The organism is Nitrincola schmidtii (genome assembly GCF_008973715.1).
Taxonomy (GTDB): domain Bacteria; phylum Pseudomonadota; class Gammaproteobacteria; order Pseudomonadales; family Balneatricaceae; genus Nitrincola; species Nitrincola schmidtii.
On sequence record NZ_WBOL01000001.1, the window covers coordinates 1 to 57,671 of the forward strand.

The window sequence follows — 57,671 nt, forward strand, 5'->3', positions numbered from 1 at the left end:
ACATCGCAGAAGCCGATACGCTAGAGAAACTCGAACAACTCTTGCCATGGAATGCTCCGCTTGAGAAAGCTTCAAAAAAAGTGACTCAGTACAGCTAGGGGTAGAGTGCTGATTTATTGGCACTTACGTATTACAGATCTCGATCCATGGTGAACGGGTGGGCTACCTAGCTGGTTTTAAAAATGGACGCAATGTATTCAGTTTTGCAGACGAATTTAAAAAAAATCCACATCGTTCAACATTTAGCCTGATTACCCACCCAACATTTCCCAATGCTAACAAACTCATGTTAGAGCCTTGGTCACGTAATCAGCGGCTTCATCCCGTACTTTCAAATCTACTTCCAGAAGGCTCTTTACGAGAACTAATAGCGCAAGGTCTTAAAACCCATATCGATAATGAGTTCCAACTTCTCGCGTATTTAGGAAACGACCTACCTGGCGCCATTCAGGCGTTACCTCTCGAACCGGGTAATATTCCAGAATATGTGTTAAACACTCACGGAAAAGCAACAGCGGTGAAGTTTGATCAACTCAACCAAGAAAATAAGTTTTCGTTGGCTGGCGTACAAATGAAGTTTTCCATGAAAGAAACAGATGGCCGCTTTACTCTGTCAAATAACGGCAATCTCGGTAATTGGATTATCAAAACACCTTCTACCAAGCATAAGCTTCTGCCACAGAATGAGTTCACAGCTATGACATTAGCCAGGATGGCTGGCATTGATATTCCTGAAATAAAACTCGTCGATCTCAATAGACTAGACAACTTACCCTCAATCAACCTACCAAGTGAAACGCAAGCATTTGCCATCAAACGCTTCGACAGATCTGATAACCAACGAATTCATATGGAAGACTTTGCGCAGATTTTAGTGAAATATCCGCACGAAAAATATAATTCTGCAAACTACGAAAACATCGGCAAGGTTATTTATCACTTTTCTGGGCAAGGGCTCATAGATGCTCAACAATTTGCAAAACGACTACTGGTGAATATTTTACTTGCAAACGGTGATGCGCATCTTAAAAACTGGAGTTTGATCTACCTCGATAAGGTGACACCTCAACTTTCACCTGCCTATGACATCGTAACCACCAGTGTTTATATCGAAAATGAGAACCAATTCGCACTCAATCTCAGCAAAACAAAGCATTGGTATGAAATCTCAATGGCACACTTTGAAACCTGGTCTGCAAAGACGGGGATACCATGGAAAGCCATCAAGCCTCACTTAAATGACACACTCGCGAAAGCAAGAGAAAGATGGCCTACGGCACTGAAAGATCTACCCATGGCTGAGCAGCACAAACAAACACTCATCACTCACTGGGACATACTTCATCAAGATTTTAGAATTGTTTAGGAGTTGTTACTCCGACCCACGTCTCCTCCGACCCGGATCTCTTTCCCTCCGACCCGGATCTCTTGATTTAAGACATTAAGTGTCCACTAAAAATAAGTGGACACTTAAATCAAGGGTTCATAACCTGTAACGGTCGAACGCTTACGGTATTTTTTAGGATCCACTAATTAAGCAACCTGAGCTGTTAGCGCCCTATTTTGCTTACGCTTCTTAATCCATCCCAATCCAGCCAAGCCAGTCAAAAACAACCAAGCGGCAGCAGGTAAGGGTGTTTCATAAACACCTTGCATTCCATACACACCTTGCATCCCATAAACCTTAATGTTGGAGATATCATTTACGCTAAATGTAAACTCACCCAAAGAGAGATTTACAAGAAATACAGCCCATGTAGAAGCTTGCTTGATGCCTAAGGCAATTTGAGAGTAACCCTCAAAAGAGAAGTCACCTTCTAAATTCAACAAGGTTGTATCTGAATTGTGTGTCCAGAATTCTCCCTCCGTATACTCGCCTACAAACACAAAGCCCTCGCCAACACTACTGTTTAGAAAAGGATCATTATGATTTCCAGTCAGATTATTTCCGCCTTTTGCATCACCAGAAAGGATACATTGTGAGCCAGATAGGCTGAATGTACAGGTCATTGGTGCTGTCGCTGCAAATCCAACGTTCGCAACAAGCAAAGAGAACATCATTGCTAAAGATAGCAACGCATTTCGTAAACCCATTAAAGATTCCTCTTTAATTGAAACATCTATAAATTCACCCATGCCACCATAAAGGTCGCTACATGGGTAAGCATTTGTTTGAAAAGACTTAATAGTCAAAGAATCAATTTGAAACAATGCCAAATTCTTTCCAACATTCAAATGTTAAATAAATTAATGAAAAACAACAAGTAATAAATGGTAGAGCATGCTGCGAGCATAAAACTTCAAACGCAATCATAAAATCAAATAAAACTAATATGAACAATCACTTTGATGCAAAACAGACAAGTGAGATCTTAACCTGACCCCGATATCTCCTCTGCAAGCCGATTTCCATTGATTTAACATGCCTTCATACAAATAAAACAACAATACTTACTTGAATATTTTTCAAAAAAAGCTAAAAAATAAACTTTATCTATTACATTCAATTACATAGTACAACAAAAAACTTTACGCAAACGCAAAAAAACATATTCAATTTTTTAAAATAAAACAATATACTTACACGGTAGGAAATGTTTTGTTGAGTTGGAGTGAAGTAGTACCAATGCAGGGCATCACTTACGAATAAACACGATTTATAGGAACTCAAAATCAAAGGATATAACTCAATGAAAAAAATACTCTTAGGCGTGCTTTTGATGCTGGTATCTAGCATAGCTGCCTCTGCGTCAATCACAATATCGCCATCAACTACCAATTTTACATCAGGCTCTTCACTTGAAAGCTCTAGTAATGGTATTGGTTCGATTCAATGGGACATCACCGCTGGCGGTGATATTGATTCTTATGTCAGCCTAAACTTTGATTTATCGGTATCTGGCTCAGGTCAGATCAGTGATAGCAACAATTGGACTGTCTCTATTTTAAACTCAGCTTCTGAGACTATCTTCAGCGGATCTTTAGGGCAGACTTTCAATATTTTACTTACTGCGGGTAATACGATTACTGCTATCGTAGCTGGAGAAGTAAGACGTGGAAGCTTAAGCGCATACACAGCAACACTAACCATAAATAATTTCAGCACTCAAGTTAGTGAGGTACCCCTACCAGCTGCAGTATGGCTTTTCGGTTCAGTACTACTAGGCGGTATAGCGCTACGTCGTAGAGCTGCACTAAAGCGTCAGCCAGCACTGGCTGTATAATGTAAAGCATGTTCAGAGAACTAAAAGGGGCTCATGCCCCTTTTTTGTTGCTAAAAAACTAGAATTTTCACTTAAGAATTTTACAAGATTTACCAAAACTGTTGATCTGCCGTAAGATGATAGCCACGGAGTTTTTACTCCGACCCCGATCTCCCTCAACCCGAATGAAGTGGCAAAAGATCGATTTTCGATTCAATAAAGCGAATCATCTGGGCATATTCATCGCTATCAACATCACCGAAGCGTTGTTCAAACTCAGCACGCGGCATGATCTCGGGTACCCCCTCTAAGCTAGCGATCACATCTTCCTCTGACTGAATCCGACCAATCAACTCAGGCCAGTGTTCAGCAGGAGTCGACATCATCAGGTTCGATAAGCGAATACCCGAGTTATTGGCGACAATATCGGTGAAATCGAAGCCTGAATATGCACCAGAACCTATAGAGTCGAGCAACTCCTTAAACTCGCCAGCAGAAACTGACACCCCTCGATTACTGATGGCTTGAATGGCGGCTGCCGTAATAAAGTGACGACGTAAATCGATGCGATCATGAAAGGTTAACTGGTGACAGTTAACATCCCAATCCCTATCAGCCTCTTTAGGTATTGAACCAAAACGACCTATTGCTGTGGCGGTATGAACAGAACCACATGCCCAGGTCACCGCCAGCATGGCAGCGGTGTAACGATCTGCCAATAAGAGTGACTCATCGCCATCCAACGCGTGTTGCAAAGCAAAACGTACATACGGAACAAAACTACCGGTTGACGGAAGCTGACCAGCATCCATCGCCTCTCTTAGTGAAATATAGTATTCAACAAACAAATCAGCCTCGGGCATGTCTCCACCACGAAGCACTCCAAAAAGTCCATCCAACACATTTCCTCGATCATCTTCAGATAAAGCAAGACTAAACACCATTGCATCATCTTGAATAACCATTTCCGAGGCAGCGCTTAAAATAATAGAACCCAGGTCACGGCCAGACAAAAAATTGAAAGCATACAGCCCAATATCCAACGTTAGATTAGGAGGTAAACGAAAACCACCCAGAATAAGATGCTCTACAGACAATTGATCTTTATAAGGTAAAACGGCCGCCGCCACATTAAGCCATCGCTCTCCGAGCGGCCATGGAATTTGCATCGCCCCTTCAACCCAGACCATCTCATCATTCAAGGTGACGCGACCTACACCTCTTGGCAACATTCGCGCACCCACGCGCATCAGAGCATTTGCATCGGCTTCAGAGATCACAATCACCTCATCCGCTTCAGCCCTTCCTTCAGTCACAGCACGAACTTGCTCTACAAAGCTTTTGGTATAATAAACATCCTCAGGCGTAGGTGCACCAATATCGGAAATAGCCGGTTGCTTATCCAATACCACTTCTGCAGCAATCACAAAAAATACACCCAATCCCAGCAATCCGAACAACAACCAACGCAACATGAAAAGCTCCCTTATCAAAACAGCGCAATACTATAAAGTAGAACGCACACTTAACTCCACCACCTCACTCAACCCAACCCCATCAAACAAACGGTACTGAATAGAATCACTGCCAGAAAAATCAGGGTTAGGATGATAAACAGGATTACCCTCTTCCCAGCGAATCAAGCCTTGTTGTGGATTAGATACGATTACCACATGATGATCAGAGACACCTGAAATCCTTAAAGCTATCGGCAACTGATCACTAAGCTGATGCACTTCAGGTGACGTCGCAACAGGAGGTGCATAACGATCTTCACCGGATGCTAGCCACACAAACGCCCCTCGAGAAGCTAACTCATAAGTACCGCTTCGAGTTTCATGGCGATGAATAGCGCGAATCTGATAATACACATCACCAACAACGTCAGAACTATCCACAAACTGCAACTGATCCGCAGCCAATGGCAAGTCTGTTAAACGCTGAAAACCAGAAGTAGCTTGAGAAGAACGGTAAACATGATAACCGAGAGGAGCATCCCCCACAGGTGGTTGCCAAGATAAATGAATACCCTTGGCCTCACGCACAACCTGAGGCAAACGAACAGGCTGTGATACATGCATTCGTAGCGTGGGATCACCCATCAAATTCATATGCACATGACTTTCAAGATGAGAGTAATGTCCACCTGGGAAAAACTCACCCCCGTTAAATGCATTATTTACGGTACGTTGATGCGACTGTCCCACTGTCCAACCCGCAGCCATTTGATGCATATGCCAAGCGGGTCGCGCTCCCCAGCCTACGGCTAAACCCCAATCAGGTTGCGCCAATAGCATCCGCATCGCATTCTTACCACCCGACCATTTTTGCTTACCACTACCAAAATTCAACATGAAGATAGCGCGATTTTGGACATCAATATAATGCTCTGCTGAACCACCATCCCAATGTCCAAAATCCATCGCCCAAAGATAGTCATCTTCATTTAACCTTGGCTGAAAGCTTTCCTCCATCACATTGCTTGATCCGAACATGGCTCTGACCCAGCTGTGCTCTTGAAAAAGATGGTTGCTATTGAGTAATGCGCGATACGGAACTTCTCGATCCGCATTGCGCCATGCATGCGTTTTATGAACATAATCACGAAGCAGCTCAACTTCCGATTTTTGAAGTTCTCGTAAACCAGACAGATCCACTCGTCCTACCATCACATCAATTGCACGAGGAAGAGTTGAATGATCAAATTTTCCATCGCGAGGAATATTCGAGCGGCTATCTCCTCCTTCATTTGAAAAAAGCTGTAAATCCGTCCAAGCACCCGTTAAATCGGCATAGTAAAGATCGGTTTCATGAGGCGCGTTTTGATGACCATCAGGCGCCAAAAAACCAGAGCGTGCGATAGGCACATGACCAAACAGATACAAACCTTTGATCTCTGGATTTTCGCGAACAGCCTGACGAATCAAAGCATGCAACGCAACAGGGTCACCTTGACGATGACGTGGCGTTAATAACCTAACCACATTCCAACCATCACCCGCTAAATCCTGCGCTAGTAAACGCAGATCCATCGACAATGTATCCACCAGTGTTTCATCAACCACCAACAAAAGTGATCCTTGCTGATCCACCAAAGACGCATCCAAACTCACCACAAAATAGGTAGCCGCTTCATGATAGTTTCGACTTTGCAACGCAGGACGGTGAACGCGATACTCGTATTGCTTACCTAGCTCCACATTAGCATCGGTAAAACGTCTAACCTGAGTCGGAAGCTGTGCAATCGGTTCAAACAATGTCATTTCGGCAAAGCTACGCTGACGCCCTTCATGCATCACCAGTCGATGCCAAATTCCGCTTTTCACGCCCAACTCACGACGATATATCGTCACCTGCATTTCCGAGTTAGAACCCGGCTGACTATCCCAACTAATCTGAACACTGGGCTGAGGTGATCTAGCCACTTCAAAGTCGACTTTAATTTCGCGAGGATTCGCAAAGGATTGCAGCGAAACTAAGCCAAATAGTATAGCGACAAGAAAAGCATTTTTTTTCATCATTTAATCCATTGCAAAGCATTGCTTGAAGATGATCAGTATAATCATCTATTTCCATCTACCCAATCAACGTCACAACAAAGAGCCACATGCGCATACTTATTATTTCAGTTTTATTTGCCCTAATCAGTTTCAGTGCCCTAGCTGATGAATCAACAGCCTACACCATCGCTGCAGATCAACGAAATGGCATGATAACGGTGATGCAGGGTTCGAATAGACTCTTACACTTTGACTACTATGACTGGGGGCCTGAATGGAGCGGTGTTCACAGAAGTAACGCCACCAACGAAGAAAACGACCAAATCAGTTTTACATACGAAAACACCATCGCTCGCACAAACACTGAATTCACCATTCAAGGCTTTTGGAAAAAAACTTCACCTACTCAAATGCGTTTTGAGGCGGACCTATCACCGAAAGCTAATAGCACACTGACACAAGCGCAATTTTCACTCACCGCAGGAGAGTTACTGCAAGGTGATAAGGCACGCATTTATAACAGAGCAAGGCAATTTAGAGATATCAACCTACCCTTTTCCAGAGGCTTGATCGGCGACGAAGTTATCCGTATCGAGTTTATAAAAGATGATAACCTCATAGCGACACTTGAATTTGACACACCCACCTATATCAGCGCCGATAGAAACGAAGCACGCATCGCCATAGCAAGGGAAAATATACAACAAGGTCAAACCTATGAACTCAAGATGACCTTAACGCTAGCAGACGCTTTAACGTTCTACCCAGGGCCCAACTCAACACCCAACTCTCAAGATGGCTGGTATGAATTTAGCCAAAACGTAGTGATATCACCTGACAGCCCCCTCTCTATGGCAAGCTGGCTTGATGGCCCTGCGGGTAAATATGGTCGGATTTTATCAGATGGCGATACCCTGTATCGAAACAACCAACCCACAAAACTTTGGGGGCTTAATCTCAGCTTTAGTGCTTGTGCGCCCAATAAAGAACTCGCAGATAAACGTGCAGCATTTTATGCAGCGATGGGGGTCAACTCAGTACGTTGTCATAAGTATGCGCAAGGTCCAGGATGGCAAGGCATCACCTCTGAAAACAGCACCGTCATTTATAATCCAGATGAACTAGATAAATTTGACTACTTCATAGCCGCACTGAAAAAGAAAGGTATTTACACCAAACTCTCACCCGTATTTATTATCAGCCCCGGGCCAGATGACATTGCGTCAATTCCATACTTGAATGAGTTTGAGAAAAACAACAGTGGCTGGTATACACCTAAACATGGCAGTATTTACTTCAGCCCAGAACTTCAGAACCTATTAATCCAGCAATTTACCAATCTACTTATGCATACCAACCCCTATACAGGGCTGACCTATGCCGAAGACCCCGCCATTGTGTATGTAGAACTCTACAATGAAGACAGTATCTTTTTTCATGGCACACCCCGGGCACTCGCCACATCACCTACCTTAAGAGCGAATGCTGGCGAACTCTTTGCCAATTGGTTAAAAGAAAAATATCAAACCGAACGTGCTTGGCGAAATGCATGGGGTGATCGTGCCATTAACGCCAGCATCCTCAGAAATCAGCGTATACCGACAGACGAAAACTGGAATGAAAATCGAATCTATCCAATAGGCAACCCTTGGTTCTTTGACCCAGACAATATCGACACCTCACAAAGCCGATATCGCCAGCGCCTCTATGACACCATGGAATTTCTGTATCAGCATCAAAATCTCGTCTATGCAAAAATTGCCGATGCAGTTAAACAGACTGGATACACTGGCGAAATCATCAGCTCCAACTGGATTGCTGGTCGTCAAATGAGTCACTTCTATAACCTGCACTCTGATTACCTTATTGGCACCATCGACAGACATAACTATTTTGGCGGTGGGCGCGGTGCGTTTCATGCTAATGCCTCCATGCTTGCTAGCCCAGGTAGTGGCATACTCAGTTCAGGATTACATCAAGTTAAAGATCGTCCATTTATGCTTTCGGAATGGATACATGTCAGCCCGAATGAATGGACGGTTGAAGGCCCTGCCATCATTGGTGCATATGGAATGGGCCTACAAGGATGGGATGCTTCCTATGCTTTCCAAAATGGTGATCATGGAAGCTTTAGTCCCTCACTACGTGACCAATGGGATGTCACTGCGCCCAATTTTATTGGGTTATTCCCTGCCGTATCACGTCAAGTCCATCGACAAGATATTCAAATGGCTGACCTAACTCATCATTTAAATGTTCATGTCCCCTCTTTAGCTGAAGGGAAAGTGGGATTTGAATTACGCGACCAAACCAGTGGTGATATCAAATCCACCACAACGGATGTGTTTGATGCCAGTGCTCTAGCCATTATGCGAAGCCAAATCAGATTCACAGATGAATTTACACCGACTTCAAAAGCAGCTGTTGAAAGCCATACCCATAACAATCAGTTCAACTCAACAACCGAAGAGTTATCTTGGACGGCAGGCGACAATCATCAATCCGGCTTCTTTACCATCGACACAGCCAATACCCAAGCAGTTGTTGGCTTTGCACAGAAACTACCTCAAACACTCAGCAATAGTCACATTGAACTTAACAGTCGTTTCGGTGCGGTTTATATCACCGCCCAATCAGAAAACGGCTCACTATCCGACGATGATTTACTGATCATCGCTATAGGTCGCGCTAGAAATGAAGGAGCAGCTATTGTTAATGATAACTTCATTCTGAGTCATGGCACACGCTCGGGACACCATCCAACAGGGCCAGTAATGATGGAACCCGTCCATGCGACCATTAAAATCGACAGAGACAATCTCCAAGTCTTTGCATTAAAACATGATGGAACACTGACTGATGTTGAAGTGCCCGTTAACCAAGATGGTGTCATTGTTATTGATACTGGTGTTTACAAAACACCTTACTTCTTAGCTAGGATGAGATAGGTTTGGAAATGACGGTCAGAGTCATATATGGATTTAAATGACTCTGACCAGTTTTTAACTCAGTGCTTCCCTAGAAGACCTTCCAGACTCTCAGCTGATAGAATCCCTTCGATCCACAAATCCAGCTGATTCGTATCAGCAGTAGTTATTCGCGTTTCAGCCCAATCGGGCAAGGCTCCAAACTTCATTTTGATGAGTTTTTTTAGAGCAATTGCCTCACCTTCCTGCCGACCTTCCTGCCGACCTTCCTGACGACCTTTTTGGATACCAATTAGCTCACCTTTTTCTAAGCCTACTCTTTCAGCCGTATTGATGTAAGGCATTTTCTTGTCCTCCTCGATCGCATAGATCGCATTCAAAAAATCTTCGTTCAGGTCGCTTGGGATCTTAATCATCCAGTCAATCACGTTAAAGAGTTCCTGTATCTGCTGTTTGCTATAGCCACGCTCATACATTAAACGGATAATACCAATTTTAGCATCTTTGCACTTCCACATGGATGAGTACCCAAGCCTCATCACCATCAGGCGTGAAAACTTTGACCAGTTTATCAGCATAGCGCCTGCCAGATATTGAATCCGGTGTCACTTGCTGTAACTCTTTGTCTAGGGAGGTGTAGCCTTTATCCCAGTCAATTTCAGGTGGAATAGTTGGGAACAGTAGTTCTAGAAACTCCTTGAAATAGCCATCTAACGCAATTTTCCAAGGGCTGTCGTGATCGGTAGAACGATCCATTTCAGTATTAGTCATAGCAACTCCTTTGCTTGAAGGCTCAATATTAGCGAAACAACTTAATCAAATAAAGTCATCCGTGAGATCTTACACTGACCCCGATCTCCACCGTTCATCAGTACAATAGTATTGGTTAACCAACCTGTCACAATACTCCCACATTAAAAGTTGATATGATGACTGGCTGTAAGGTTAACAAGTTAGTAGAATTGCTGCATTGCGACAAAACGACAGAAATCAAGGGAGCTGTATTACATGAATGTCTTCGCGACAGAGGCAGGAACCGACCTCTACGAGCATGCCACCACCCATGGTAAAGCGCACATCGCGTCGCTTTTTAAGCAAAACCCCAAGCGATTTGAAGAATTCAGCTTTTCAATCGATGGAATGTTGCTTGACCTTTCAAAACAACGCATCACTCATAAAACACTCGATCTACTCTGTGCCATAGCACGCGAGAAAAAACTGGATCAGTGGATTTCTGACCTCTTTAGCGGAAAAAAAATTAACACCTCTGAAGATCGCCCTGCTCTGCATACCGCACTTCGCACACCTAAATACCAATCCCTGCTTCTAGAAGGCACGAATATTATCGATCAAGTGCATGAGAATCTTGATCGTATGGAAAAACTGGTCAATCAGATACATGCCAAGCAGTGGTTAGGATGCACCGGTGATGCTATCGACACCATCGTAAATATTGGTGTTGGCGGTTCGGACCTTGGCCCGTTTATGGCCTGTAAAGCCCTATGCGACTTTACCACTGAAAACAGCAGTCGCATCGATTTACATTTTGTGTCATCTATGGATGGTAGCCATATTTCTAGCTTATTGGATAAGTTAGATCCAACTCGTACTCTATTTGTTATTTCATCGAAATCTTTCACCACCATCGACACGCTTTGTAACGCAGAAACGGCATTAGAGTGGCTTAAACGCTCCTACTCACCCGAAGGTATTGATCAGGACTTAATTGTTGCGCGTCACTTTATCGGAGTCTCTGCCACACCCAAAAAAATGATTGAATGGGGCATTCCCGATTCCAATCATCTTTACTTTTGGGATTGGACGGGTGGTCGATATTCCATGTGGTCAACTATTGGTTTACCTATCGCACTGCGTATCGGCATGGATAACTTTAGATCAATGCTCGCCGGTGCACATGAAATGGATACGCACTTTCATGACACCCCTTTTGAGCAAAACCTGCCAGTTTTATTAGCCATGGTGGGTATCTGGAACATCAATTTCTTATGTATCACAGCGCACGCCATCCTGCCTTATGATGGGCGCTTAAGTCATCTTCCTAGCTATCTTGAACAGCTAGAGATGGAAAGTAACGGTAAAAACACCACTCGCAGTAACGAACGGGTTGGTTATAACACCTGCCCAGTCCTATGGGGTGAGATAGGTACGAATGCACAACATGCTTTCTATCAACTCCTTCACCAAGGCACTATTCCAGTGATGTGCGACTTCATTACTAGCGCAGTTCGTTACGAAGGACCCAACAATATTGAACTTAAACGTCAACATCAGTTAAACCTTTCTAACTGTCTGGCACAATCGCAAATTCTCGCGCTTGGTGATACGGTCATAGAGGGCGCTGAAAATGCACCGATATACAAGCGCTATCAAGGCAATCAGCCTTGCACCACCCTGCTGTTAGATAAGTTAACACCCCATACTTTTGGCATGCTTATCGCACTTTATGAACATAAAGTATTCGTTCAATCCGTTATTTGGGATATTAATCCTTTTGATCAGTGGGGCGTAGAACTAGGCAAAACCATCGCCACTGGATTATTGCCAGCACTAACCGGTGAATGTGAAAAGCCATCACTTGATAGCTCAACACTAGGGTTGATTGAGCACATAAACCGGACGAACTAAGCAGGGAATCGAGGACAAACTATGAAAATCGCCGTATGGGGTAATGAATTAATCGGTTGGACGGCTGCAACGGCCTTTGCTGAATATGGTAATCAAGTTCATATCAACCAACACCTTTCAAAACAAGAAAGCTTAGGCGAGCAGTCGGGTGAGAATACAATCCTGTTCAACGAACCGGGACTTCTTGCTCACGTTAAAGCCCAGTATGACAAAAGCAATATTGTATTTGGTAGCCCAGTTGATGCTTTAAACTGCCCTATACAAATCCTAGCGCTTCATCCAGATAATATAGAATTTGCAAAAGAAATTATCCAAAGCGTTACACGTCAACATCAGCAACAACTGGTTGTCATTAACTACTCCACCTTTGGCTTAGGGGCAACAGATAGCCTTGCTGAACTGCTAAACAGTGAAAAGAAGCAATCGATTGCCTACATACCCGACCAACTCTCAGAAGGCAGTGCTTACGAAAACTTTATTCAAGCCAAAACTCTAGTCATCGGCTGTGAAGATAACGAAGCAACCATACTGATTAAAGCACTCTACAAACCATTTAGTCGACATCTAGATCAACTGCTAATCGTTAAACCTCGTGAAGCAGAGTTTATGAAGTTTGCTGTCAACGGCATGCTGGCGATGCGCTTAGGTTATGTCAATGAACTCGCTAACCTTGCCGATCAGTTAGATATTGATATAGACACCATCACAGCAGGTATGGGAAGTGATCCACGTATTGGAAAGCACTACTTATCACCAGGTTGTGGTTTTGGTGGATCGCACTTTTCTAAGTCAATAAAAAACATGGCTGAACTACTGCAAAGTAAGCGTAATTCAATTATTTTGAACACCTTACTAGAAGAAAATGAAAAGCAAAAGTTAATTCCTTTTAGAAAGTTTTGGCAACACTATAAAGCCGATGTTAAAGGTCGCAAAGTGGCTGTCTGGGGACTCTCATTCAAACCCAACACAGCCAGCATTCAAAACGCACCGAGCATTGAAGTGGTAAAAACATTACTTTCACAGGGCTGCACGGTTCAAGCACATGATCCACAGGCAATGCTCAACTTTAGTAAACTTTTTCCAGCAACAGGTCAAATTGCCTATTACGAAAATGCCATTGATGCTGTTAAAGATGTTGATGCATTGATTATTCTTACTGAATGGAATGAATACTGGTCACCTGATTACCATAAAATGATCGAGTTAATGAATAACTCTATTGTGATTGATGGACGGAATGTAATGGATAAAGAGCTAATGTTAGATTTTAATATTATATATTATGGTATTGGAAGGCAGTAGCTAAGAATGAATAATACTACAGGGATAGTACAAGAAAAAGTTTATTATCCATATTATGATTATATCCGATTTATTGCAGCCAGTGTTGTCATGTTTGGTCATGCCAATCTAATAACATGGTCACCGGCGGGTTCTATAGCAGTAGACGTATTCTTCACTCTAAGTGGTTGGTTGATTGGAAATATACTTATTAAAACCCACAAAAATCAACTACCACAATTCTACTTCAACAGAGTGATTAGGATATGGATTCCTTACTTTATATCATTTTTTATTGTAATCTCCCTATCATTAATTAAAGATGATATCACGCTAAAATGGATAGAAATTGTTTTTTATAAAGCAACTTTTGTATATAACATATTTGGACCAAGTCAACTTGCAGAATATAAAAATTTAATGCCATTAGATGGTACTGCCAACCATTTTTGGAGCGTTAATGCAGAAGAGCAATTTTACCTTTTTGCTCCAATACTTCTAGTCATAACACCAATAGTTGGTAGAAGTATTTTTACTTGGATTCTACTTGTAATAGCTGCAATGCTATATGATATATATGCACCAATTTTCGCAGGTGTACTCCTAGCAATACTAGTGGATAGAAATAGAGACTTTGAGAGAAAAAAACTAGTAAAACCTATTCTGATAATATTACTATCTATCTCGGTTATACTATTTATATATAATATTTATATGACAGTAGCATCTGTCATATTTTCAGCCGCACTCATAATGCTTCTTAAAATACCAGGACAGCACCATAAAGCAGGTGTATTCCTAGGTGGCATATCATATTCACTATATCTAAATCACTGGATGGGTGAATTCCTTGCTAATTTTTCAATGAAAATTGGTTTAACAAATAACATTACGATAAGATATCTTATTTCATTTATATCTGCTTACATAATTGCAAGCATCATATATTTAACAGTTGAAAAATATTGCATTAGAATGAGGCCGGTTTGGTATAACGTCGCTTATGGAAAGTTAGCTGTTTTTTTTGCATATAGTACTGTTGCCATTGGCATATTGGTCGGCACTTACTTCAATATTTATTATTGATAAAATTAAGAAATGGAAAGTCAAAGATGAAAATTTTATATGCGGCAGGACCCGGCAATATAGTAGAAACTTATCGCTTCTGGAAAAAAGGCGAACATGACCCCTCACAGGTTGCACTAACATATTCAGAGCAATTTTATCAATTCTGTAAGGATAACGAAATTCAAGGAGTTGCAATATCATCGAATGAGAATGAAGAATATTTAGCAGATGATAATTTCGTCATATGTAATAAAAAAACTCCAAAATGGTTAAAACAAGGTTTCTCATACCACTTAGGACAAATTTACACAAGTATAAGATTATTCAAAGTTGCTAAAGTTAACAATTGTGATACAGTAATAGTTTCAAATTTTAATGACTGGTTTACTTTAGCAATTTTAAAACCGTTTGGTATAAAAGTAATTCCAACTCTACATTGCACATTTTGGACTACTGGAACTAAACCTAATGGAATAAAATCAAAAATACTTTATAGATTGAACAGCTGGTTCTGGAAAAACTGTGTTTCAGCCACATTATGTATATCCCCTGAGTGTGAAAAACAACTGAGAGAAATATGTCCAAACTTAGATTCACCTATTATACAAGCCAGACCAACATATTTTTCCAGTTCATTTGAAAACATAAAGCTACCTAGTTTTAACAATAAAGAATTTCATATTATTTTTGCAGGCAGAATCGAGCAAAACAAGGGAATATTTGAACTTTATGACACAGCAAAAACATTAGAAAAAATGCACCCTGGTATTTACAAGTGGCATATCTGTGGAAATGGAAACTCTTTTTCAACTTTAAAAGAAATGATAAATAAAGAACAAGCCACTGATTACTTTTACTTGAAAGGGCATTGCTCACGAGATCGAATGATTCAATACTTTTCGTTAAGCAACCTTTTTATCGTACCAACACGTAAAGATTTTGCTGAGGGGTTAAATAAAGTTGCAATCGAAGGGGTATTATCAAGGCGCCCAGTAATTGTATCAAAGTATATCCCTGCTACAGATATTTTAGGTGACTCAGTCATTGTTGCCGAACATTTAGAATCAGAATATCTCGCAAACCTAATACATTCTTATTATGAAAATGTTGAAAAGTACAAAAGATCAATTGCAAGTACTGAAAACGTAAGAGATATTTTTTTTGATGAAGCGAATGGATGGAAAGCTTCGTTAAGAAAAGCAATTAAGTCAATAAATTAAAAGTAAACTAGGTATATAAATGCTTTATCAACCTAGTTTTCAAGATTTCAAAAGCCAGAAAAGATTGGCAAGTAAAGTAGAAATCAAATATAAACATCATAAATTAAATAAATATAATTCACTGGAATATTGTTTCCTTACTATAACCATCCTGCTTACTGTAAGTAGTCGACCCTGAAAAATGGCGTTTCAAGCCTGAAGCGCCACATGATTTAAATCCAGCTTAAGCTTATTTGCCAAGCTATTCAGTAATATCTTTAGTAATAACGCTGGTCTATTAGGTGCAAAATAAAGCCACCGCAGTAGCTTCCGTAGATTTTGACCACAGGCGCTGAGTATGACATTGAGTGCATCACCCAGAACTCCTTTAAGAAAGCACCGTTTCATTTTGCCATCTGATTTCAGATGCCCAATAATCGGCGCTACGCTGTTACGCCGTCCCATCCAACGTTTTTCTTTATGGGGCACACCGCGTTTTTGCCCTGCGATGAGCACTTGAATGTCGCCAACACCCGAACCACGATAGCCTCTATTCACAAAGCAGTATTCTGGCTTTTTACCCGTCAGTGTTTCCACTTGCTGAAGTTGATCCGCCAATATATGGCCATCATAGGGGTTGCCAGGGTAGCTTCTGGCGCCAATGATGAAGGATTCTTTTGCGGTCACAGCAATACTGGCTTTAACGCCTAACTCATAACGTTTATGGGCTTTTCCCTTGGATATACAGTCCACTAAAGGCTCATGCAAGCTGTAAATCTTGTTTTTACTTTTGCGTGTCTGCAGTAGCAACTCCCTTGCTTTTTGTAAGGTATTTTGTTGCTTGGGTGTCAGCTGAATCCCTTTTGCTATCAACTGACGCTCCAAGTCACGAACCACTCGACCAAGAAAGCCTTTGACTTGCTTGATCGCTTTCTTCATTCGCTTGTATTGTTTTGCATGACCATAACGTCCGATCTTAGGCATCAGATCCTGACAAGCTTTATCATAGGTTTGTCGTAGCGTGATGCTATGATCATGAGCTATAGCCACCAGAAGCTGCCGCGATTTGTGATAGAGCTTAGCATCTGTGGGAAAAGCAATATTCTTCTCTTGAACGGTGGTATCAACAATCACGCGCTTTAGGCTGGAAGGTTTAATCACCTTCAATTTTAAACCGGAATTGATCGTTTCAGTTAACAGCCACTCACAACCTTCTTCGCCAAGGCGTTGGCGCCATTTAACCAAGCTAGTGGGATGGCATGGAAATTGGTGCTGAAAGAAAGTTTCACCACAGAAGTACTGGTAGTAAGGCGACTCTAGCCACTGATCTAACAGCGCCTCATCTGACAAGTTATGCAGGTGTTGTAGATACATCAACCCCGCCATTAATCGTGTCGGAAGTGCAGCTGCACCCACTGTTGCAAAATGTTGACCTAACTCTATATCCAACCTTTCCCAATCAATGACCGATGTTAAACGAACCAAGGCTTGATTAGGGTTAACAATGTCTTCAAGACGAGGCTTGAACATATCACTCTGCGGAATGGCAGTCTTCTTTTTTGGCTTCATAATAATCAGTGATTCTGCAGCTTTTTGGGGCCTCAGGCCAGAAAATGGTGAGTAACGATCATATGAATCAAATTATAAAGCATTATAGATCATTGAGTTAGATATTTTTCAGGGTCGACTAAGTAACATAATTTTTGTTACTTGAAAAAACACACTCTCCTTCTATTAAACCTTTTTTGTATATGCGAATAAACAATATAATAGATAGAATTTATATTAATGCTGGCAAGGTAATCCAATAGGATCACCTTATATCTACTATTAAATAATACTAGTCATGCCCGAACAAGTCTCGTGTATAAACTTTTCCCATCACATCTAATAGAACATCAGATGGACGGTTAGCAACAATGACATCACTAATTTTCTTAAATTGTTCTAAATCTTTAATCACACGAGATTTATAAAAGCTATCTTCCTGCATAACTGGCTCATATATAACAACCTCTATACCTTTAGCCTTAATACGCTTCATTACTCCTTGAATAGCAGACGCTCGAAAATTATCCGAACCAGTTTTCATCACTAGACGATAGATACCTACAACACTTGGATTACGTTTAAGGATAGATTGCGCGATAAAATCCTTACGAGTTGTATTTGCATCAACTATTGCACGAATTAGGTTACTAGGTACTTCATCATAGTTTGCAAGCAACTGTTTTGTATCTTTAGGCAAACAGTAGCCACCATAACCAAAGCTTGGATTGTTATAATGATCACCAATACGAGGATCAAGGCCAACACCCTCAATAATTTGCTTACTATTTAATAGATGAGATTCAGCATAGGTATCTAGTTCATTAAAGTAAGCGACTCGCATAGCTAAATAAGTATTTGCGAACAGCTTAATGGCTTCAGCTTCGGTAGACCCAGTAAACAATACAGGGACGTCTTGCTTTATGGCACCTTGCCTCAACAAATTAGCAAATTTTGTTGCACGTGCCGATTGCTCACCAACAATAATACGTGAAGGATAAAGGTTATCATATAAAGCACGACCCTCTCTTAAAAACTCAGGTGAAAAAATTAAATTGTTAGTACCCAAGCGAATAGAAGCGTCATCTGTATAACCTACTGGAACAGTAGACTTTATTATCATTACTGCATCAGGGTTAATCCGAATAACTGAATTAATTACATCTTCAACGCTTTTAGTATTAAAGTAATTGGTATTAGGATCATAATCCGTTGGTGTAGCAATGATGACATATGATGCATTTTCGAAAGCAACTTCTGGCTCAAAGGTTGCACGAAAATTTAATTCTTTATTCTGTAAAAAGGATTCAATTTCGGGATCAACAATTGGGGAATGACCTTTATTAAGAAAATCTACTTTTTCTTTAACTATATCTAATGCAACAACCTCATTGTGTTGAGCTAACAACATAGCATTTGAAAGACCTACATAGCCTGTACCTGCAATAGCAATTTTCATAACCGTATTGTCTCCAAAGATTACTAATTAAATTTATGACTTATCTACGTGATACAGTGCAAAATAAATTTTTGAAGTTATATAATTACAGCATTAGGAATATGGACACAAATAAAAAACAATAATAGCCATAAACATCAATCTATTAAATTTTATAATCTAAAAATTATATTCGATTAATTTTCTTTTAATAGCCTCATCTATCAAAGTAATAAATCTAGCATCACGATGATTCAATTTATGAACAGGTGATATTTTTAAAGCTTCCAGTGCTAACTCAACAAAATTATTATCAGGCGTTTCTTTGTCTGAGCCACTCCTACCGATAAAACAAGGCAAAAGATTATACAACTTAGGTACAGCATGCCAGATATCATACAAATCTTTTTCTTGTTTAAGCATATAATAAAAATTATAATTATGAACAGCATAGGGATAAAATGAACATGCTCTTCCTCTTTCCTTATCGACAAAGTATGTATAATCTTTATTTTTTAAAGCTATCTTATATTTTAAATAATCAATAATTTTTAAATGATATAGTGCGCGCTTTACCGATGGATAGTATCGAGTGCTCTGGAAATAATCAACATAATATTTTAACCAGCCTGATATTAACGGATTATCTTTTTCTGCATAAATAAACCAGTTTTGTAGAACTAACTCGGGTGCGCCTGAAGAGTTAAATGCAAAAAAACCTTGCTTCTTCAACTCGTCATTAAGCCAACTATCAAGAGGTTTTGTAGGTAAAAGAGTTGAATCAACCCATACACCGCCTTCGGTTGATAAAAGGTAAGTTCTTACAATATTAGTCTTCACTTGAGGTGTCATGACCTTTTGTTGAATGCCTAAGCTTTCAATAATCTTTTCTGCTTCAATATTCTCAACAACATGAAACGAATGATTAGGATTCAAATCTTCCCAAAGCTTAAATATTGTTTGTACATGGTGAGGCGCATTATTTCTACCTTGTAACCAAGCAGCCCATATTTTCATATTTTTATCCATATAAAATTTATCAACGTCATCTAACAAACGTCTTTGAATTGTATTCTTTTTTTGTTAAACCGTATAAACTACCAATGATTAACCAATAAAAAAAACTTAAAGATGCATTAGGTATTTGATCTATTAAAATAATTGTAACAATTAGCAAATGTCCAGATATGAACATATTTTGCTCACTTGTTAACTGACTTCGAATTCTTGTTATTTTAGAAGCCCACCATATACTTATAAAAACAAAATAAAACTCAGTTAAGAACCCAAACCAGCCTCTAATACCTAATGTAATTATCCAGCGGCCATCCGTTACTGATAAATCTTGAAAAGTTTCTGGGTCATATACTCTATTTCTTCCCCAACTACTCCAACCAAAGATAGGCTTTTCATTTGCATGAGCAAGCAACTGGTTTTCATGAAAGAATCTAAACTCTAATGACTGGGCTCGTTCACTACTAACTTTTGCTACCATGCTAGTTACTGTTTCATGTGGAAATATTTTATTTGCACTCATAAGAGGATAAGATATATATAAAACTAATATACACATAGATATTATAGAAATATTCCGAAACTTAAACAAATAAATACATGTTGCAGCAAAAATAAATAACAATAAAGCACCGTATGTTTTAGTTAAAATCAACATTATTGACATAAGAAAAAATATATATAGCTGTTTACTACCTATAATATTTACTTTAGCCCTAATTGCTGTTAGCAATGCTATTAAAGATACCGCTACAAACATTGCAACTAATAATCCATGGCCTAAAAAAACAACTGGCCTATACCCATCAAAACGAACTTGCTGTATAAAAGAGTGAGGAAAATAACCATATACAATTCGGTGTATCTGCGGACTCATTCTTAATTCAAATAACATAAATGGAATATAAACCAAGCAAGCTACAATAAGAAAGGTAAAAAGCATCTTTTGTGATGTGAAAGTATTAAAATATCTTGCACCTACTAAAAATGGAACTATTATTAAAAATGCACTTACAGACTGAGCTAACCCATCATAGAGAGTAACCCCAGGTAAGTGCATGTAATGTTCAGAATTGAGGGAAGCGGTAATAAATGGTGATAGCAAAAATAATAGAAACACAAAAAAAGTTTTCTTATCAAGCTCATTAAATCCAATTCCTTCTTTTTTAAAAAAAAGAATTAGACACAACATAATAGTTGTAACTGTATTTTTATTTAATGCTGGCAATCCAGTGAAGTTTATTTCGAACGACGCTGGTAAAAACAAATAACTCCCTATCATCGACAACAATACTGCTTTTTGTATACTAAAGACTTTGAATAGTAAAAACATTATCAAAGGCCAAGACACTATAGAAATGTATGCAAAATTATTCGCCATTGTTATAACCAAATATCAGAAATTAAGTTTTTCCCATACAAACCTATGTAGTAAAAAGCAATCAATACAGGAAAGGCAATAATCTCTCTTTTCAAATTAAGCAAACCGTATTTATGCTGCAAATAGAACAAAATTGGCATTGTTGCTATGGACTTAGTAGCAATAAATAGAATGACCCCCTGAATACCATAAAAATGAAAAGCCAGAGGTATACCAACTATTACATAGATCGTTCCTAATACATGTATTAAGGCAAAAGAAAAAGCTTTACTCATTGCAAGTAACGCTTGTTGACTTACATTCAAACCGACAAATACTAATGCTAATGACATTATTTCTAACATCCACCCTGCATCAGTGTATCTTTCATCGTATAGCACTAGGATTATAATGCTACCAAATCCAGCTAAAAAACCAGCAGTTGAATACGTTAATATGTCAATTTTCATTCTTAATGAGTACATTACACACTTTAGTTCACTAGGCTTATCTCGTGCAATTTGACTAAGTTTTGGATAAGCAACACTTTTTACAATTTTGGAGAATAACTCTTTTCCTGCCATCGCCAACATAAAAGCAATTGAAAAAACACCTAGTTCTTCTGCTGTCAAAAATATACCTAACAATATTCTATCAGCATTCAGGGCTAAATAGCCTAGACTAGAACCGATAAATATCCATTTAGAAAAACTCACTATCTCTTTTAAGCTTTTCTTTTCAAACTCAAATTTTGCCTTCATATTTCCAGAGTAATAATAACTTAGAAACAGTTTAATGCCTGCATCCAACAAAGGCGCAATCAGCAAAACCCATATTTCCCTATAGTATAGAGCTACAATCAACATCATTCCTGTTGATACTAATTGAGAAATCAAGTGAATCTTCGCTAGAACTATTAAGCGCAAGTTCCTACTATGGTCGTACATTGCAATCGAATTAAATCCATTTAGTAATGATGTTAAACTAATGAGTGCAAGTATAACTGGCAATTCTGGTGCTGAGTAAGCAGTATCCTCTTTAACAAACCCCATTACATTCAAGTAGTAAAGAATTATAGCTAAAACAATTGTTATAAGACTTATTATACCTCCTCTTACAACCTGCATACTCCAGCATGTATTTATAAAGCCTTCATTATATGAATTCTTGCTTTGAATAAACTTATCTTTTAAACCAAGATCTGATAGCATAGATATTCCAGCTAGAAAAATAAAAGCTATCATCATTACACCAAACATATCAGGTGCGAGTAACCTAGTTAGAATTAAATTACTACCTAATCTAATTACTTGTCCTAGCACGACATCCAGTGCAACTATTAATGCGGCGAGCTTGAGTCTATTCTTCTTAAAATATGTTATCATTTCACAGTAACACCTGTTTCTTTTTCATACTCATCAACATTTCTTAATACCACAGCGTTTGCAGCAATCTTTGAGTGATTATTAATAATGATATCACCTAAAATCTTAGTGCCTGCCCCAAGATCCACATGCCCAGCAAGTTTCGGCACACCTCTTCCATTGTTTCCAATAGATACCTGCTGAAAAATCAAACAATTTGGACCAATTTCAGCATCTGGATGAATCTCAATGCCATTAGGGTGTGGTATCAAAAGACCACCGCCAATTTTGCAGTTAAGTGGAATATCAGCACCAGAAACAACTGACCAAAACCGATAACGAACGACACCAAAGTATTTAAGCCCTTTCAAAAATGGCTTATTTTGGTATTTTTGATAGAAACGAATTGATCGTATCAACCGCACCACTGGGTTCCAGTAATTTTTGGATGTCTCTCGACTCCAATCAGGCTCAGTTGCCGATACTTGCTTTTTTGTTTGTTCAGACACTTCGGCCATACACATCTTCCAACCGAACAATATCATCTTCACCTAAATAGGAACCTGACTGAACTTCGATCAGTTCTAGATCAATACAACCGGGATTATCGAGTCGGTGAATTTCACCGCAAGGGATATAGGTCGATTCGTTTTCGGTGACTAAAAAAGACTGGTCACCACGCACCACTTGAGCTGTACCAGAAACAACTATCCAATGCTCTGCACGGTGGTAGTGCTTTTGTAATGACAATCTACCACCGGGTTTCACGGTGATACGTTTCACCTGAAATCTTTCACCTTCCCCCAGTGATATGTACTTACCCCAAGGACGGAAGACCTCTTTGTGGGTTTCTGGCTCTGTCCGACCAGCCTCTATTAGGCGATTGACCAATGTTTTGATGGACTCGCATGAGGTTTTATCCGCAACCAAGATTGCATCGTCGGTTTCGACAATGATTAGGTTGTTAATCCCTATACCGGCAACCATTCTGTTGGTGGCGTGAATACTGTTGTTTGCACTGTCTTCTAGCCAAACATTGCCTTGGGTATCGTTGCCTTGAGCATCTTTTGCTTTAAGTTCACTTAACGACGCCCAGTTACCCACATCGCTCCATCCGGCATCCATTGGCATCATGCTGGCGTGTTGGGTTTTTTCCATTACTGCATAATCTATAGAGTCGGATGGACACGCAGTAAAGGCTTCAACCGGTACTCGGATGAAATCCAAGTCAACACTGGCCTGTTGCATGGCTAATTCACACGACTGGAAAATATCGTTACGGTGCGCTTTTAACTCTTTTAGATAGTCACTGGCCTGAAAAGCAAACATTCCGCTGTTCCAGAAGTATTGACCACTGGAAATAAAGGATTCAGCCGTGTTTTGGTCTGGTTTTTCTACGAACGCTTTGACACTGACAATTCCGGTTACTGAGGCTTCACCCGCATATATATAGCCGTATCCGGTCGCAGGATAGGTTGGTACGATACCAAAGGTCACTAAACGTCCGGTTGCGGCTACTTCAGTCGCTTTTTTAACGGCTGCTTGAAAGGCATCGACTTGTTGAATGGCATGATCGGCCGCCAAGACCAATAACACGACAGACTCTTGGTAATACTGCTGCGCATGAAGTGCGGCTAAAGCAATCGCGGGGGCAGTATTTCTACCGACGGGCTCTAGTAATATTTGAGCATTCACACCTAGCTCGCGCAACTGTTCTGCGGCCATAAAGCGGTGTTCGTCGTTACAGATAACGATGGGATCAAGGGTATCCAAACCCTTTAAACGCAGTAAGGTATCCTGCAACATGCTGTTATCTGACAACAGCGGTAAAAACTGCTTCGGACGGCTTTTACGAGATAAGGGCCACAAACGCGAGCCAGAACCACCCGCTAGCACTACCGGTACTATCTTCATCCATGCTCTCCTTGAGCGATCCAGTTTAAGCGTATTGTTTAGCAATCCATTCGCGGTAACTACCGTCCATGACAGCACGCCACCATTGTGGATTATCTAAATACCAGTTCAGGGTTTTTTCGATACCCGATTGGAAACTTTCGAGGGGTTGATAACCCAGTTCTTCGCTGGATTTACGTGCATCAATGGCATAGCGACGATCATGTCCTGGACGATCTTTGACATAGGTGATCAAACGGGCAGACTGACCGGCGATTGCCGAAATAGCTTCGGGATAACGTTCTTGTAGCGCCTTGTCAGTTGCAAAAGCCTTATCAATCATCTGGCAAATGTAATTGACGATATCGATATTGTGCCATTCATTATGGCCTCCGATATTGTAGTTCTCGCCCACTCTACCCTGTTGCAATACCTTTTCAATACCGCGAGCATGATCGGTAACATACAGCCAGTCACGCACTTGCTTACCATCACCATAAACTGGCAGAGACTTATCCGCCAAAATATTAGTGATAATGAGTGGAATCAGCTTCTCTGGAAAATGGTAAGGCCCGTAGTTATTGGAACAATTACTGGTGCTTACTTGCAGGCCATAGGTATGATGATAGGCACGCACTAAATGGTCAGATGCCGCTTTACTGGCCGCATAGGGCGAATTCGGCGCGTAGGCGGTTTCTTCGGTAAAGGCGGGATCTTCTGGTGCCAAGGTGCCATAGACTTCATCAGTGGATACATGATGAAAACGATGTTGTGCTGGACACTGACCTTCGGTAATCCAAACTTGACGAGCCGCCTTTAGTAGACTGTGAGTACCCATAATATTCGTTTCTAGAAAAGCGTCTGGTCCTGTGATAGAACGATCCACATGAGACTCAGCCGCTAAGTGAACGATGGTATCTAGCTGATGTTCACGAAGCAGTTGTTCCATTTGGGGGGTATCGCAGATGTCAGCCTGAACAAACATAAAATTGGGATGCTGTTGTACAGGATCTAGATTAGCCATGTTGCCGGCATAGGTCAGTGCATCAACCACCAACACAACATCATTAGGGTACTGTTCCATCCAATAATGGACAAAATTGGAGCCGATAAACCCTGCTCCACCGGTGACCATCATACGCTTCATGCGTTGACTTCCTCTTGCTGTAATTCTTGTAGCATCATATGTAGTTGTTCACGCCAATGACGCGCGAAACCAAAATCTTTGCGTGTTTGTTGGCAATCCATTACTGAAAAATTGGGCCGTTGTGCCGGTGTTGGATAATCCGCCGTGGTGATGGCATTGATCTGACAGGTGTTATGAACCAAGCCTAGCTGACTACCCAGCGTATAGATTGCATTGGCAAAATCATACCAGGAAGCCACGCCGGCATCGGTCCAATGATAGAGTCCTTGAAATTGTGGCTGATCGACGGCACTTAAACAGATCTCGGCTAAGCGGCCTGCATGAGTCGGCGTGCCTATCTGATCATAGATCACATTCAACTCATCACGGCTATTCATCAGGTTGATCATGGTTTTAACAAAGTTATGACCGTACTTTGAATATACCCACGCAGTGCGAATAACCAGAGCTTCTGGGCAGTGACGCTGGATAGCTTGCTCTCCTGCCAGTTTACTCTCACCATAGATATTGATCGGTTCAACCGGATCATTGATTTTCCAAGGTTCGTAGTGACGCCCATTAAAGACATAATCGGTAGAAATATGAATTAAACGTGCTTTATGACTGCTCGCCGCTATAGCCAAATTTTCAGGTCCTTTGGCGTTAACCGCAAAGGCAATATCCGGTTCACTTTCAGCTTTGTCTACGGCGGTATAGGCAGCAGCGTTGATAATCACGTCCGGCTGATAGGCTTGTAACGCACGCTCAACCTGATCTTGATCGGCAATGTTCAACTCGTCCATATCGGTTGAAATGAGCTCATAAACCAATGGCATCATAGCGACACGTTGGCGTATTTCAGAACCAAGTTGGCCCTTTGCACCAGTCAGCAATATACGCTTACTCATAGGTTGGCGTCTCCGACAGGCTTAGGCCTTGTTGATCTTTCGCTGATAACTGTGGCGCTTCACCCTTCACTAATGGCCAATCAATACCCAGCAACGGATCATCCCACTGTAGCGTATATTCGTCGCCCGGATTGAAATAATCGGTACACTTGTAGACAAATTCAGCGGATTCACTGGTGACGTAAAAACCATGCGCAAAACCCGGTGGAACCCATAGCAGTTGTTTGTTTTCAGCGGACAGATAAACCCCTACCCATTGCCCAAAGGTTGGTGAACTGCGTCGCAGATCAACCGCGATATCATAGACTTCACCTTGCGTCACACGCACTAGCTTACCTTGCGGTTTTTCTAGTTGGTAATGCAGCCCACGCAAAATTCCCTGACTGGACAGTGAATGGTTATCCTGTACAAAACTGACCTTCGCACAGTGTTCTTCAAAAGCCTGTTGACGAAAGGTTTCCATAAAGAAACCACGTTCATCACCAAACACTTGGGGGGTCATTAACACCACATCGGGTATCGCCAGTGGCTCGTACTTCATGGCTTGGAAATCCCTCTCTCTAACAAACGCATTAAATAGGCACCGTATCCACTTTTCATTAGCGGTTCGGCTTGTTTTCTAAGTGTTTCAGCGTCGATAAACCCTTTGCGATAGGCAATCTCTTCAGGACAACAAACTTTTAATCCCTGTCGATCTTCCAATGTTTGCACAAACAGTGACGCTTGAAGTAGATGTGCATGGGTACCAGTATCTAACCAGGCATAGCCACGATCCATAATTTCCATGTGTAACTGCTGCTGGTTTAGATAGACCGAATTCAAATCGGTAATCTCTAGCTCACCACGTGCTGATGGATTCAGTGATGCGGCAATATCGGGTGCTTGATGATCGTAAAAATACAAACCCGTCACTGCATAATTCGATTTTGGCTTGAGTGGTTTCTCTTCTAACGAGATCACTTTGCCATTGGCATCAAATTCCGCCACACCATAGGCAGAGGCATTCTCAACATGATAACCGAATACAGTAGCACCCGACTCTCGTGAATCAGCATCTTCCAGTAAGCTTTGAAAGTCATGCCCGTAAAAAATATTGTCGCCCAACACTAAGGCTGACGGGGCACCGTTCAAAAAGGCTTTTCCTATAATAAAGGCTTCTGCTAATCCATTCGGTTGCTCTTGAACGGCATAGTGCAATTCAATGCCCCACTGTGAACCATCACCGAGCAAGCGAACAAAGGCCGCTTGATCCTCCGGCGTGGTAATCACCAAGATTTCTCGGATACCGGCTAGCATTAACACGCTGAGGGGATAAAAAATCATCGGTTTATCGTAAATTGGCATCAACTGCTTGCTGACCCCTTTGGTTAAAGGATACAAACGTGTGCCTGAACCACCGGCAAGAATAATACCTTTACGCTTCATTACGCTCTCCTTGAATGCTTATCCATTTATTCCGCTGTTGGTGCATTAGCGCTTGTATTCGCGCTTTCAAGATCTGACAGTGCATCACGAACGCGAGCATTCAGCAGCGCATCATTTGCACTCAATTGATTCGCTTTGGCTAAATACACACGCGCATCATCAAAGCGGTTTTGCGCTAACAGCACTCGTCCATAGTGATAGTTCACTGTTGGATGATCTGGCAATCCTTCAATGGCACGACGAATTAAGCGTTCAGCATCCTGTACTTCACCAAAGTTAAACAGTGCCCATCCATGAGTATCCAAGAAGTAAGGTTCTTCACTATCACGGAAGTTACGTGTCAGTTCTAATGCACGACGAACATTCTCTTCACTGGGGTCCATACTGAGCAAATTAGCTGCAAGGTTGTTTTGGATAACTGCATTATTGGGTGCTAAAGCATAAGCAGCTTCATAATCCGCAATTGCTTCTTCAAAACGTCCTTGCTGCTCTAAAAGTGATGCTCTTAATGCAAGCAGACTAAGGTCTTCAACATTCTCTAAACCACGTGAATAGGTATTCAAAGCACCGTCAGTCTGATCCTGTAACTGGTAAAAACCGGCCATTTGCACATAGCCTTGAACCCACTCAGGAACAACTTGAAGTGCGGTATCAATCACTGAAATCGCACCATCAAGGTCACCAATTTCACGCATCAAACCAGCTTTAACTGTATAATTACCCAAAAATTCAGGATCAGCTGTAATGCGGTTATTTAGCCAGCTCAGCAACTCATCCGTTTGTTCCAGTTGGAATTGACTGATAGCGTAACCTTCTAATGCCCTAAGAAAACGTGGTTCTTGCGCTAGTGCTGATTCAAATCGTGTCATCGCGATAGCATGTTGACCTTGCTGCTGAAAGATTCGGCCACTTAAGAATTCGCCAATCACCGTGTTATTGCCACCCATGGCTTGCAGTTCTTCAATGACAGCTTCGGTACCGACAAAGTCATTTCGCATGAGTCGAACTTGAGCTAGCAATGACAGCAACGATTCATTTCCGGGTTGTCTGCGTAAAGCATTGACTAAGATTTGTTCTGAACGACCCAAATCGCCATCTGCTAACAAACGGGTAATGACCGGCACGGCTGCATCGATATTACCAGGATTTAACCGAAGCACCTGACGGAAATTACTGTCTGCCAGTTCATTGGAACCACTGCCTAAATAAGCATTACCCAGTAGCGTCAATCCCGCTTCTGAATCTGGATTATTTCGTAAGACCACACGCAAATCACGCACGGCATCATCGACCCGACCTTCCTGCAGGAAGAAGCGAGAGCGAACCAATAACGCAGGTTCACTTTGACCATCTTCCTGAAGTACTTGAGTCAATTGAGCCAGAGCTGCATCGTTTTCACCGGCAGCAAAGTGCAATTCTGCTCGACGAGATCTAGCACGATGGCGAGTGGTTGCCTGCTCTGACTGCATCATCTGTTCTAATAACTGCAACGCATCAATCGTTTCATCGCTGCTCAGTAAGCGTTCAACTAAGATAAACTGTAATGTGGTGACATCAGCACCTTCTGAACGACCAATAAATTCGCGTAATAACTGTCCAGCACGCTGACGATCGCCAACCGAATCAACGATTTCAATATAACCACGCATTGCGCGAATACTGCCTGGGTTTTCACGTACAAAAGAATCCAATAGAGCTTCAGCTTCTTGTTTACGATCTAATTGATTCAACAAACCTGCCAAGGCTAATGTGAAATCTTCCGAGTTTGGCTGATTTTCCAACATAAAGCGTAAGTCGTTTTCTACCAGATCGAACCGTTCGTTTTGGCGATTCATTTCGATGCGAATCATTCGAGCAGCTTGCTCGTTAGGATTGATCTGAAGGGCTTCATCGACTAAAGCCATCGCACGTTCATTTTCACCCATCATACGGTGAGCGCCGGCTAACACAATTAAGGTATCAGTACTTTGATCATCAATCATCAAACTGCGCATACCTTCAGTCATCGCCGCTTGGGGATCGCCCTGCTGCAGTGCAACGGTTGCTTTCACAAGAATCGCTTGCGCGTTTTCTGGTTCAACCTCAAGAATTTCATCCGCTTTGTTAGCTGCATTTTGTGATTCACCCACCACAATTAACAAACGCGCTAAACGAAGTTTGTTGTCTAGATCATCAGGTGCGAGTCGCTCTACGCGCATTAAACGGGCGTACAGTTCTTCCCAATTTTCTTGACGCTCGGCTATTTCTGCTAAGTAGCGATGTGCATCGACGTTATCTGGGTCAATTTGCAGGACGTTTCTAAATTGCAAATTTGAACGCGCAATATCACCTTCTTCTAGAAATTGCTGCCCACTTTCAAGGTATCCCTGAATACTACTCTCTTTGTCACCACAACCTGCAAGCGCCACTGCCACTAGCAGTGAAAGCGCGCTACGACGCAAGATTTCTCCCTTCATAAATCACCTTTCTTTGGTAGGACTTGGACCAACTCTGGATAGGCGGCCCGCACAAACTCTTTTAATCGCTGCTCAGCAACTTCGACCGGTTCTGTACTGTGGAATGGTGTGACCACACGCACTAACGCACCATCCGTTCGGTTATACCTCAAAGCATCGGTTAATAAGTTCCATTTTTTTACATATTCATTTGCGATAGGTTCACCACGTTCCTGGAACCAGTAATACACCAACTGTGATTCCAATCCGCGACGAATAATGACACGGTTGACTGGAATATCATCTATATAGGTTCGACGTATATCCGCTATTTCCCATCCACCACCAGGGATACAGACACGTGGAGAGTGAGGTGACACTCCTTTGCGTTGAGATGCGTAGTAAGCCACATAGAAGTTCACTAAGGGTTCATTTTCGCGTTCAAAATTCATCATTAGGTAATCGGTTAGCTGAAGCACTTCAATTGTTCGTGTGTCGATATTGCCATGAGATCCTCTCCAGTCATCAATACGATCAGGAAAAGCGGCTAAGCTAATATTTACTGGCGCCGATTCATCACGACGATCAAATGCTTGAACACCTAACGCAAATACAAACGTTAATGTCACCATCACCAGCATAGGAACAGGTAAAGTACTTCCCGATTGACGCTGACGAGCTGCTTCAAAGGCTTGTGGTGTCGGGTTTTCCACATTTAAACCAAATACATCAAACAAACCGCGACGAGTTGTTATGCGCTCAAGAATTTCAATTTCCAAGGCCAGGATAGCAGCACAAGCAACAAAGATAATCCAACCTTCAAAATCATGCAGAAAACCCTCTGCGTGAGAGATACCCCAACCGTTTACTAGCCAACCGGTTACACCGATACGGAAACTGTTCATCAGAATGGTGATAGGGATGGTTGATAAGAAGAGTACGGCACGTTTCCATAACGGTGCTTGATAGAAGTAAGCTGCTATAAAACCTAAACAGGTCAACGGAAACAGATAGCTTAAACCACTACAGGCTTCAACCACTTGCAGTTTGTATGTACCCAAATCAATTATGTTACCGCTTAGATAAACAGGTATGCCCATCATTTTGATGAACATAACCCCGATTTCGGAGGACCAGAGTTGTAAACGTGCTGTTAGCACTGCTTCTAGGAAGTAAGGTAACGGTATAGCAAAGACAAGCAATACAATGGGAATAACGGTATGTTTCGCAGCTTTTCCTAATGCAGTAATAGCAAACCCAGCTAGCAACAGTAAAAAAGAATATTGCACAAGGATATACAGCGCAGAAATTTCACCGATAAATGCGATGATCAAGGCTGCAGCGATAACGGGCATACCTAGCCAAGTGCCTGATTTAAAATCAGTCGCAATCATTAGGCGCTTTTCCCACAAAATGTATAAAGACACTAACGGGATAAGGAAGCCATGGCTATACTCTTCTTGCTTGATCCAACGCTCGACCACTTCGGTTAGACCGCCAAAAGCCAAAAAGAAAGAAGCCAGTAAGGCAAACCCAAACAACGCCATTGTCGGCCAACTAATCAATGGCTTTAGCAATGCTAATTCTTGTTGCACTTCCTTGATTATAGACACGCTAACCTCTATAAAACTTGTTTGGTCAAGTAAATGCCTGACGCTTCTGTTGTCGCTTCAATAATCTGAATAAATGCCTGCAATTCAGGACAATTCATGTCAGCCTGATCCAAAAGAATTTCTATCGTTTGGATGGTTTTTTCATCTGTTCTTAGGCCAACATTCAAAGCATTATACAGTGACTGCAATTGCCTTTCTGTTGGTCTACCGGACAATACGACCTTTATTTTGTTGTCAAATTCAGCTTCGCACTCTGCCTTAGGATTTGCATCAGAGGTACGACTGAATCGTTGCGTGATAACACCACCAGCCATCTTTAACGCTGCCAATCCATCAGTGGCATATCGCTTCCATAGATAAGGCTCTTCCACAATACGCCATAACCACTCCAAACCCAATTTTTGCCAGATTTTAGGGGCTCGTTTGACTGTACCAGCAACAAAGTTAACTACCGCCCCCAAATGACTCACGACAGGCACATTAAGCTGCGCTAGGTTATGCTGAATCCAGGCTTGACCTTTTTTAGCCCCTAAAGAGACCACTAAGAAGTCTGCATTGGAGGCATTAACTTTATCGATAACGTCAGGTGTGCTCATCGAAGCTACGTCACCACGACCAGGATCATGATAGCCACAGCACACAACTGCATCTGAGCTATTATTCAGTACAATTGATGCTTTTTCTGCTACACCAGGATCACCACCAAAGAAAAATACTTTAACAGGTTTATCAGGGTGACTACGCTTAACCAGTTCATCGAATAAACTGGAACCAGCAACGCGCTCAGGTATCGGAATCTTTAGCCAACGCGCGGCCCATACGAGTGGCATACCATCCGCCAAATTCAAATCGCTTAGAAAAACAGATTTAGCAAATTCAGGATCACGCTTCGCATTGATAACAAAATTTAAATTAGGAGTCGAAATAAAGCAGCGCTGACGCTTTTCAATGGCTTCGAATACGCGGTCGCAGGCTTGATCCAAGGTTACTGCATCAAAAGGTAACCCTAATAACATCCATTGTTGGCGAAAATGATAGTGTTCAATGTTGTAATGAGGTGTTAAATCACTCATGACGATTTATCCTCTCCATCACGTTTTGTTCTGACCCAGGCAGTTTGTGGTCCACTTACAAATTTCCGGTAAACACCCAACTTACTTAGGATAAACAACGGCAGTCGCAATAGTTCTTGAGTAGATAATAGATCCCTTCCCTGTTGCCACCAAGCGGCCAAAACAAAAAGCACTAACAATGCCAGTAAAACTACAGAATAAAATACCAAATATAATGAGGTGCTTATTAGTCCAATCATTGCAATGGGTAGACTTGCAACAAGCGTGACGATCACTAATAAGGAAAGGGGCGGAATAGTAAGGTCTAGAAAGGTACCCACCAAACTCACATTTTTCTGCTTAATCATCTTAATAAACAGTCTTGGTAGATAGGATTTCATCACTGTCAAATGACCGTGCTCCCATCTTTCTCGTTGTGTAGCTGTCGCATCACTCGCTTGCGGTAATTCACTCAATACTTCAGCGTTATCTGTATAGATTGCAGGAAATCCAGCTAGCGTCATATCGACACCTAACTTCATATCCTCTGCAAGCTCACCGCTTGCCAAGTTAACGTGATGAAAGGCTTTAGAAGGAAACGCCATGCCGGTTCCTGTTAGAACAGCAGGAAAACCCATGGCTGAAAGACCACGATTACGAACTAAGTTTTTGACGCGAATAGCAAATTCCGCTATTCGCGCTGTGATTCCAGCCCCTTCAGGCGCTAACAAGCGATAAGCCGATTGAATAGGACGATCAAACTCATAACACGTTTGCTTTAACTGTGCTAAAGAACCTTGAGTGAATCGACAGTCAGCATCAAAAATAACAATCACATCTGGTTCTGTTTGCTGATCTCGCAAATATGTCAGGGCATATTCCAGCGCAAATCCTTTACCACGTTGTTGATCATTAAAGCGTTCAATAACGTCAACACCATTATCCCTTGCAATTGAAGCGGTGTTATCACTACAGTTATCAGCAATTACTAAAATACGGTCTAAGGTTGTGACCGTTTCTGACTTTAGCCCAGTCAATGTTTGTGCTAGTACAGCTGATTCATTATGTGCAGGGATAAGCACAACACTTGATATAGCTTTTGTATTTTTATCTGATTGTCTTGAGGGTGACTTAGCCAAACTTCGCAACCCTACCAGCACCTCTAAACAGAAGAACAAAACCGGTATCGATAGCAGCACTAAAATCACTACTGAGAGCAATACCAACAAGCTCATTGTAGTCTCCCTTCATACTGCTCAAAAAAACTTTTAAGTTTTGAGGCTTCGACATCTATATCATGTTGCTGAGAGACAGCTAAATACCCATTCTCGCCCATCCGATGCAACTTATTTAAATCGGTTGCAGTCGCCTTTATCATGGCTTTAGCTATTGCTGAAGCATCTCCAGCCGGAACTAACCAACCGCATTGATCCGTGACTAATTCAGGAATACCGGCGATTAATGAACTGATAACTGGTTTTTTCCGTGCCAAGGCTTCCATAATCACTACTGGTAAACCTTCTGCAAAACTAGGTAGCACCATGACATCGGCTTGATCCAATGCCTCACGGACATCCTGCCCACTTTTAGCCCCCACCAACTTAACTATTTCTTCTATACCCTGCTGTTCGATGTAGGCTTCAAGCTGAGGCCTAAAGGGGCCGTCGCCAATGATTTCTAACTCAGCAGCAACACCTTGTTGATGAACTAAACACATCGCTTCAAGCAGCAGCATCTGTCCTTTTTGCTCTGACAAACGGCCAATATTAATAAATCTAAATGGTCGGCTTGACTGTTCGATTGTGAACGAAGAGATATCAGGGTGGGGATACTTCAACATTTTATCATCGACACCACAGTGGACGATTTCAATTTTTTTCCAATGCTGAAAATCGCACCAGCGAAACAGCTGGCTTTTGCAAAAACTGGTAATCGCTACCACAAAAGAGGCATGGTGGATTTTATCTGCCATGGATAATTCTGCAGGGTGGTCAAAATCTTCTGGACCATGCACGGTAAAACTATAGGTTGGCCCACCTAAAATGCGTGTTAGTGTCGCTATAGCAGCGGGATTGGTGCCGAAATGTGCATGAATATGATCAACTTTTTCTTCCTGAGATATTTTCAGCAGCAAACAAGCTTCAGCAAGATACGCAAGGTGATGAATAAAGCGGAAATTGGCTTTAACAGCCATCCGAAAGGATAGTTTAAGCGCTTTTAAAAAAGGAACTGGACGCTTCAGAGCTACAAAGATCAGTGCTTTTAATAAGGCTGAAGCCTGCCCTTTAACCAGTAAACGGGTTTTGGACAGTTCATATATATCGTCCTGATCAACCAATTCATCCGGATTATTGGTTGAGGTCACGCGAACAACATCTACCCCAAGCTTTTCTAAAGCCTGAATCTCACGACGAATAAAAGTGTGGCTGATTTTGGGGTATTGATTAACGAGGTATAAAACTTTCACTACTCTACATCCATTTATTTGTACTCAATCAACGTTGAGCGTTTCTGTAACATCTTATCCTTTAACCACTTGAGTACACCCATTGCTTCTGCAAACTTGGCCATCACCATAAAAAATCCATACTTGACTGACTGTTTTGCTGACATGGTACTCAGTGATTTAGCGGTGATCTTGACCCATAGCAACAAAATTAGAAGTGGTGGCAAGACTATTAAACTTGTCATTTGAGTGAGAACACCAAATATAAAAACTAAGGGTAATATAATCCCCCAAAACACAGGACGAAGTGTTTCTCTTACCCAAATTTTCTGATCGGCCTTACGATACATCCAACTGACATAGGCAAAAGCAAATCCACCTCTGCTTACACGTTTCCACCATTGAGAAAACTTCGTAATGGCTGCATCATGCAATGTCATTTCTTCATTTAAACGGTAGATCTTCCAGCCCCTCATTCGTAAACGGTGACACATTTCAGGCTCTTCACCTGCTATCAGCGCAGGATTATAGGCATTCACTTCTTTTAAGACTGAAACTCTCATCATTGCATCGCCACCGCAGGCCGATGTTTCACCGATGGGCGTATCCCATTCCAAGTCACAAAGCGCATTATAGGTAGTACTTTCTGGAAAGCGTTCTCGTCTCCTTCCGCAAACGATTACAACGTCACAGTGTTCTGATAAAAAGGCAAATGCGGCTTGGGGCCAAGAATGTACTAATTCACAATCACCATCGATGAACTGAACGTATTCCAACGAGGGCAATTCTTCTAGTAGACAGGTTAAACCGGTGTTTCGTGCTCTTGCAGCAGTAAAGGGTTGCTGCATATCAAGCCGCACCACTTTTGCACCTGCAGTTTCAGCATTTTTAACACTGTTATCTGAAGAGCCTGAGTCCACATAGACAACTAGGGCAAACTGATCACGAACAGAAGCAAGACAACGCACTAAACGTTCGCCTTCGTTACGTCCGATAATGACACAGCCAGCATTACTCAACATGATTAACACCAAGTTGTTTTTCTACTGGTCGCTTGATTACTGTCGGTCGAGGCATTTTTACAATTGAATTCGATGGTACGTCAAAACTGACTACGCTATTGGCACCAATCATCACATCATCACCTATAGTAATGTTGCCAACAATGACTGCACCTGCGCCAATATTGACTCTTGAGCCAATGATCGGTTTGGCTGCTAAGTCAGATTCTGATCTTATTCCCATGGTGGTATTTTGACGTATAACAACATCATCACCGATGGAACGGGCACCCACAATAATGCCTCCAAAATGATCAATGCGAACACGTCTGCCGAGTTTAACGACATAATCTAATTTAATGCCACCAAACCATTGGCAAAATATTCGCCAAATACGATAGATAATCGTTAAGGGTGCTCTAAGTATTTTTGAGCGAACAGACATGCGCCAGTTACCAAAACGATGACAAAACACAGCCCAAAATCCCTGACTAAACCAATCACAACCGTGTGTATTAAAGTCCTCTTTAACTAGGTTCCAAAAGCTAATACCTTCTGGATTAGCATTGGTTTCACCTTTGGGCAAAGGTGGGGCTTTTTGATACTCAGTCATTACTCTTCCCCAACAATCCATATTTAAAGAATCGATTTATCGAGTGGCCATCTTTTGGTTTACGATGTTTAATAACCACTGATAAAAGATTATTAATCACACGGCCTTTAATCCATGCAATCGCACAACAAGTTGCATATAAAGAAGAGAAGTTTTTAAAATAAAAGCGATGCCATGAATTGTACCAATAGACAGGCATGGGTTTATTTTCTGTTTTACTGCCAACAATTTGCGTCGATACGCCAGCAATATGAACTATTTTTGAAGTTGGCACAGAAAGAATCTTTACTCCAAGATTTTTTGCATGCCGCATATAATCAACTTCTTCATAGTACAGAAAATAAGCCTCATCCATGAATCCTATTTGATTAAATACTGCTCGACTAAAGAAAAACCCTGCCCCACTCACCCAATCACATTCAAAGGTTGAGGTGTTTAACGGCATGGATACCACTGATTTAGGAAATAGTCTATCTACGATACCGAGATGAACACCACGCTGAAACTCCGAAATGATACTGGGGAAACGGAAAGCTGAAGTTCTTGCCTCTAGCGCTTCATTATGAAGCGTTGATCCTAAAAGACAGTTATCACCATTTCTTTTAGACTCTTGTACTAGCTGGTCAATTGCATTGGGTAAAGTATAAGCATCAGGGTTTAGTAAATAAAAGTAATCCAATTCAAAACCAGAATCTAAAGCGGCTTTCATTCCAACATTATTCCCATATGCAAAGCCACCGTTCTTTTCTGCTTGAATCAGGGTAACGATACTGGATAAACGCGCGGTATCTATTTTATGCGTTAAAACATCAAATGAGTTGTCGGTAGATTGGTTATCTACAATAAAAACATGGAGCTGAATACCCTCTCCGGCAGAGTCAATAATGCGCCGCAAATTACCGGACAGTAACTCACCTGCATTGTAATTGACGATGATCACCGCCACTTTTTTTACTGCATCCATGATACTTCTTCCCTTTACTGCTTGGTTTACACGTCGTTGGTTAACTCAAGTTTATACTCAGTTGCCAACCATTGTTTTACACGCCCTACTTCTTGTGTAATCGACTTGGTGCGTCGAATGACAGCGGTAGTGCTGCGATCATCAATCATTTCTAACACCAACGGTGCATCTACAATGGGCTGTTCGTCTGCAAAGGCATAGACCAGTGACATATCACACAAGGTGTTGATTCGACGAGGCACCCCTTCGGCGTAACAGAAAATGACACCCATGGCACTTTCCGTGAAGAGTTCATGATCGCAACCTGCCGTTGTCACACGATGACGGATATAAGCTTGCGTGTCTTCAAAGTCCATAGGGCGAAGATTAAACTCAACACCTATACGCTGTGCAAACTGGGTTAATTCAGGCTGATTCAGCTTTTCAATTAACTCTGGCTGCCCAATCAGCATCATTTGCAGGAACACATCGCCAGCGATATTGATATTTGAGATCAAACGTAATTCTTCGAGTATTTCGGTAGAAAGGTTTTGTGCTTCATCAATAATCAGCATCACCTGCTTGCCGTTACTATATTGCTCCATCACAAATTCAGTAAAGGCTCTTAAACGCGCAGCGTTATCAGGGAAATTATTGGGTATTTCAAACGCATCCAATACCCAACTCATCAGGTCACCAAAAGCAGAATGAGTATTGTTAATCACGCCAATCACATGATCTTCATCCATTTGCTGCAGCATGTGATACACCAGTGTGGTTTTACCCGCACCTATGTCACCCGTTATCACCGTAAACCCAGCATGACTCATCAAACCGTATTCAAGCATGGTCTGACCACGGGCATGGTTTTTACTCAAGTATAAATAGGCCGGATCGGGTGTCAGGCTAAACGGCTTTTCTTTTAAACCAAAAAACGCTGTATACATGCCGTTCTATTCCTGTGCCGTATCAATGACTTTATCAGTCGACTTGTTCAATACACTACCCAAAACATTAGTGATAGAGATCAGGTCACGAGCTCGTTCGATCTCTTCACGGTTGTTTTGCCCTTCAGTGATTACCAGCAAGGCAGCATCCATATCACCCAATACACTTAAGGCATCATCCGTTGGAAGCACTGCAGGCAAATCATAAATCACGATACGAGATTTATAGCGCTTTTTGGTTTCGCGGATAAACGCTTTCATTCGTGGACTGGATAGCAGCTCAGAAGAGTTACCTTCAGCAATACCACCCGGAACGATGACTAAGCGTTCGATCCCCGGATTAACCATTAACTCACTGGGTTCTGCTTTACCTTTTAGGTAGTCATAAATAGTTTTTTCAGGCGTCATGCCAAAATTTTTCGCCACGCTAGGATTACGTAAGTTCAGATCCACAAGCAGGACGGTTTGGTTGACTTCCATCGCTAGTGCAACCGCCAGGTTACAGGCAATTAAGCTTTTACCGCCTTCATCGGAGGGTGATGTAATGGCCAGTGTATTCCATTTATTGGTGCGCATCTTTTGAATGATTTTGGTGCGCAGTGTGCGAAAAATTTGCGCCCGTGGATCATTATGAAAAGAAGCGATAATACGATTTTTTTCCAACACATTTTTTGGCAGCTCTACCACACGCGTTTGCGAGTAGCTGATCATTTCTAATGGCGAAATATGCGCAGTATTACCGCGAACTTCTGCACGTTTTTCTTTCGCTTTTTCTAAGGCTTTCTGAAGTCGAAACATCCTGGTTCTCTCAAATACTGTCGTGGTTTACATCAGATTAATTCGGCCCATAACCTTGAACCACAGAATATCTAGGCTCATGAATAGGAAATGAACGGCTGCCACGCCCGCTAAGACAACAAGTATACCGACACCAATTGCGCCGATAATGCGTGCCTTTTGCAGTTTATAATCTGTTGGATTCATAATGACGGGAACACTGATGAGTGGGTCTGCTCCCATGATCTCTGCGATTGTTTTTCTACCGCGAACACCACCATCTAGCATCTCAGCCAGAATCATTAAACCAACACCCGCACCAAACGAAAGGATTAACCCCATCGCCATAATCTTTTTACGGTTTGGTTTAACCGGTTCTGAAGGGGTCTGTGGTGGCTCTAATAGGGTAAAACTTTCTGCTTTATTTTCTGATTCAAGGTTTTGTGCTATTTCTGCTTGCAACTCATTGCCGCGTAGTTCGTTATATTTACGCAATTCGCTTTCATAATCACGTGTTAGATCATCATAACCACGCTGTACTTGCGGAGTTTGCGAAACACGCTCACGATAAATGGCAATTTCTTCCTCAACACGTTCGCGCTGTGTTTCTAAACGGGCTAAATCACGCTGCAAGGTTTCAATTTGCAAATTGATTTGACGGTACTGAGGGTTTTGCATGCCAGCCGCAGCAGAGCCACCGCCACTCGTTCCAACCGTGCTTTCTAGCTGTTGAATTTCACGTCTTAGTCTAACGACATCGGGATGTGAATCAGAGTAACGATTAGCAGCTTGTGACAGCTCTTCCTGAAGTAACGACAGACGTTGGGCAGGCGTTAGAGGTTGATTACCCTGAACTGGCGCAGCTAAAAAAGCTGGCGTGCCAGATAACTCTATGCGAAGCACTTGCAACTGATCAGAAATCTGAGCCTGCTGGTTTTGGATACTCAGTAAACGCTCTTCACCTCGCTCGATCATCGAAAGATTGAAATTTAACATTTCAGGTAAGCTATCGCTGAACTCTGTTCTGAACTGTGCAATACGATCTTCCAATACCTGTACACGCATGCGCATACGATTGGCTTCTTCACGCAAGAAGTTGGTCGTTTCAGCAGCACGGTCTGTTCGGACACGTACATTTTCACTTAGGAAGGTGGTGACCAAATCATTAGCGACAGCTTGAGCTTTAACTGGATCTGGGTCGAAAAAGGCTACGGTAAAGGCAATGTTAGCGGTTGTAGCACGACCTGAACGAGGGTCTAATACACGAGCATTGACCATATCAACAGAAACGTTGCTTCGAAACTCTTGCGCTAACTGTGATGGAGAAGCACGCTGACGTAACTCTGGATAGAGATCATGTTTTTGAATCGCTTCTTGAATTAACGCTGTGGTTAATACCCGCTGACGAATGACTTGGATTTGCTGTTCAGCAAAACTGGTGACTGTCGAACGAACTAGATCTGCCGGAATTTCCTGTGTCTCGATTAAAATAACGCCTTGTGAGCGATAAATGGGTGGTAGTGACATAGCGATAGCGATAGCTATGAATGCCAAAACCGGAACGGTTAGGATGAAGTAGTATTTACGTCGCCGAATTATATCCAGATAATCCGAGAGGCCTTTTTCATTTTCGTCTTGCACAGCGGGTCATCCTATTGACTTGTAAAGAAATTAAAACTTATACACCAGGTTTAGGCGGTAGATACTACCATCAATACTACTGTCTTCCGTAGAGCGTTTTTGCCAGCGGTATTCGTATCGTGCATTCATCGATAGATCACGCGTAAATTCACGCGTGTAGGTTGGTGCTAACGAGAAGTAGTCGCGCGAACCATTATCATCAGACGATTGTAACCAGCTGGCATTCACTGCCATTCTACTAAGATCACTTAACGAGCGACTAAAACCTAAGTTTAAACGATCTTGTTCACGGACTGCACCATCACTTGAAGGTACTAAGTCACGGGTATAAGAGGCAGAATAGTTGTTCAGCAGGGCTTCGTGATTCCATTGTAAAGTTACCGATGTACCTGTTTGATTACTGGTATTGGCAACTCTTTCCAGACTGGTTTGTGTCTTTTGATGCGTAACCCCTAACAACAGGGTTAATGAGGTCCTTTCGGTCCAATCATAGCTAACACCTGTATTCACTCGCCAAATGTCAGATCGAGTATCGTTTTGCAACTGACCTTCAGATTCAAAACGTGTATAACCCAGATTCGCCCGCAATGAAACTCGCTCATTCAGATTGTGCGACCACCCACTATTTAGGCTGTAGCTTTGGTTGTCATTAGACGTTGTATCACCGCTGTAGGTTCGGTCCGTGTAATTGAAGGACAGTGAGACCGTATCACGCTCGGACCATTGATATTGGTAACTTGGAGCTAACGTTAACGTGGAAACCTTACTTCGAGTAGTAAAATCGCCTAAATCATCAGCTGCTTCAGCACGCTGGTCTGCCTCTTGATAAGAGATACCCAGATTGTAAGCCGATCTGATTCTTAGCCAGTTCTGCTGCCAACCTAAACGAGGATTACTGCGATCATACTCACTGAAGTCACTGTGACGCTGAATATCTACAGCAGCTGTTAAGGTGCTAACGTATGTTGGCGTACGATAGTAACCGGTTAACTGTGGCGACAGGGTATATATGACCGAACTTTCCGCATTTTGACGGAACAAGAAGTTATCATCATATGCAAGCGACTGTGACACAGCACCTTCAATACCGGTGTCCGCTGCGAGCGCCCACCCTGATAATGGCAGCAATATCACTATGCCGCACCAAGTGTACTTCATCCTTAAAAGCCTATCTTAATCAGGGTACGATAATAACATCGCCTGCACGCAGGGAGATGTTGGTATTTAAATCACCGTTTCGCTCAATAGCCGGGTAGTCAACATTGATAACAGACTCTTTTGCACCTTCTTCACGAATCACCTTGATTCGAGCAGTTGATGCGAAAGGCGTAAAGCCACCAGCTAGTGCCAAGGCTTGTACCACCGAAAGATCACGAGACATCTGGATAGGTCCAGGTCTATTGACCTGCCCAAAGACAAACGCAACATTACCCGCCACTGACATTACACTGACGTTAACTTGTGGTTCAGTAATGTATTCTTTTAACTGTTCAGACAAATGGCTTTCCAGCGCTTGGGCACTTTTACCCGCTGCCATTACATGGCCGACCAGTGGGTAAGAAATTCGACCATCGGGAAGAACAACCAATTGGCGACTTAACTCTTCTTCGCGCCATACAGTAATTAAGAGCTCGTCACCTGGTTGTAAGTGATATGCGTCCTGTGCGAATGTGGAACTCATAGGTAAGGACAACAATAACGCCAAACCCATCAAAAGGTACTTCTGCATAGAATCTTTCCTTCTATTCATCATAGCTACGATACTTTGTAGCACTGCAAACCACTACAAATAAAAAGGGGCAATTGCCCCTTTTATTAGCACTTTGGATGCTTATGCAGCAACAGCCTGCACGTTCATTTTTTGTGAACGACGACGCATTGCCAAACCACCTAGCAACACAGAGCCGAACAACCATACTGCTGCTGGTAGTGGTACTTCAGAGACTTCAATAGGCACATTGAAGGTAGTTAGAAAGCCAAAACTTGTACCGACATCACCACTTAGTACAAGTGAGTATATGACAGAGCTAACCATGGTTAGTGAGAAGCCTTGCGCGCTATTAGCTACAAAGGTTCCAGCAGAAAATGCTGGTGTACCACTGGTATCAGTGCCTTCAAACAGACTGTAAGACCAGTCAGACAGAGAAGCAGTAAAACCAACAGAAGCAATACCAGTATCAATACCATTCAACTCAAGTTGGAAGGTACTTGTATTACCAGCTTGGTAATAGTCACCAGCACTTAATTGAATCGCGCCTGATACTGGAGTGATACTTACTGAAGCAGCACTCACTACGAATGATGCTAACATTAATACAGCACCCAAAATCAATTTTTTCATGTTGAATCCTCAACTTTTTAAACATCTTCAACTCATGAATTCACGGTAACTTGGCTAGGACTGCTACGCCAAAGATACCTCGTGACACATCCGTGTCGTGTTCGATTATAAGTGATCAATAAACAACATGTAACCATGTATCAAGGTAAATTTTTGCATTGCAACATTTTTCAACATGAATTTTATAAATGAAGAAGACTCGAGAAAAAACAAACACTTCATATAAACGTTTATATTCTCGACAACTCAGATCACAAACAACTGACTAATATGCATTCTTGTCAACAAACCCTTTGAAGACAGTAAGAAAGATGATTTTGATGTCTAACCAGATAGACCAACTACGAATATATTCCAGATCATAGCGTATACGTCCTTCCATTTTATCCAGGGTATCCGTTTCACCCCGAAAACCATTGATTTGTGCTAAACCCGTAATACCCGGTTTAACTTTATGACGCAACATATAGCCATGAATTTGACCACGGTAAAATTCGTTATGTGAAACAGCATGAGGTCTAGGCCCAACTATTGACATACTTCCACCAATCACATTTAAGAATTGTGGCAGTTCATCCAATGATGTGCGACGAATAAAAGCGCCGAAGCGAGTGATGCGCGCATCATTTTTGGTTGCTTGCTTAACTTCGCCATCACCTGGATCCATAACGGTCATAGAGCGGAATTTAAGGACATTGATTTCTTGTCCATTCACACCATAGCGCTTTTGTTTGAAGAAAACAGGCCCAGGAGAGCTTAACTTCACCCCTATAGCAATGGCTATCATTGGAATTGCTATTAATAGCAATATCATACTGCCAAATATTAAATCGACAGCTCGCTTACCCATACTATTAATGCCGATATGGGGGGATTCAAAAATACTAATGGCCGGCATTCCGTTTAAATCCACCCATCGTGCACTGAGTAGATCAAAACTAAATACGTCTAACATCATGTGAACAGATACCGTCGTGTCAGCTAGTTCATCAAGTAGGTTTTTGATACGCTTTTCTGCACGCAAAGGAAGCGCAATAAAAATAACTTCAACCTCTCCTGCTTTCGCACGCTCAACAAGGTCACGATGGCCACCTTCTACCGATTGCAGTTCTCGACGCCCTGCTTCAAAGTTACGATCATCAAAGTAACCAAGAAAGCGGTATCCCGACCAAGGCATTTGATCCAGCTTTTCGTGGACTTGAAGACCTAATTCTGTTGCACCATAGATAGCCACAGATCGCGTGTTATGACCGGTAGCACGCACACCGCTTAACGCCAAGCGAAGGATGGCATGCCAACAAATTAACTCGATGGGCGTTAGTAGGAACCAGTAGAGCAGAAGCTCACGATTGTAAAGGTCGGTAGGCTTGAACAAAAAGTCGATTAGAACAAATATAAAAATAACCGCGATCCAGTTACTCATCACGGAGGTTATCTCTGCCCTAATCCCAACACCTCGCCAAGAGCGGTAGGTTAGACTCATTTCAGAAATGAAGTTAAAGATAACTATAGAGGTCAGCGCCATAACATAGTAAGTTGGCAACCACTCCAACCCCATCAACTCTATTAGACACCACAAAGTAATGACGATTATTGCTGCATCAGCCAGTCTAGCCAGAGCACTCAACTTTGACTCATGAGGTTTAATCCTTAACTTGCCCACAGCCATCTTCCTGTCGTTAACCTTTTAACTGGATACATTAACCAAATTACTTTTAACAAACGCTTGTATGAAATGAATTCTATCAGAATAGAATTAAAGATACCCTATCTTAACGGGCTAGAGCTAATTTTTTTCAATAGAACTTTGATGCATCTTGCAAACTCAGTGATTTTTGACTTTTTTGGCTAAGAGTGAGGTATCCATGACATTTTCCCTAACTACTTATTGTGATTACGCACCGGAACCATTGACTGATTCGACAGGATTCATGCTTACACAAATCAGTCCAAGGATCGAAATGCCTCCTTTGTAACGAAGTACATCATGTCTTTTCAACGTTTTTTCAACGTCTTTTCAAAAAAAAATTTCAAAACGTTCAGATTCTCAGGATATGTAACTATGATGAGTTAGTTCATTGAGGTTACACAGAAAACGGTTGGGAGTGAGTGTTTGAATACGAAAGTGAGTTGGATTTATCTACTCGATAAACCAATGATTGAAGACAATGCGATTAAGATACCCATACAGCTTCGCTATCGAAAGGCGTTAGGCCTGTTGGGTTTTTTGACTGCGGAACGGAATCGTAATCACTCGCGTGCCTTTATTGCTAGCTTATTCTGGCCTGATTTAAATGAACAGTCAGCACGGGTTAACCTGCGTCAGGTCTTGTCAATTTTAACCAAATTATTTGAGGGTCATCCGTTTAGTGATGCGCTGATCGTTGATCGTCACCACATCACTTTTCAGAACAACCCCCTGCTAAATCTAGATATTGCACATCTGGAAACCATACAAAATTGCGCAATGTCGGAGATCAACAACAGACAAGAGTTTATTGACACTAGTTTGTTGACTGGCGAGTTCATGTCGGGTTATTCGCTACCGGATTGTGATGAGTTTGAGGACTGGCTGGCTGATAAGCGTGCTTATTATCGATGTTGCCAAACTCGACTACTCAATACGTTAATCATGCAAGCACAGGCCGATCGCCAATCGAGCTTAGTGATTAACTATGCTCAAATGATACAGCAACTAAACCCTGATAATGAGTCGTTACTGCGTGACGCGATGTTGTTATGTTCAGAGAATGGACAAGCACGCATGGCGCTGAGAATGTTTGAGAATTTTACTCAACGCATTCAGCGTGAGATGGGTGTTTTACCTGATATGCAGTCCCAGTTGCTTTACAACCGACTGAATCATGAGTTGATAGAACAGCCTGATCGCTCTTCCCAACCAGAACAGTTTCCTGCTATCGAGAAGATTTCCCCGGTTGTTGTTGTGCATTTGCAATGGCGATGCCACTTAACTGATCCTGAGGCGTCAGCGCAAACATTATTTGATGCCGGTCTCTATGCTCGAAAATTATTGTGTGGCGAGATTGGCGCCTATAAATTAACCAGTACTGGACGTGGTGCTTTTTTCTATTTTGGCTGGCCTGTAGCCCTTGAAGATAATGCCTGGATTGCGGTTCGAGGTGCTATACGCTTAATGCATTATGCTCGCAATCATGCAGACATAGATTTGCGGGTTGGTATCCACTGCGGCATACTTTTTTCATCTATCGGTGACTCATTGCCCGATCTTTTGGGTGATGTTACCGAAGAATCGATGTTACTGTGCCAAAGCGCTACGGATGGTCAAATCTTACTTAGCGAACCCTGCTATCGCCTATTGAACCGAAAAATAAAGGCACGAAAAGTTACCGAACGCCGCCGTCGTAATGATGGCAGCCTGTTGGGTACTTATTTGCTGGTTGATGAACCCACCTGGTTGGTAGAATCTGACCTCCTTCCACTTCCTGAACAAGCACCCTTGTCAAGCAGACTAGACGAATTACGTGATCAGGTTAAACGTTTGCAATCACCTTTGTGTGTTAGCTTAACTAGCCCGGCTGGATCGGGTAAAACGCTAATGATCACCCAATGGCTTAAAAAACAACGACAGCATGGTGATCGAGTATTCAAATTGCGTTGTTACCCAGATCGTCGGCAACAACCTCTGTTCCCGCTGATTAGCTGCATTAGACAGTTACTCGGGTTTCAGGCTGATGAGGCCGTCAAAGCTGACACATTAAAAGAACGTTTACTTCGACACGGTTGGGATAAACTGGCAGATCAACCCATTCTTATTGATTTGCTAACCAATGAGGTAAAGCCTTCTGAACAAATGATTCAACAGGCTAGTGTCGCAATCATGCAAATGCTTCAACAGACTAATAACTTTTACCTATTAATTTGGATTGAAGATGCACAATGGATTGATTCGGCAACCCTAGCCTTAATTGACAAGATTTCAGATTTAACATCTTGCACTCTTTTTCTACTGGCGAGTGCCCGTCATTTGCCAGAAGATGCCGCTGATATACCCTGGCTAAGATTAGACCTGCCAAAGCTGAGTGAGGATTCCGCGAGTCGCTTATTAAAGTTCTTTTCGCGAAACAATCAAACTTGGCGCTCACCCGATGAAACGGCTTTTCTTCTAAAAATGACCGATCATAATCCCTATTTATTAAAAGCGGTGTCAGGCATCACGGCAGACTATTCTATTCCACCTGAGATTCTGCATTATTTTAGTTACCCTATTGATCAATTGGGCGAGTGGCGAGACAGTGCACTGCAGTTAGCCTTGCAGTGGCCTGACATACAATCTGGCAAGCAAGCGTTTATCAGTCAGATGTCGAATCTATTCACACCTGCAGACACATTAAATCAGCTAGTCGATGCCAAACTATTAGTATCTAAGAGTAAAAAACAGATTTCGTTTGCACCGCCGATATTAGAACGGGTTTTGGCTTCGTTGAACCCGCCGAGTCGGCAACGATTCGTGCACAAGACCTTGGCAATACAGCTACAACAGAAACAGCCAAGTAAAGATATTAAAGATCACAAGGAGCGCCTGGCTTATCACTGGAAAGCAGCAGGTGAATTGAACAAAGCTGCCGACCTTTACCTGCACTGTGGTCAAGCTAAATTGCAGCAACGTCGCTATCTTGAAGGCACGCAATGTTTGGGTGAGGCTTTTAAACTAGGCAGTTCAGTAGAGTATTCGCTGAAAACACGAATTACATTGCTGAATGATTTAGCTCAATGCCGAATTATGGCCTTTGGTTATGGTGATCAACAGGCATACAAAGCTGCTTCGGAAGCCTTACAACTGGCCAAACAAGTCGCTGATGAAAGCGCTTGTTTTCGGGCGCTGTATCTATTGTTTCTGGGTACGGGATCGGTTGACTCTGAACGCTCACGCTTTCAAACGGCCAATTTACTGTATGGCCACGCAAAGACACCCGCTCAGCTAACTCTGGCTCACTGGGCGCTGGCAAATAGCTACTTTTGGTTAGGACAGTTCAAACCCAGCCGAGAACATGCTGAACAATCACTGATGCTGAGCGAGCAGCTTGATCCCATCGAGTTGTATCACTACAGTCATGAGAGCCCTGTCGTGTTATCGATGGGATTTTTGTGTTGGAGTTGGTGTTTTGATGGTCAACCGAAACACGCTGTCAGCTATTGTGATCAATTACTGGCCTTACCTGCTGAGACACTTACAACGACAAGCCATTGTTTTCAGTTGTTCTTTGCTGCAACAACCTTAGCGGCGTGTAATGAACCGGATCGTGCATTGGAAACAGCACAGGCATGTCATCAAATTGCAAACAGTTTACAGCATCATTTGTGGCTCTGTGCATCTGAACTGCTGATTTTAAGCTTAACGGTATCGCCCAGCACCCCAGCAAATTGTGAGCAAATTGACTGGCTAATCAATGGCATAGATAATGCCTATGCCGATGGATTGCCAATGGCGGTATTAATGGGTGCTCAGGCATTGATCAACTCAGATCACAGACACGCTGCGAGCGTTTTATTGGAACGCACGTTGGATACCATAGCTGATCGAGAGCATGATCTATTACTTAATATTTTACATCAGCTATTTAACAGTCTATAAGTTATGTTAATGGAGTAGGAACAGTACAAATATTACTTGCTTACCATTTGCTTACGCTATGCTGCTACTATATAAATAATAAAAACATTTACGCTTTATTTATGGGTGAAAGGAATGAAGAAAATGAACGTAAAACGCAAAATTTTAGCCACTTTTTTTGTGGGCAGCTGTCTGATTTACTCCAATGCTCACTCACAAATGTCGTCTGTCACCATTGCAGATGTTGCGCGTCAAGCAATAGAAACTAACCCAGAAGTCCAGGCTAGCTGGCATGCGTTTTTAGCCTCTAATCACGATATAGGTTTTGCTCGAGGTGGTTACAAGCCCATCGTCGACTTTACGGCCAGTTATGGTCATAACTATCGTGATTGGGAGAATAACAGCGATACTAAACGAAACTTCTCTGGCGCTGCCGCTGAGATTTCGTTAACACAGATGTTATACGATGGATTCAGAACTCGTAGCGAAGTAACGCGTTTCGAAAGTGCTCAACTAGTTCGTTATTTTGAACTTCTTGATGATGTTGAAAATATCGCTCTACAAGCCATGAATGCGTATGAAGATGTTATGCGTTTTCGTGAACTGGTTCGATTGGCTGAAGAAAACTTAGAAGAACATATCTCTGTTTTCAACACCATTGAAGAGAGTGCACGTGCGGGTGTTGCTCGTCGAGCGGATTTAGAACAGATTTCTGGTCGTTTATCGTTGGCTGAATCTAACCTTGTGACTGAAATGTCTAACTTGCACGATGTCAGCGCGCGTTATTTACGTCTGGTCGGTGATTTACCACCTGCTGATATGCAACCTGTCAGCTTGGATGATAGCAATATCCCTGCAGATGTGCGTGAAGCCTTGCGCTTGGCATATCAAGGCAACCCTGCATTCCATGCTGCTATCCGTAATATTCATGCACAAGAAGCACAGGTTGAAACTAGCCGTTCTGAGTTCCGTCCTCGCTTGAACTTGACTGCTCGCTATGGCACACAAAGCTTTGATGATCGAGGCTTTAGCAATCGTCGTGATGACGCTCGAGTTGCTTTAGAGTTTCGTTACAACATCTTTAATGGTGGGCGTGATGAGGCATCCTTGCAGCGTGCTTACGAAGAAGTGAATATTGCGAAGAGTCAGCGTGATAAAGCCTGTGTTGACTTACGCCAAACCCTTCAAATCGCCATCAACGATGTACGTAAACTGGATGAGCAGCTTCCTGCTTTAAACCAGCACCGCATTTCATCTGATCGCGTCCGGACTGCATACAAGGATCAGTTCGATATCGGACAACGTACGTTACTTGATGTCTTGGACTCAGAAAACGAGTACTTTCAAGCTAGCCGTGCGTTTACCAATGCATTCTACGATCGCAGTATCGCATCTGGCCGCACCTTAACGTTAATGGGTGAATTGTTACCTGCTCTTGATATCGTTCGAGAAGGCTTACCAACATTGGCTGATTTAGGTGCTGAAACCTTTACCGTTGATCCTGATAGCGCGTGTCCTGACCTAGATGTGAGTCAGCATATCTTGAGCAATCGATAAGCGTTAATAAAGCACAGCTTTACCCAGTGGACCCTTGCTTAGCTCGGGTCCTATTTGCTTTAAATATGGTTGATGGAATTCAATATGTCAGAATTTCACCACCCCTCTGGGGGTGCGCTTTTAGGTTGTCTGTTAATACTCTCGCGTTTTCATGAAATGCCTATTTCTGCTGAAACCGCAGTCTCAGGCTTGCCTCTTGTTGAAGGCAATCTAACACCTTCTATTTTTGGTCGTGCAGCGAAACGCGCTGGTTTAGCAAGTAGAATTTCATCCACTCGACTTAACCAACTCAATGAAAATCTTTTTCCCGCTATCCTGATTCTCAAAGAAGACAAAGCCTGTGTCCTGAACAGTATCAATAGCGAAAAAAACACCGCAGAAATCATTTACCCTGAGTTAAGTGACACGGTAGTTACCGTTTCGCTACAGGAGTTGAATAACCAATATTCAGGAAGTGTTATTTACGCACGTCCTCAATTTCGCTTCGACAACCGTGCGTCTGAAATCAATAAGGTAAAAGATCGACACTGGTTTTGGGGAGTTATCGGCGAAAACCGCCGACTTTACCGTGACATTATTATCGCCGCCGTCATGATTAACCTGTTTGCGGTTGCGATGCCCTTGTTCGTCATGAACGTATACGATCGCGTTGTACCTAACCATGCCACGGATACCCTGTGGGTTCTGTCAGCCGGAATTTTTACGGTATTAACTGCCGATCTTGTGCTGCGTATGATGCGGAGCTGGTTTGTTGATTTAGGGGCTAGCCGAGCTGATGTCAAACTGTCGGCGTCTATCATGGAACGAATTCTGGGTATGCAGATGGCCAATCGACCCGCTTCAGCAGGGTCGTTTGCGGCGAATGTTCAATCATTTGAATCTATTCGTAGTTTTATGGGCTCCTTGACCATTGTCGCGTTAGTGGATCTTCCATTTGTGCTGCTTTTCATGGGAATTATAGCGATTATTGGCTGGCCGTTAGTATTGCCTATTGTTGTTGGTGCAATACTGGTCTTGATCTATGCATTGAGTGCACAGTCGAAGATGCATCAGCTTTCAGAAACGTCCATGCGTGCTGGTGCCATGCGTAACTCAACATTGATTGAGAGCTTATCGAACCTTGAAACGGTGAAAAGTTTTGGTGCTGAAAGCCGTATTCAAAATATCTGGGAAAAAACCACCATCTTTTTGACTCGTACCAGTGCTCAAATGCGCTTATTGTCAGCATCCATCAGTAATGGTGCGCAATGGACACAACATACCGTTGCGGTTTCTATCATTATTATCGGTGTTTACATGATTGTTGAGGGCAACTTATCTCAAGGTGGTTTAATTGCTGCTTATCTTCTGTCTTCACGTGCTATGGCACCGATTAGTCAAGCCGCTGGGTTGTTAGCACAATATCATCATGCGTCTACTGCCATGCAATCGTTGAATGAGTTGATGGATCGACCGGTTGAACGCCCAGAAGGCAAGAGTTGGACCAGTCGTCCAACGATTCAGGGTGATATTGAGTTTAAACACGTTAACTTCCGTTATCCCGATGATGAACGTCTAGCGATTAACGATATGTCTTTCAAGATTAAGTCTGGAGAACATGTTGCCATTTTAGGTAAAAATGGGTCCGGTAAAACGACGTTAGAAAAGCTAATACTTGGACTTTATGCTCCTGAAAGTGGCTCTGTATTGGTTGATGGTGTTGATCTGCGCCAAATAGATCCTGCCGAGCTACGCCATCAAGTGGGTTATGTTCCTCAAGATATTTCAATGTTCTTTGGTACCTTGAAAGAAAATATTGTTATCGGCTGCCCTCAGGCGGAAGATCATCAGATACTGAAAGCGGCCAATCTCAGTGGACTAGCCCCTTTTATTAACGCTCACCCTGCTGGCTTTGATATGCAGGTTGGAGAACGTGGACAACTCCTCTCAGGTGGACAGCGTCAGTCGATTGCCATTGCGCGAGCATTGATTAATGACCCTCCTATCCTTTTGATGGATGAGCCTACGGGATCACTGGATCATTCCAGTGAGGAACAGTTCAAGCATAACTTGTCACGATTTAGTAAAGGCAAAACCCTTTTAGTGATTACCCACCGCAGTTCGCTGCTCACTTTGGTTGATCGAATTATCGTCATAGATGGCGGTAGAATTGTGGCAGATGGTCCAAAAGCAAATGTGATGGAAGCACTTAGACAAGGTCGTATTGGGAGTGCTAGCTAATGACAGACACTAAAGTCAGTCTTGAGCAAAAAGGTTTTGAACAGGTTGGTAAAATCAGTGATTCTGTTGGCCACCGTGGTGCGCCGCTGATCGATAAAATATTTGGTCGCTGGCTAGGAACAACCGCTGATAAAGACTGGGTCGTGGATGCTGAATGGGGACGCATTCAACAAGAGCCCGTTCATGCACGTCGTTTACTCTATATCATGGTGCTAGCTTTGATAGCTCTGTTGGTTTGGGCCGCTAACGCACCTTTAGACGAAGTTGCTCGGGGTGATGGACGTGTTATTCCATCGCGACAGTTACAGGTGGTTCAGTCTTTAGATGGCGGTATCGTTGAAGAAATATTAGTGCGTGAAGGGCAAATTGTAGACCAAGGTGATTTATTACTGCGCATTGATCCAACACGTGCTGTATCCAGTCTTCGTGAAAGCCGTGCGCAGTTCTTGTCTTTAACCGCAGAGGTTGCTCGATTACAAGCGCTTATTAGAAATCTTGATGAACCTGACTTCCCCCCCGACATCGTTATTGAAGCGCCCGAGATCGTCAATCATGAACGCAATACCTTCTTCAATAACCGTGAAGAACTGAATGAGCAGATTTCTATTTTCCAGCGGCAATTAGAACAACGCGAGCAAGATCTTCGTGAGGCACGCGCCGCAAGATCACAGTACGCGAGTACAGTTTCTTCTGTATCCAGAGAGCTTCAAGTGACGCGTCCCTTATTACAATCGGGAGCCGTCTCTGATATCGATATTATTCGCCTTGAACGAGAATTATCCAATGCTCGTGGGGAATTAAATCGTGCGGAAGCGGGCATTAGTCGAAGCGAAGCGGCTATTGAAGAAGCCCGAAACAAGATACGTGAAGTAGAGCTGACCGTTCGAAATCGCTGGAATGCTCAGCTCTCTGAATCTCGTGGACGCCTAAATGTCCTCACTCAAGCTGAAACAGGCCTTGAGGATGTGGTTCGCCAAACAGAGATTAAAGCGCCGGTTAGGGGTACTGTGCAGCGTCTATTCACGAATACTGTTGGCGGTGTGGTCACACCCGGCAGAGAAGTTCTAGAGATCGTCCCTTTAGATGATCAGTTAATCATTGAAGCAAGAATTGCACCCAAGGATATCGCATTCATTCGTCCTGGTCAGCGCGCTGTGATTAAGTTTACCGCTTTTGATTTCGCTATTTTCGGCGGTCTCGATGCAGAAGTGGAGCATATCAGCGCTGATACGATAACAGATGATCGCGATAACACCTTTTTCTTGGTACGTTTACGTACTTTCGAATCCGGATTTGATGAAAACCTAACCATTATTCCGGGTATGACAACACAAGTTGATATTCTAACTGGCAAGAAAACTGTTTTAGAGTACATACTTAAACCGGTACTTAGAGCCACCTCACAGGCGATGAGCGAACGATGAATATAAAAAATCTATTTATTACCGACGAACGCTTTAACAGCCAACGCTGGACGAAAGCTTTTCCAGATGCTGAGGTTGTTGTGTCAGCCTCACTGCCGCCCTCGACGCCAAGGGGTTCGATCGTTTGGATACTAACAGATACGAATAACTGGCTAGATATGATTGCTTATTACACGCAGAACAACTGCACAGTCGTGGCTATGTCTCGTCAACAAAACATTGATGAGCTAAGAGAGGCACTTGAGGCTGGTGCTAGGGGGTATATAGACGCACTGTCTAATGTCGACACACTAAAGCAAGTCGCTAATAGTATTTCTGAAAATGCAATGTGGCTGCCGGCTACTCTCGTGGCTAGAATGGTGAGCACGCTTTCTTCTGTGATCAAACAACAGGAAAGTAGCAACGTTGATCTGAATGTTTTAACGGATCGAGAGCGTGAGGTGACTTCATTAATTTTAAAAGGTGCTAGCAACAAAGAAGTTGCTAGGCAGTTAGATATTACTGAGCGGACTGTTAAAGCTCATTTGACGTCGATATTTAGTAAGCTTGGCGCTAGAGATCGGATGCACTTGATGTTATTGATTAAAGGTTTGTAGGTGAATTTATGAATAATGAAGATGATGAACTCAAACAAACCATAGCTAGATTAAATAACTCCGACATTGAACTCATCCGTGTTCTTGACGACTTAATTGAGCTTCTCATCAATAAGAAAGTTATCAAGTTTACCGATCTTCCTAATGAAGCCCAGCAAAAACTGATGATGCGCCAAACGCTACGTCAGAGAACGAATCACCTTAACCTGCTTGATGATGACGATGACAGCCTTAAATTTCTTTAAAGCTGTCAACTTTCACTCCGGGTCCGGTACAACCATCAATACCTAGCTGCTTGAATACATCTATCAAGTTAGGATCCCTTACACCTTCAGCAATGACCATTAAGCCTATCGAGTGACCAAGTGTCGCAAGCCCTCTTAAGAAACTTTGTTGTGTGCTTTCGTGATCGATATCTTTCATCAAAGCTTGATCAACCTTGATATAGTCCAATCCATATTCTTGTAGATTACTGATTTTGGCAAAATCAGCGCCAGCACGTTCAAGTCCTATTGAGCACCCTAATGGTTTCAGTAAACGACAGAATTCACGAAACACTTCAGGATCTTGCGCAACGCAACGCTCATTCACCTCAAATGCCATATAGGGCGCCACCGTGGGATATGCTTTTAACAACGAGTGAAGTTTATTTAAGGTGACAACATCAGCAATAGTCTCTGCGGACAGGTTGATCGCTGTGGGTTTCAAATTTTCCTTAGAAGAAAGATACTTCAGTTGATGCGACACCATCGCTAAATCGAGTTGTGGCAGCATGCCTAAACGTCTTGCCCAAGGGATGAAATATCCCGCTGTATGCACTTCTCCTTGTAACTGCAAACGCATCATCGATTCTTGATGAATAAGTTTTCCATCAAGACTGAGCACTGGATAATGCTCGGCATGAATACGCTCTCTAATCAGCGCCTCAGACAATACGATTCGCCATTCATCCGCATTACTGAAACGAAGCGTCGATTGAGAAACCAGGCAGAGTTCGCTGCAGATTGATTCACGATGTTCTGCCTGCGCTAACAAGGTATCAAGCTGCATCATTAAATTGCCACGACTCACCTCGGGTGAGAAATAGGTAGCCGCAATCGGAAGCTGCAATGGTTGTGCATAGCTATCAGACAGCTCCTGTAAGCTTTCAAGTATCTTGTCAGACAATGCAGATAGATCATTAGCATCAGTAATCAAGATGGCAAAATCACTGCCGTTTAAGCGCCCTGCATCGGCTTGTGTATAGGTTGAAGATAGCTCATTGATAGAGCTAGTCAGTCGATTGACAAGCTTCACGATAAGGTCATCAACCGCTTTATGTCCTAGCTGTTGATTTAAAGTGGCCAGATGAAAGACTCTGATCAATAAAATCGCATGTTGGGCGTCTTTATCATCTTGTTGAAGACGACTGTCCAGCAAACTAAAAAAGTATTCACGGTTGGCGAGGCCGGTTAGGGCGTCATGCTGATTCTTATAACGCATTTCCTCTAAGCGTTCGCGCTCGGAATTCAACATAGATCGAACGCGCTCAGAGAGAATATTCATGGCTCGCACCACGCGACCAAATTCAAGGGTACTGGGTTCCAGTGAGGTGATAAAACGCCTTCCCCCAATCGCTTCTGCTTGATTGACAACATCATCCAACGGACGAGTGATGTATTTTAGAATCAAGGTGCCGAGTATACCCGCCCCGAGAGATACCACTAAAAACCAAACAAATAGATCTCGAGTGGTCGCCCATAAAGCCTGGTAGGCAAAACGCGTATGACTTTCAACAAATAAGGTCCCTAGCTGGAACCAACCATCTTGCACTTGTGCGACGCCAGGTTCGATATTCAAGGGTGCAAAATCTGTAAACCAGTTCGGAATACCTAGGGATGCATCACCCTCAAACACTCTTCGCTGAATAGTATTTCCTTCCGGGTCTATCAGTTCAATTCGCTGGTAGTGACCGGTATCAAATTGCGCCGCGATCATCAGCTCTATCATCACGGGGTCTTTTTCAATTTGTGACAAGGTCAAGGCCAGCGAGTTGGCATTGTCGATGTTTTTCAGCAACAGCTGCTCTTCAAAGTAGTCCTTTGCTTTGAAGGTACTAATGCTAAAGCTACTGATGAAGGCGATCGACATCATTAAGGCCACGGCTATCCAGAGCTGTCTAATCAGTGACATATTTGATTCTCCTTAATGAAATCATTTTGCTATGCTGTTATTCATTGAAAGGTCACTCCTTCCTGTTGAATTCTGTCTAACACATTTCGCCACCGAGATAGGCGAGCGGTAGAGCTGGCTGCAGGTGATGTCGCCCCACCCGCCCATAAACCTTCACTGTTAAAACTGAACACAGGTGACAAGTCGGGTCGCTGTGAAGCTGGACTGATCGTTGACACTAAACTGTCTAAAATAAGCGGCTCTGACGTTGGCGTGGCATAATAACCCAGCACCATGTGGGCTTGCGTAATGCTACTTCTTGGCCCACCCATTCTGGCATTAACGTAAATAAGTCGCAGACGATCGTCACTCACACCCGCCAGTCGCAGACTCACGTATTGTAAAATCGCGTAATCCTCAC

At 42.4% G+C, this 57,671-nt stretch carries 46 protein-coding genes (1 of these 46 running past the window's edge); 13 read left to right on the forward strand and 33 right to left on the reverse strand.

All coding sequences use genetic code 11. The annotated features are described in order from the left end of the window. Positions 1-142: 142 nt before the first annotated feature. Positions 143-1,366, forward strand: coding sequence for a type II toxin-antitoxin system HipA family toxin (locus tag F7R24_RS00005; protein ID WP_276613228.1), 1,224 nt, complete (start codon positions 143-145; stop codon positions 1,364-1,366). Positions 1,367-1,533: 167 nt separating this feature from the next. Here F7R24_RS00005 and F7R24_RS00010 read toward each other — a convergent pair whose 3' ends face one another. Continuing rightward, entirely contained in the window at positions 1,534-2,217 is a 684-nt protein-coding gene (locus F7R24_RS00010) for a VPLPA-CTERM sorting domain-containing protein (RefSeq protein WP_151669196.1), read from the reverse strand. A gap of 473 nt (positions 2,218-2,690) precedes the next feature. Here F7R24_RS00010 and F7R24_RS00015 point away from each other — a divergent pair, with 473 nt between their 5' ends. Beyond that, positions 2,691-3,224: a hypothetical protein gene (locus F7R24_RS00015; protein ID WP_151669197.1), complete on the forward strand. Its 534-nt coding sequence runs from the start codon at positions 2,691-2,693 to the stop codon at positions 3,222-3,224. A 155-nt stretch (positions 3,225-3,379) separates the two neighbouring features. On the opposite strand, the gene F7R24_RS00020 is transcribed toward F7R24_RS00015, so the two are convergent. Continuing rightward, positions 3,380-4,678, reverse strand: a complete 1,299-nt coding sequence (locus F7R24_RS00020) for a hypothetical protein (RefSeq protein WP_151669198.1) — start codon at positions 4,676-4,678, stop codon at positions 3,380-3,382. Between the two features lie 30 nt (positions 4,679-4,708). Continuing rightward, a complete protein-coding gene (locus tag F7R24_RS00025; protein WP_151669199.1) occupies positions 4,709-6,721 on the reverse strand; it encodes an Ig-like domain-containing protein in 2,013 nt (670 codons plus the stop codon). 89 nt (positions 6,722-6,810) lie between these two features. On the opposite strand from F7R24_RS00025, the gene F7R24_RS00030 reads away from it, so the two are divergent. Beyond that, positions 6,811-9,651 carry a hypothetical protein gene (locus F7R24_RS00030; RefSeq protein WP_151669200.1) on the forward strand — a complete coding sequence of 947 codons (2,841 nt, stop codon included), beginning with the start codon at positions 6,811-6,813 and terminating at the stop codon, positions 9,649-9,651. A gap of 59 nt (positions 9,652-9,710) precedes the next feature. Here F7R24_RS00030 and F7R24_RS14720 read toward each other — a convergent pair whose 3' ends face one another. After that, the gene (locus F7R24_RS14720) at positions 9,711-10,148 is read right to left on the reverse strand and encodes a DUF4351 domain-containing protein (RefSeq protein ID WP_240775911.1); all 438 of its coding nucleotides are present in this window, start codon (positions 10,146-10,148) and stop codon (positions 9,711-9,713) included. After that, positions 10,126-10,401: a hypothetical protein gene (locus F7R24_RS14725; protein ID WP_240775912.1), complete on the reverse strand. Its 276-nt coding sequence runs from the start codon at positions 10,399-10,401 to the stop codon at positions 10,126-10,128. Before F7R24_RS14725 ends, F7R24_RS14720 begins: the two co-directional genes overlap by 23 nt. A 237-nt stretch (positions 10,402-10,638) precedes the next feature. On the opposite strand from F7R24_RS14725, the gene pgi reads away from it, so the two are divergent. From pgi to F7R24_RS00055, 4 genes are read left to right on the forward strand one after another with little or no spacing between them, the layout of a single operon-like run. Then, entirely contained in the window at positions 10,639-12,276 is a 1,638-nt protein-coding gene (pgi, locus tag F7R24_RS00040; protein ID WP_151669201.1) for a glucose-6-phosphate isomerase, read from the forward strand. A 21-nt stretch (positions 12,277-12,297) separates the two neighbouring features. Continuing rightward, the gene (locus F7R24_RS00045) at positions 12,298-13,578 is read left to right on the forward strand and encodes a nucleotide sugar dehydrogenase (protein ID WP_151669202.1); all 1,281 of its coding nucleotides are present in this window, start codon (positions 12,298-12,300) and stop codon (positions 13,576-13,578) included. 6 nt (positions 13,579-13,584) lie between these two features. Further along, entirely contained in the window at positions 13,585-14,643 is a 1,059-nt protein-coding gene (locus F7R24_RS00050) for an acyltransferase family protein (RefSeq protein WP_151669203.1), read from the forward strand. Between the two features lie 26 nt (positions 14,644-14,669). Continuing rightward, complete coding sequence (locus F7R24_RS00055) at positions 14,670-15,845, forward strand: glycosyltransferase family 4 protein (protein WP_151669204.1); 1,176 nt, start codon at positions 14,670-14,672, stop codon at positions 15,843-15,845. Positions 15,846-16,034: 189 nt separating this feature from the next. On the opposite strand, the gene F7R24_RS00060 is transcribed toward F7R24_RS00055, so the two are convergent. The 26 genes from F7R24_RS00060 to F7R24_RS00185 all read right to left on the reverse strand — a co-directional run bounded on the left by F7R24_RS00060 (position 16,035) and on the right by F7R24_RS00185 (position 45,336). Next, positions 16,035-17,393: an IS5 family transposase gene (locus tag F7R24_RS00060; RefSeq protein ID WP_151669205.1), complete on the reverse strand. Its 1,359-nt coding sequence runs from the start codon at positions 17,391-17,393 to the stop codon at positions 16,035-16,037. A 271-nt stretch (positions 17,394-17,664) separates the two neighbouring features. After that, the gene (locus tag F7R24_RS00065) at positions 17,665-18,831 is read right to left on the reverse strand and encodes a nucleotide sugar dehydrogenase (protein WP_151669206.1); all 1,167 of its coding nucleotides are present in this window, start codon (positions 18,829-18,831) and stop codon (positions 17,665-17,667) included. 159 nt (positions 18,832-18,990) lie between these two features. After that, on the reverse strand, positions 18,991-19,827 hold the full coding sequence (locus tag F7R24_RS00070) for a capsular polysaccharide synthesis protein (protein WP_168926741.1): 837 nt from the start codon (positions 19,825-19,827) through the stop codon (positions 18,991-18,993). Between the two features lie 28 nt (positions 19,828-19,855). Beyond that, positions 19,856-21,205 carry a hypothetical protein gene (locus tag F7R24_RS00075; RefSeq protein WP_151669208.1) on the reverse strand — a complete coding sequence of 450 codons (1,350 nt, stop codon included), beginning with the start codon at positions 21,203-21,205 and terminating at the stop codon, positions 19,856-19,858. Positions 21,206-21,207: 2 nt separating this feature from the next. After that, positions 21,208-22,569 carry an oligosaccharide flippase family protein gene (locus F7R24_RS00080; RefSeq protein WP_151669209.1) on the reverse strand — a complete coding sequence of 454 codons (1,362 nt, stop codon included), beginning with the start codon at positions 22,567-22,569 and terminating at the stop codon, positions 21,208-21,210. Then, on the reverse strand, positions 22,566-23,066 hold the full coding sequence (locus tag F7R24_RS00085) for a serine acetyltransferase (RefSeq protein WP_151669210.1): 501 nt from the start codon (positions 23,064-23,066) through the stop codon (positions 22,566-22,568). Before F7R24_RS00085 ends, F7R24_RS00080 begins: the two co-directional genes overlap by 4 nt. Continuing rightward, on the reverse strand, positions 23,050-24,462 hold the full coding sequence (locus F7R24_RS00090) for a mannose-1-phosphate guanylyltransferase/mannose-6-phosphate isomerase (protein ID WP_151669211.1): 1,413 nt from the start codon (positions 24,460-24,462) through the stop codon (positions 23,050-23,052). Before F7R24_RS00090 ends, F7R24_RS00085 begins: the two co-directional genes overlap by 17 nt. Positions 24,463-24,487: 25 nt before the next feature. Continuing rightward, on the reverse strand, positions 24,488-25,588 hold the full coding sequence (gene rfbB / locus F7R24_RS00095; protein WP_151669212.1) for a dTDP-glucose 4,6-dehydratase: 1,101 nt from the start codon (positions 25,586-25,588) through the stop codon (positions 24,488-24,490). Beyond that, complete coding sequence (gene rfbD, locus F7R24_RS00100) at positions 25,585-26,475, reverse strand: dTDP-4-dehydrorhamnose reductase (protein WP_151669213.1); 891 nt, start codon at positions 26,473-26,475, stop codon at positions 25,585-25,587. The genes rfbB and rfbD overlap by 4 nt, the downstream gene beginning before the upstream one ends. Continuing rightward, entirely contained in the window at positions 26,468-27,016 is a 549-nt protein-coding gene (gene rfbC / locus F7R24_RS00105) for a dTDP-4-dehydrorhamnose 3,5-epimerase (RefSeq protein ID WP_151669214.1), read from the reverse strand. Before rfbC ends, rfbD begins: the two co-directional genes overlap by 8 nt. After that, entirely contained in the window at positions 27,013-27,900 is an 888-nt protein-coding gene (gene rfbA, locus F7R24_RS00110; protein ID WP_151669215.1) for a glucose-1-phosphate thymidylyltransferase RfbA, read from the reverse strand. The genes rfbC and rfbA overlap by 4 nt, the downstream gene beginning before the upstream one ends. Positions 27,901-27,926: 26 nt before the next feature. Beyond that, positions 27,927-30,356 (reverse strand): tetratricopeptide repeat protein, encoded by a 2,430-nt coding sequence (locus F7R24_RS00115; RefSeq protein ID WP_151669216.1) that lies wholly within the window; start codon positions 30,354-30,356, stop codon positions 27,927-27,929. Continuing rightward, positions 30,353-31,948: a VPLPA-CTERM-specific exosortase XrtD gene (gene xrtD / locus F7R24_RS00120; RefSeq protein ID WP_206057440.1), complete on the reverse strand. Its 1,596-nt coding sequence runs from the start codon at positions 31,946-31,948 to the stop codon at positions 30,353-30,355. Before xrtD ends, F7R24_RS00115 begins: the two co-directional genes overlap by 4 nt. 8 nt (positions 31,949-31,956) lie before the next feature. Further along, entirely contained in the window at positions 31,957-33,021 is a 1,065-nt protein-coding gene (locus F7R24_RS00125; protein WP_206057441.1) for a WecB/TagA/CpsF family glycosyltransferase, read from the reverse strand. Next, complete coding sequence (locus tag F7R24_RS00130) at positions 33,018-34,235, reverse strand: glycosyltransferase family 2 protein (RefSeq protein WP_151669217.1); 1,218 nt, start codon at positions 34,233-34,235, stop codon at positions 33,018-33,020. The genes F7R24_RS00125 and F7R24_RS00130 overlap by 4 nt, the downstream gene beginning before the upstream one ends. Next, a complete protein-coding gene (locus F7R24_RS00135) occupies positions 34,232-35,467 on the reverse strand; it encodes a glycosyltransferase family 4 protein (RefSeq protein ID WP_151669218.1) in 1,236 nt (411 codons plus the stop codon). Before F7R24_RS00135 ends, F7R24_RS00130 begins: the two co-directional genes overlap by 4 nt. 14 nt (positions 35,468-35,481) lie before the next feature. Beyond that, positions 35,482-36,468 carry a glycosyltransferase family 2 protein gene (locus F7R24_RS00140; protein WP_151669219.1) on the reverse strand — a complete coding sequence of 329 codons (987 nt, stop codon included), beginning with the start codon at positions 36,466-36,468 and terminating at the stop codon, positions 35,482-35,484. After that, the gene (locus F7R24_RS00145) at positions 36,458-37,060 is read right to left on the reverse strand and encodes a serine O-acetyltransferase (RefSeq protein WP_151669220.1); all 603 of its coding nucleotides are present in this window, start codon (positions 37,058-37,060) and stop codon (positions 36,458-36,460) included. The genes F7R24_RS00140 and F7R24_RS00145 overlap by 11 nt, the downstream gene beginning before the upstream one ends. Then, entirely contained in the window at positions 37,053-38,024 is a 972-nt protein-coding gene (locus F7R24_RS00150; protein ID WP_151669221.1) for a glycosyltransferase, read from the reverse strand. The genes F7R24_RS00145 and F7R24_RS00150 overlap by 8 nt, the downstream gene beginning before the upstream one ends. 26 nt (positions 38,025-38,050) lie before the next feature. Then, positions 38,051-38,950: an ExeA family protein gene (locus F7R24_RS00155; protein WP_151669222.1), complete on the reverse strand. Its 900-nt coding sequence runs from the start codon at positions 38,948-38,950 to the stop codon at positions 38,051-38,053. Between the two features lie 6 nt (positions 38,951-38,956). Further along, positions 38,957-39,748 carry a CpsD/CapB family tyrosine-protein kinase gene (locus tag F7R24_RS00160; RefSeq protein WP_151669223.1) on the reverse strand — a complete coding sequence of 264 codons (792 nt, stop codon included), beginning with the start codon at positions 39,746-39,748 and terminating at the stop codon, positions 38,957-38,959. 27 nt (positions 39,749-39,775) lie between these two features. After that, positions 39,776-41,368 carry a GumC family protein gene (locus F7R24_RS00165; protein ID WP_151669224.1) on the reverse strand — a complete coding sequence of 531 codons (1,593 nt, stop codon included), beginning with the start codon at positions 41,366-41,368 and terminating at the stop codon, positions 39,776-39,778. Between the two features lie 30 nt (positions 41,369-41,398). Then, positions 41,399-42,526 (reverse strand): transporter, encoded by a 1,128-nt coding sequence (locus F7R24_RS00170; protein WP_151669225.1) that lies wholly within the window; start codon positions 42,524-42,526, stop codon positions 41,399-41,401. A 19-nt stretch (positions 42,527-42,545) separates the two neighbouring features. Further along, positions 42,546-43,097, reverse strand: coding sequence for a polysaccharide biosynthesis/export family protein (locus F7R24_RS00175; protein ID WP_168926742.1), 552 nt, complete (start codon positions 43,095-43,097; stop codon positions 42,546-42,548). 102 nt (positions 43,098-43,199) lie between these two features. After that, complete coding sequence (locus F7R24_RS00180) at positions 43,200-43,709, reverse strand: hypothetical protein (RefSeq protein WP_151669227.1); 510 nt, start codon at positions 43,707-43,709, stop codon at positions 43,200-43,202. 265 nt (positions 43,710-43,974) lie between these two features. Continuing rightward, entirely contained in the window at positions 43,975-45,336 is a 1,362-nt protein-coding gene (locus tag F7R24_RS00185; protein ID WP_206057442.1) for an undecaprenyl-phosphate glucose phosphotransferase, read from the reverse strand. 486 nt (positions 45,337-45,822) lie between these two features. Between F7R24_RS00185 and F7R24_RS00190 the strand changes: the two genes are divergently transcribed. The 6 genes from F7R24_RS00190 (at position 45,823) to F7R24_RS00215 (ending at position 55,344) form a co-directional block, all read left to right on the forward strand. Then, complete coding sequence (locus tag F7R24_RS00190) at positions 45,823-49,323, forward strand: ATP-binding protein (RefSeq protein WP_151669229.1); 3,501 nt, start codon at positions 45,823-45,825, stop codon at positions 49,321-49,323. A 123-nt stretch (positions 49,324-49,446) separates the two neighbouring features. Continuing rightward, complete coding sequence (locus F7R24_RS00195; RefSeq protein ID WP_151669230.1) at positions 49,447-50,859, forward strand: TolC family outer membrane protein; 1,413 nt, start codon at positions 49,447-49,449, stop codon at positions 50,857-50,859. Between the two features lie 84 nt (positions 50,860-50,943). Next, positions 50,944-53,079: a type I secretion system permease/ATPase gene (locus F7R24_RS00200; protein ID WP_240775915.1), complete on the forward strand. Its 2,136-nt coding sequence runs from the start codon at positions 50,944-50,946 to the stop codon at positions 53,077-53,079. Next, positions 53,079-54,503 carry an HlyD family type I secretion periplasmic adaptor subunit gene (locus F7R24_RS00205; protein ID WP_151669232.1) on the forward strand — a complete coding sequence of 475 codons (1,425 nt, stop codon included), beginning with the start codon at positions 53,079-53,081 and terminating at the stop codon, positions 54,501-54,503. Before F7R24_RS00200 ends, F7R24_RS00205 begins: the two co-directional genes overlap by 1 nt. Then, entirely contained in the window at positions 54,500-55,099 is a 600-nt protein-coding gene (locus F7R24_RS00210) for a response regulator transcription factor (protein WP_151669233.1), read from the forward strand. Before F7R24_RS00205 ends, F7R24_RS00210 begins: the two co-directional genes overlap by 4 nt. An 8-nt stretch (positions 55,100-55,107) precedes the next feature. After that, positions 55,108-55,344: a hypothetical protein gene (locus F7R24_RS00215; RefSeq protein WP_151669234.1), complete on the forward strand. Its 237-nt coding sequence runs from the start codon at positions 55,108-55,110 to the stop codon at positions 55,342-55,344. Here the strand turns inward: F7R24_RS00215 and F7R24_RS00220 are convergent. After that, the gene (locus tag F7R24_RS00220; protein ID WP_151669235.1) at positions 55,331-57,271 is read right to left on the reverse strand and encodes a bifunctional diguanylate cyclase/phosphodiesterase; all 1,941 of its coding nucleotides are present in this window, start codon (positions 57,269-57,271) and stop codon (positions 55,331-55,333) included. The two genes, F7R24_RS00215 and F7R24_RS00220, sit on opposite strands and share 14 nt — an antisense overlap. Positions 57,272-57,312: 41 nt before the next feature. Next, positions 57,313-57,671: the 3' portion of a transglutaminase-like cysteine peptidase gene (locus tag F7R24_RS00225; protein ID WP_151669236.1), read on the reverse strand. The gene runs 346 nt beyond the window's last position; the window shows 359 of its 705 coding nt (coding positions 347-705); its start codon lies off the right edge, out of view — the gene reads right to left on this strand; it ends in the stop codon at positions 57,313-57,315.

What these genes read in the sequence shown, in the direction of transcription:
- rfbD (WP_151669213.1), bottom strand. Translation starts at nt 26,475, where the DNA reads ATGAGTAAGCGTATATTGCTGACTGGTGCAAAGGGCCAACTTGGTTCT.
- F7R24_RS00155 (WP_151669222.1), bottom strand. Translation starts at nt 38,950, where the DNA reads ATGTATACAGCGTTTTTTGGTTTAAAAGAAAAGCCGTTTAGCCTGACA.
- F7R24_RS00015 (WP_151669197.1), top strand. Translation starts at nt 2,691, where the DNA reads ATGAAAAAAATACTCTTAGGCGTGCTTTTGATGCTGGTATCTAGCATA.
- F7R24_RS00090 (WP_151669211.1), bottom strand. Translation starts at nt 24,462, where the DNA reads ATGAAGATAGTACCGGTAGTGCTAGCGGGTGGTTCTGGCTCGCGTTTG.
- F7R24_RS00215 (WP_151669234.1), top strand. Translation starts at nt 55,108, where the DNA reads ATGAATAATGAAGATGATGAACTCAAACAAACCATAGCTAGATTAAAT.
- F7R24_RS00160 (WP_151669223.1), bottom strand. Translation starts at nt 39,748, where the DNA reads ATGTTTCGACTTCAGAAAGCCTTAGAAAAAGCGAAAGAAAAACGTGCA.
- F7R24_RS00080 (WP_151669209.1), bottom strand. Translation starts at nt 22,569, where the DNA reads ATGATAACATATTTTAAGAAGAATAGACTCAAGCTCGCCGCATTAATA.
- rfbA (WP_151669215.1), bottom strand. Translation starts at nt 27,900, where the DNA reads ATGAAGCGTAAAGGTATTATTCTTGCCGGTGGTTCAGGCACACGTTTG.
- F7R24_RS00055 (WP_151669204.1), top strand. Translation starts at nt 14,670, where the DNA reads ATGAAAATTTTATATGCGGCAGGACCCGGCAATATAGTAGAAACTTAT.
- F7R24_RS00060 (WP_151669205.1), bottom strand. Translation starts at nt 17,393, where the DNA reads ATGAAGCCAAAAAAGAAGACTGCCATTCCGCAGAGTGATATGTTCAAG.
- F7R24_RS14720 (WP_240775911.1), bottom strand. Translation starts at nt 10,148, where the DNA reads ATGTGGAAGTGCAAAGATGCTAAAATTGGTATTATCCGTTTAATGTAT.
- rfbB (WP_151669212.1), bottom strand. Translation starts at nt 25,588, where the DNA reads ATGAAGCGTATGATGGTCACCGGTGGAGCAGGGTTTATCGGCTCCAAT.
- F7R24_RS00150 (WP_151669221.1), bottom strand. Translation starts at nt 38,024, where the DNA reads ATGGATGCAGTAAAAAAAGTGGCGGTGATCATCGTCAATTACAATGCA.
- F7R24_RS00145 (WP_151669220.1), bottom strand. Translation starts at nt 37,060, where the DNA reads ATGACTGAGTATCAAAAAGCCCCACCTTTGCCCAAAGGTGAAACCAAT.
- pgi (WP_151669201.1), top strand. Translation starts at nt 10,639, where the DNA reads ATGAATGTCTTCGCGACAGAGGCAGGAACCGACCTCTACGAGCATGCC.
- F7R24_RS14725 (WP_240775912.1), bottom strand. Translation starts at nt 10,401, where the DNA reads ATGACTAATACTGAAATGGATCGTTCTACCGATCACGACAGCCCTTGG.
- F7R24_RS00130 (WP_151669217.1), bottom strand. Translation starts at nt 34,235, where the DNA reads ATGAGCTTGTTGGTATTGCTCTCAGTAGTGATTTTAGTGCTGCTATCG.
- F7R24_RS00075 (WP_151669208.1), bottom strand. Translation starts at nt 21,205, where the DNA reads ATGGCGAATAATTTTGCATACATTTCTATAGTGTCTTGGCCTTTGATA.
- F7R24_RS00175 (WP_168926742.1), bottom strand. Translation starts at nt 43,097, where the DNA reads ATGCAGAAGTACCTTTTGATGGGTTTGGCGTTATTGTTGTCCTTACCT.
- F7R24_RS00205 (WP_151669232.1), top strand. Translation starts at nt 53,079, where the DNA reads ATGACAGACACTAAAGTCAGTCTTGAGCAAAAAGGTTTTGAACAGGTT.
- F7R24_RS00025 (WP_151669199.1), bottom strand. Translation starts at nt 6,721, where the DNA reads ATGAAAAAAAATGCTTTTCTTGTCGCTATACTATTTGGCTTAGTTTCG.
- F7R24_RS00180 (WP_151669227.1), bottom strand. Translation starts at nt 43,709, where the DNA reads ATGAAAAAATTGATTTTGGGTGCTGTATTAATGTTAGCATCATTCGTA.
- F7R24_RS00065 (WP_151669206.1), bottom strand. Translation starts at nt 18,831, where the DNA reads ATGAAAATTGCTATTGCAGGTACAGGCTATGTAGGTCTTTCAAATGCT.
- F7R24_RS00030 (WP_151669200.1), top strand. Translation starts at nt 6,811, where the DNA reads ATGCGCATACTTATTATTTCAGTTTTATTTGCCCTAATCAGTTTCAGT.
- F7R24_RS00200 (WP_240775915.1), top strand. Translation starts at nt 50,944, where the DNA reads ATGTCAGAATTTCACCACCCCTCTGGGGGTGCGCTTTTAGGTTGTCTG.
- F7R24_RS00085 (WP_151669210.1), bottom strand. Translation starts at nt 23,066, where the DNA reads ATGGCCGAAGTGTCTGAACAAACAAAAAAGCAAGTATCGGCAACTGAG.
- F7R24_RS00045 (WP_151669202.1), top strand. Translation starts at nt 12,298, where the DNA reads ATGAAAATCGCCGTATGGGGTAATGAATTAATCGGTTGGACGGCTGCA.
- F7R24_RS00125 (WP_206057441.1), bottom strand. Translation starts at nt 33,021, where the DNA reads ATGAGTGATTTAACACCTCATTACAACATTGAACACTATCATTTTCGC.
- F7R24_RS00050 (WP_151669203.1), top strand. Translation starts at nt 13,585, where the DNA reads ATGAATAATACTACAGGGATAGTACAAGAAAAAGTTTATTATCCATAT.
- F7R24_RS00115 (WP_151669216.1), bottom strand. Translation starts at nt 30,356, where the DNA reads ATGAAGGGAGAAATCTTGCGTCGTAGCGCGCTTTCACTGCTAGTGGCA.
- F7R24_RS00195 (WP_151669230.1), top strand. Translation starts at nt 49,447, where the DNA reads ATGAACGTAAAACGCAAAATTTTAGCCACTTTTTTTGTGGGCAGCTGT.
- F7R24_RS00210 (WP_151669233.1), top strand. Translation starts at nt 54,500, where the DNA reads ATGAATATAAAAAATCTATTTATTACCGACGAACGCTTTAACAGCCAA.
- F7R24_RS00220 (WP_151669235.1), bottom strand. Translation starts at nt 57,271, where the DNA reads ATGTCACTGATTAGACAGCTCTGGATAGCCGTGGCCTTAATGATGTCG.
- F7R24_RS00140 (WP_151669219.1), bottom strand. Translation starts at nt 36,468, where the DNA reads ATGTTGAGTAATGCTGGCTGTGTCATTATCGGACGTAACGAAGGCGAA.
- F7R24_RS00020 (WP_151669198.1), bottom strand. Translation starts at nt 4,678, where the DNA reads ATGTTGCGTTGGTTGTTGTTCGGATTGCTGGGATTGGGTGTATTTTTT.
- rfbC (WP_151669214.1), bottom strand. Translation starts at nt 27,016, where the DNA reads ATGAAGTACGAGCCACTGGCGATACCCGATGTGGTGTTAATGACCCCC.
- F7R24_RS00170 (WP_151669225.1), bottom strand. Translation starts at nt 42,526, where the DNA reads ATGAAGTACACTTGGTGCGGCATAGTGATATTGCTGCCATTATCAGGG.
- F7R24_RS00070 (WP_168926741.1), bottom strand. Translation starts at nt 19,827, where the DNA reads ATGAAAATATGGGCTGCTTGGTTACAAGGTAGAAATAATGCGCCTCAC.